Source organism: Actinophytocola gossypii (assembly GCF_025165815.1).
GTDB lineage: Bacteria > Actinomycetota > Actinomycetes > Mycobacteriales > Pseudonocardiaceae > Actinophytocola > Actinophytocola gossypii.
On the sequence record NZ_JAFFZE010000008.1, the window covers coordinates 1 to 42534 of the forward strand.

Sequence of the window (42534 nt, forward strand, 5' to 3'; positions counted from 1 at the left end):
AAACCACCACCCCGCCGGGGGGGGCGGGGCCGGCGGTGCGGGGGGGCCCCCCCGACACCCGTGACACCCGGGGGTGCGCGAAGTCCATGGGCCGCTACGTCCTGCGGCGCCTGCTGCAGTTGATTCCGGTGTTCATCGGCACCACGTTCCTGATCTACGTGCTGGTGTGGGCGATCCCCGGAAACCCGTTCGCCGGGATGTGCGGTGAGAGACCGTGCCCGGACTCGTTCATCGCCTCGATGACCGACAAGTACAACCTGAACGACCCGGTCATCGTCCAGTACCTCAAGTACATGGGGTCGCTGCTGACCGGCGACTTCGGGGAGACGTACTCCGGGCTCGAGGTCGGCGAGCTCATCTCGCTGAGCTACCCGGTTTCGCTGCGGCTGGCCGTGGTCGCCGTGGCCATCGAGGCGGTCATCGGCATCACCGCCGGCATCCTGACCGGCCTGCGTGGCCGGGGCTTCCTGGACAACCTGGTGCTGGTGTCCACGCTCTTCCTGATCGCCATCCCGACGTTCGTCACCGGGTTCGTGATCCAGATCGTGCTCGGCTTCCAGCTGGAGATCATGACGCCCACGGTGTCCTCGGACGCCGAGTGGGGCGAGCTGATCCTGCCCGGCTTCGTGCTCGGCAGCATCTCCATGGCCTACGTCTCCCGCCTCACCAGAACCTCGATCGCGGAGAACCGCCGGGCCGACTACATGCGCACCGCGCTGGCCAAGGGCCAACCGAAGCGGCGCATCGTGGGCGTGCACCTGCTGCGCAACTCCGCGATCCCGGTGCTCACCTTCATCGGCACCGACGTCGGCAGCCTGATGGGCGGTGCGATCGTCACCGAGGGCATCTTCAGCATCGACGGCGTCGGCGGCCTGGTCTACGACGCGATCCTCGGCAAGGAGAACTACATCGTCACCGGTGTGGTAGTGGTGCTGGTGATCGTGTTCCTCGTGATGAACCTGATCATCGACCTGCTCTACGCCGTTCTCGACCCCAGGATCCGCTATGACTGACCCGTCGTCCGCGGCGACCGGCACGGACGCCTCGACCTACGTCACCGCGGCGGAACACGCCCAGGGCAAGTCGGGCAAGCCGCGCAGTCTCTGGTCGGACGCGTGGCGCGACCTGCGCCGTCGCCCGCTGTTCATCATCGCCGGCGCGGTGATCGTGCTGTTGGTGATCGTCGCCCTGTTCCCCGGCCTGTTCACCTCGGCCGACCCGAACCTCAAGGACCTCAGCCGGTCCCGCGAGGCGCCGTCGGGCGACGCGATCTTCGGCTACGACCTGCAGGGCCGGGACGTGTTCGCCCGGGCCATCTACGGCACCCGCTGGTCGCTGCTTGTCGGTCTCGGGGCCGCGGTCGTGACCGTGCTGCTCGGCAGCATCATCGGCCTGCTCGCCGGCTTCTACGGCGGTTGGCTGGACGGTCTGCTGTCCCGGGTCGGCGAGGTCTTCTTCGGCCTGCCGTTCGTGCTCGGCGCCATCGTCATCCTGACCATGTTCCGCAACGCCGGCGTCGACGGCGCACTACCGATCGTCGGCGTGGTGGTGCTGTCGATCTCGGTGCTGTCCTGGCCGGTGGCCATGCGGATCATGCGGTCGGCGGCCATCGCGGCCAAGCAGCAGGACTACGTGAAGGCGGCCAGGGCGCTCGGCGCGAAGTCGAGCCGGATCGTGTTCCGGCACCTGCTGCCCAACACGCTCGCGCCGGTGCTGGTGTACGCGACGATCGCGCTCGGCGCGTTCATCGGTGCCGAGGCCACCCTGTCCTTCCTCGGCATCGGCCTGCGTGACCCGGCGGTGTCCTGGGGCGTGATGATCTCGGACTCGCGCAACTACGTCCGGGTGGCCCCGCACATGCTGCTGTTCCCCGCAGGTTTCCTGACCGTGACGGTGCTCGCGTTCGTCATGCTCGGTGACGCCGTGCGCGAGGCACTGGACCCGAAGCTGAGGTGACATGTCCGACGTAGCAACCGATCCCCAGACGAGCGGCGACACCGGTGTCGTGCCGGACGCGCCCCTGCTCGAGGTGGACGACCTGTACGTCGAGTTCCACACCCGCGACGGCGTGGCGAAGGTGCTCAACGGGGTCAGCTACCACGTGGAGGCGGGGGAGACCCTGGCCGTGCTCGGCGAGTCCGGCTCCGGCAAGAGCGTCACGGCGCAGGCGATCATGGGGATCCTCGACGTCCCGCCGGCCGTGGTGACCGGCGGTGCGATCCGCTACCACGGCGAGGACCTGCTGGCGGTGTCCGACCAGCGGCGCTCCGACGTCCGCGCCGAGGGCATCGCGATGATCTTCCAGGACGCGTTGTCCGCGTTGAACCCGGTGTTCACCGTCGGCTTCCAGATCGAGGAGCAGCTGCGGGTGCGGCTCGGGCTGTCCCGCAAGGAGGCTCGCAAGCGCGCGATCGCCCTGCTGGACCAGGTGCGCATCCCCAACGCGGCGCGCCGGGTGCGGCAGTACCCGCACGAGTTCTCCGGCGGCATGCGGCAGCGCGCGATGATCGCGATGTCGCTGGCGCTGGACCCCGAGGTGCTGATCGCCGACGAGCCGACCACCGCGCTCGACGTCACCGTGCAGGCCCAGATCATGGACCTGCTCAAGGAGATCCAGGTCGAGCGGAAGATGGGGCTGATCCTCATCACCCACGACCTCGCGGTGGTCGCCGAGGTGGCGGACCGGATCGCGGTGATGTACGCGGGCCGGATCGTGGAGCACTCCGACGCGGTGTCGCTGTACCGCAAGCCCGGCCACCCGTACACCGTCGGGCTGATGGAGTCGATGCCTCGGTTGGACCAGAAGGGCACCGAGCTTCGGACGATCAAGGGCCTGCCGCCGAGCCTGCTCGCGATCCCGTCCGGCTGTCCGTTCCACCCGAGGTGCCCGATGGCCGTCGACAAGTGCGTCACCGACGTGCCCGGCGACCACCGCCTCGGTCTCGGCCGGACGAGCAAGTGTCACTTCGCGGAGGAGCTGGTCGGCCGTGTCTGATTCCGAGGCGATCCTCGAGGTACGGGACCTGGTCAAGTACTTCCCGGTGCGGGTGGGCGTGCTGTTCAAGCACACCGTCGGCCACGTCCGCGCGGTCGACGGCGTGTCGTTCGACCTGCGGCGCGGCGAGACGCTCGGCGTGGTCGGCGAGTCCGGCTGCGGGAAGTCGACGCTGGCCCAGGTGCTGATGCGGCTGGAGCCGCCGACCAGCGGCACGGCGACGTTCGAGGGCAAGGACATGTTCGCCATGCGCGGCGCGGAGCTGCGCCGGCTGCGTCGCCAGATCCAGATCGTGCTGCAGGACCCGTACACCTCGCTGAACCCGAGGATGACCGTCGGCGACATCGTCGGCGAGCCGTACGAGATCCATCCCGAGGTCGCGCCGAAGGGGCAGCGCGCGCGGAAGGTGCAGGAGCTGCTGGAGGTGGTCGGGCTCAACCCCGAGCACCTCAACCGGTACCCGCACCAGTTCTCCGGCGGGCAGCGCCAGCGCATCGGCATCGCCCGCGCGCTCGCGCTGCGACCCTCGGTGATCATCTGCGACGAGCCGGTGTCCGCGTTGGACGTGTCGATCCAGGCGCAGGTGATGAACCTGTTGGGAGACCTGCAGTCGGAGTTCGGACTGTCCTATGTGTTCATCGCGCACGACCTGTCGGTGGTGCGCCACCTGTCCGACCGGGTCGCGGTGATGTACCTCGGCAAGATCGTGGAGATCGGCACCGAGGACGAGATCTACTCGCACCCGACCCACCCGTACACCCAGGCCCTGCTCTCGGCGGTACCGGTGGCCGATCCCACCGTGCGCGGGCAGCGCCAGGTCATCCGCCTGGAGGGTGACGTGCCGAGCCCGGTCGACCCGCCGTCCGGGTGCCGGTTCCGCACGCGGTGCTGGAAGGCGCAGGACGTGTGTGCCGAGGAGGAGCCGGAGCTGATCACGCGTGTCGGGGGGCATCCCAGTGCGTGTCACTTCGCCGAGGAGAGATCAGTCGTCCCCTGACAACCAGGGGTGCGAGCGAGGAGGAGAACGGGTGAAGCGAAAGTCCCTGGCGGCGTTACTGGCCGTCCCGCTGTTCGCGGGAGTCATCGCCGTAGCACCAGCAGCGGCGGAGCCGGCCGCCCAGCCGGCGCTGTCCGGCAAGACGGTGGAGTACAACGTGCTGGCGGCCGACGGCGTGTCGGTCAAGCAGGCCGAGCGCGCGGTGCGGGCCGCGGGCGGCAAGGTGGTCCGCAGCAACGCGGCCGTCGGCCTGATCACCGCGACCGCGCCGGAGAGCGGGTTCACCGCCCGGCTCGCCGACGACGACGAGGTGCTCTACACCGCGCGCAAGGCCCTGGTCGGCAAGTCGCCGAAGGCCCGCAAGCAGCGCGCGGACGACTCGGTGGTGGAGAAGGAGAACGCGCAGGGTGCGCGCAAGGCGCCCGCCCGCGAGCCGGAGCGCTCCACCGCCGGCATGGACCCCCTGGACTCCCAGCTCTGGGGCCTGACCTCGGTCCGCTCGGATCTGGCCCGCACCGAGCAGGCCGGGAACAAGAAGGTCAAGGTCGGCGTGCTGGACACCGGCGTTGACGGCAGCCACCCGGACATCGCGCCGAACTTCGACGCCGCGCTGTCCCGCAACTTCACCCGCGACATCCCGACCGACGAGCTGGGCCAGGTCGTGGACGGCCCGTGTGAGTTCCGCGGCTGTGTCGACCCGGCGAACTGGGACGACGGCGGCCACGGCACGCACGTCGCCGGCACGATCGCCGCGGCGGCCAACGGCATGGGCGTCTCCGGTGTCGCCCCGAACGTGTCGATCGTGAACATCCGCGGCGGCCAGGACTCGGGCTACTTCTTCCTGCAGCCCGTGGTCGACGCGATCACCTACTCGGGTGACGCGGGCCTCGACGTGGTGAACATGTCGTTCTACGTCGACCCGTGGCGGTACAACTGCCTCGACAACCCGGCCGACACCCCAGAGCAGACCGCGCAGCAGCGCACCGTGATCACCGCGATGACCCGCGCGATGAACTACGCCCACCGCAAGGGCGTCACGCAGATCGTGTCGCTCGGCAACGGCCACGAGGACACCGGCAAGCCGCAGGACGACACCGGCAGCCCGAACTTCCCGGGCGGCATCAGCCACCCGCGTGAGATCGACAACGCCACGTGCAAGTCGATGCCGGTGGACGGCCCGAATGCGATCACCGTGTCGGCGTTCGGCCCGTCGCAGGTGAAGGCGGACTACTCGAGCTACGGCACCGAGCTGATCTCGGTGTCCGCGCCGGGCGGTTACTTCCGCGACTACTTCGGCACGCCGTGGTACCGCACGAACGAGAACCTGATCCTGTCGACGTACCCGAAGAACGTCGCGCTGGCCGAGGGCGCCATCGACGAGGACGGCAACGTCACGCCCCACGGCGAGGCCCTCGGCGTCCAGAAGGACTGCTCGGCGGCCGGTGAGTGCGGGTACTACCAGTTCCTGCAGGGCACCTCGATGGCCTCCCCGCACGCGTCGGGCGTGGCCGCGCTGATCGTCAGCGAGTACGGCAAGTACAAGCGCGGCTCGGTGTCGATGAAGCCGGCGAAGGTGCGCAGCGTCCTCGAGGGCACCGCCTTCGAGATCCCCTGCCCCTCCCCGAGGACGATCGACTACCTCGACGAGGGCCGCGACGCCACCTACACCGCGACGTGTGAAGGCGACCTGGAGTACAACGGCTTCTACGGCAACGGCGCCGTCGACGCCTGGGCCGCCGTCACCCAGGGCCGCCAGTACCTGAGGTAGCCCAATGCGATGAAGGCTCCCTTCGCTGCACTCAACGCGGTGAAGGGAGCCTTCATCGCGTTCAGCGGGCCTTGACCCAGCGGACGAGGGCGGGCAGGCCGGGCGCGGGCAGGGTGCGCTCGGGCGCCTTGCTGTCACGCAGCAGGTCCAGGCCGCGAGCGACCTCCACGCAGTTCTGGTTCGGGTTGCTGTAGCTGGACTTTCGGAAGTCAGCCCGAGTCATGGGTAGCTCCTCGCGGTGGGGACGGTCACGCGAACTCGCGTCCCACCTTACGCAGGAACTTCCTCGACTCTTCGAAGCTCAGAGCGGCGGTGGTCAGCCGGGTCCAGGCGTTGTCGTAGGCGTCCACCGCCTTCTTGTCATCCAGGTACCGGAACTCGCCCTCGCCCTCGGTGTAGGCGAGTTCGAGCGGTCCGGCGGCACCGGGCGACGGGATACGCAGGAGGGTGAACCGGTTGCCGATCGGGGTACGGCGGCCGACTGGTGCGTCAAACGGCAGCACCTGCACCATGACGTGCTCTCGCTGGCTGAGTCGAAGGAGGTAGGCGAACTGTTCACGCATCACCGCCTTGTCGCCCCACACCCGGCGTAGGCACGATTCCGAGAGCACGAAGTGCACCCGTGGCGGGCCGTCCTTCTCGTAGATGTCCTGCCTCGTCACCCGCGCCTGTACCTGGTCCTCCAGCGTCAGGCCGTTCTGGTCAGGCAGGTCGGCGTACAGCGCGCGGACGTAGGACTCGCACTGCAGGAGGCCCGGCATGATCTCGACCTCGAATTCCCGGATGCGGTCCGCGTGTTTCTCCACGTCGACGCGGAGGCGCATCTCCTCGCTGTAGGCGCGGCGGTAGCCGGTGTTCCAGTAGCCGCGTTTGTGGTTGTCGCGCCGCATCTCCCGCAGCGTTTCCAGGTACTTCTCCTCGGTGAAGCCCAGGTGCCTTGCCAGGCGTTCCACGTCGCCGACGGAGATGCTGTTCTGGCCAGCGAGCAGGCCGTTGACTCGGGACGGGCTGGTCTCCATGAACTTCGCGACCTCGACCTGGGTCGTGTCGGTCGCCTTCATCATGTTCGCGATCTCCCGGCCGAGCAGCAGCTTCTTCGCCGTACGAACGGTAGTCATGGGCTGATGATCCTTCGATCGGGTGTCTATGGTGGAGATTCTACCTTGGAGATGGCTAACCTGCTCGTCGTAAGTAGAAGTACAAGACGAGGAGGGGTGCCATGCCCTGGTCACCGGCCGATCAGCCGGACATAGCTGTCTGGTTGCGGACGTTGTCCGCGGAACTGCCCGTACGGCAGCAGGTCGAGCAACTGCGCGAAGTCGCCGACCAGTGCGACCGCGAGCCCGACGAGTACGCCGGCGCGGTCGCCACCCTACTGCGCCAGGTCGCCGACGACACCCTGACGCGCGCCGCCCGCGTCGACGTCGAAGCATGGACGTCGATCACCGACATCGTGACCATGAGCTACGAGGTGGTCCCCGGCACCATCGCCGTCACGTTCGAACCACCCCCCACGGGCGGCCCGATAGTCATGATCCAACTCCGCGACGCCGACGTCGTCCTGGACCGGGTCCTGGACCTCCTCCACCGCGCCCGAGCTGGCTACCGCGACGCCTGCCTGGCCACCCCACGATGACCACCGCCGACACGTGGACCGTGATCCGCGCCGAGACCCCTCTGACCTACGAGGTGGATGAGGAGTCCGACCTCGTCCACCTCGATCTCGGCCCGCGCCACAGCCCCGGCCTGACGTCGACTCGCCTACAGATCCACCGCCCCACCGAGATGCTCGACGTCCTGCTCGACCTCTTCACCCGCGCCCGCACCGACTACCAGCGCGTCACCCGCGGCGACGAGGCGTTCATCGCCTGGCCCTACCGCTGACCAGCGTTCAGGCCCGCCGCCGGCGGCCGGCGACGAGTCCGCCGAAGCCGGCGCCGACCGCGCCGAGGCCGGCCATCATCAGGCCCACCACGTTCACGCCGGTGTGCGCGAGGTCGCGGTCCACCGGCGCCGGGCGGCCCTGCGCGTCCGGCTGGTCGTTCTGGCCGGGCTGCCCGGGCTCGTCGGCACAGTCGGCCGGTGGGGCCGGCAGTTCCGGCGGTGCCGCGTCACCGGGTGTGACCTCCGGGGACACCGAAGCCGTGCTGTTCGCCAGCACGGACACCCCGTACGGGTACTCGCCGACGACCTGCCAGCCGTCCGGCGGCAGCACGTACAGGTCGTGGTTCCCGGTCGGGAGCCGGCGGAAGGCGTACCGGCCCTCGTCGTCGGTACGGGCCTCGGTCACCGTCGGGCACGCCGCGTCGGTCACCAGGACCACCCGCGCGTCCGGCACCCCGACACCCGGCTCGCCGTATCCGCCCGGGTAATGCGTGACGACGCCTTCGAGGCGACCGAACCCGCCGGGCACCCGCGCGTCGTCGAACGCGTTCGGGCTCCGCTCGTCCCACACGTTGCGGTAGGTGAAGCTACAGCCGACGGTGACCCGCCCGTACTCGAACGCCGCCCTGGGCACGACGTCCGTAACGGTGAGGTCAACGGTCGAACCGGCCGGCACGGTCACCCCGCCCCCGGCCAGCGCGCCCCAACCCGTGCCGGTGCCCTGCAGGCCGGCGGAGTGCCCGCTCCCGTTGCACTGGGCGACGATGCCGGTCAGGTCGTTGGCACCGTCGTTGACCAGCTTGACCTGGACCTCGGCGTGCTCGCCCACCCGGTAGACGTCCTCGGTGAACGCGAGCGAGGCCGCGAGATCGGTCAACGGCCGGGCGCCCCGCAGCCGAAGGCCGTCGTTGGAGTCCGACAAGTCGATAGTCACGAACTGGTTACCCACCAGCCAGTCACCCGGCGCCACCGTCGACAGCATCATGCGCACGGTCGGCAGCCGCGGGAACGTGAACGAGCCGTCGGCACCGGTGGTCGCCTCGTAGGTGTCGCCGCCGTCCCAGTCGACCTGGTTGTTCGCGGTCACCACCGCCCCCGGCAGCCCCTCACCGGCGTCGAACCGGCCGTTGTCGTTCCCGTCGGCGTAGACGATGCCCGAGGCGTGCCCGAACGTCGGCGTGACCGGGACCGTGTGCCGGAACTGGCGGACACTGTTCCCGGTCGTGTCGTAGAGGTACCCGGCGAGCACGCCGCTGGTCACGTCCGGATTGCCGACGCGCCCGGTCAGGGTGACCACGTGCGAACCGCCGGCCGGGATGTCCACGCCGTCGTCGAGTTGCCCCCAGGACTCGAGGTCGACCTCGATCGCGTCCGCCGGCATGAAGTCGTAGCTGACCGTGATGTCCCGGGCCGGCTCATCCAGGAGGTTCGCCACCTCGAACCGGATCGACATCGTCTCCCCGGTCCGGTAACTCGCCTTGTCGAACTCGACCAGCACCTCGAGCTCCGCGATCCGCCTCGGCGCGACGTCGTCGCCCGCCGGCGTCTCACTCGGCACGGTCCCGCTCGGCGTCGCCTCCGGTGTCTCGCTCGGTGTCCCCACCGGGACCGACCCGGTGGGCACGGCCGGTTCGGACGGCACGGCGTGCTCGGTCGGTTCGGCGGCCGCCGAACCGATCGCGGCGCCGACTCCGAGCACGGCCGCCGCGGCGACCAGGCCCAATCTCGGCAGGAAGGAACGCAGGATCATGCGTGCACTCACCCCAGTGAGTCCGGGGCGGACGTACCCGGCCAGGCGGCCCCCGCACCACGATGGCGGCACGGGTACCGACCGCCGTTCGATGTGGTGCGAGGACACTAACCCGCCCGACCAGTGGAGATCACCGCCGTGACCGGATCGTGCTGGAGGGGTTGGTCGAACTCCGCGGTCACCTCGAAAGAAACCGCCGGCTCCGCTGTCGCGCGGGGCCGGCGGCCAGGGTGGCGAGACCGATGGCGGTCGCGTTGTCAGCGGTTGGACGCCTCCGCCACGAAGTCGGCGAGGTCCTTGGACTGCTGGATCCGGGACGGCTCGTGCGCGTACATCATGTGGCCTGCCTCGTAGTAGGCCTCGGAGACGTTCGCCCGCAACTCGTCCGGGATGCGGAGGTGGGCGAGTACGTGCTCGGCGGCGTAGTACGGGGTCGCGCCGTCGAGGTAGCCGTACGCGACGTGCACCTTCAGGTGCGGGTTGGCCCGCATCGCGGCGGCCAGCTTGTCGGTGACGTTGACGTGCGCGTTCTCGAACTCCTTGAACGACCACGACTCGTTCGTGGTCATGTTCAGCACCTCGTACGGCAGGTCGTTCGGGTAGTCCAGCTCGGCCCGCAGGTAGTGGTTGAACGCCGCCGTGTACGCACCCATCAGCGCCGACGCCGACGGATCGTCGTCGAAGTGTTCGTGGGCGTAGTCCGGGGCCCAGCCGGTGAACCGCGAGTCGAGGCGGCCGACGGTCTGGCGGCGGTCGCGCAGCAGCTCGGTGAAGAAGCGCACGTGCTCGATGCGCAGGTCGACCCGGTCCACGTAGTCCTCGGACAGCCCGGTCAGCGCGGCGATCTTCGCGACCGCGTCCGCACGCTCGGCTGTGGACAGCCGGTTGCCGCGGGCGAGCGCCCACGGGTAGTCGCGCGCGGCGAACTCCTCGGCCTCGGTCAGCACGTCGCGCAGCGGCCGGTCGCCGTGCAGGCCGTGGTAGTGCGCGATCGCCGCGTAGGTCGGCAGGAACAGCGCGTACGGCAGGTCGTTGCCGGCGGAGAAGAAGATCGTGCCGAAGTCGAGCACCGCGGAGATCAGCATGAGTCCGTTGAGGTACATGCCGTACCGGGTCTGCAGGTGGTGCGCCAGCGCGCCGGCACGCGTCGTCCCGTACGACTCCCCGGCGACGAACTTCGGCGACAGCCAGCGCCCGTTGCGCGACGTCCACAGCCGGATCACCTCGCCGACCGACTCGATGTCGCCCTGGAACCCGAGGAACTCGCCCGGCTTCTCGCCCTTCGCCGCGCGCGAGTACCCGGTGGCGACCGGGTCGATGAACACGAGATCGCTGTGCCGCAAGAGGGTTTCCGCGTTGTCGGCCAGCCCGTACGGCGGCGGTTCGAGCGCGCCGACGTCACCGGAGACGACCCGGCGCGGCCCGAGCAGCCCGAGGTGCAGCCACACGCTGGACGACCCAGGCCCGCCGTTGAAGGCGAACGTGACCGGGCGCGTGGCCGGGTCGACACCGTCCAGTGTGTACGCGGTGAGGAAGACCTCGGCCTTGGGCAGGTACCCGTCGAAGCGGCCGTCGGTGAGCACCTCCTTGCGCAGCACGATCCGGCCGGTGGTGGCGGTGTAGTTCAGCTTGCGGCGCTTGACCGTGATGCTGTGGGCCGTGGCGACGAGGTCGTCGGTCGGCTCGGCCGGCTTCTCCTCGGTGGTGGGCTCGTCCATGATCCTGAACCCTACGTGTTGAATGGATGGCCGTGTCGGACCTGGCTTCGTTGGATCGAGAGGTGGCCTCCTGCCGCCGTTGCCCCCGCCTGGTGGCCTGGCGCGAGGAGGTCGCGCGGGTCAAACGGGCGTCCTTCGCCGACTGGACGTACTGGGGTCGTCCGGTGCCCGGCTTCGGCCCGCCGGACGCGGCGCTGGCGATCGTCGGCCTCGCGCCGGCGGCCCACGGCGCGAACCGCACCGGCCGCATGTTCACCGGCGACCGGTCGGGTGACGTGCTCTACGCCGCGCTGCACGCCGTCGGCCTGGCCTCCCAGCCGACGTCGACACACATCGGTGACGGCCTGGAGCTGTCCGGGGTGCGGATCACCGCGCCGGTGAAGTGCGCGCCCCCGGCGAACAAGCCGACGCCGGAGGAACGGGACAACTGCCGACCGTGGCTGGCGCGGGAGCTGGAGCTGCTGACGCCGACGCTGCGGGCGGTGGTGGTGCTCGGGGCGTTCGGCTGGCAGGCGCTGCTGCCGGTGCTGTCGGCGGCGGGCTGGGAGGTGCCGAGGCCGCGCCCGAAGTTCGGCCATGGCGTCGAGGTGGAGCTGACGGGCCCGGCGCCGCTGCGCCTGTTCGGCTGCTTCCACGTCAGCCAGCAGAACACCTTCACCGGCAGACTGACCCCGGCGATGGTCGAGGACGTCCTCGGCCGGGCCAAGGAGGCCGCGGGACTGTGAGCCTTGATTCTGCTGTCAAGATGACTGCGGACGGGCGGCTCGCGCGTGCCGCGACCGCGTACTGCCGGGTTGAGCTCGTGGTCGGGTCACCGTAGCCTGGAATGGCGCACAGCCTGCCGCGCGAGGGGGCCGATTCGGTAACTCCGGGCAGGCATGAAGGAATCACTGCCGTGACCATCGTGTCCGCACTCGTTCTGCTCATCCTGGTTCTCGCCACGGTCGTGGTACTGCTCGTCGTGCTGCGTGCCGTGCGTGCCGTGGGGCAGGGAGGTGAGTGTCTCCGTTCGGCTGTTGTGCTGGCGGGTCGACATCAGCGTGAAGTGAACCCTCGGCCCGGTACCGGGCTTCTGCTCGCCGGCGAGGTCAACCGCACGCCACCCAAGACGTAGGCAGCGCTACTCGAGGCCATGGTCACGCAGCGTGCGGGCAGCGACCACTCTCACACCCCGGCGACGGGCGCCCGACCAGCGGGAGTGGAACCATGGAGGCATGGGGAGAGGAAAGACCAAGCGGATCGTGATCCTCGGCGGCGGCTACGTCGGCCTGTACACGGCACTCGGGCTGCAGCGGAAGCTGCGCGGGGCCGAGGCGTCCGTCACCGTCATCGACCCGCAGCCGCACATGACCTACCAGCCGTTCCTGCCGGAAGCCGCGGGCGGTGCGATCGAGCCGCGGCACGTGGTCGTCCCCCTGCGCAAGACGCTCAAGCGCTGCCACGTGGTCACCGCGCGGGTCACCAACATCGAGCACGCGGCACGCAGGGTCACCATCGAGGCCCCGGACGGGCACCACGAACAGGTGGAGTACGACGTCCTGGTGGTCGCGCTCGGTTCGGTCGCCCGGCTGATGCCCATCCCGGGGCTCGCCGACCAGGGCATCGCGTTCAAGACCGTCGGCGAGGCCATCTTCCTGCGCAACCACGTGATGTCCAGGTTGGACGCGGCGAACAGCACCAACGACCCGGACCTGCGCCGCAAGTACCTCACCTTCACCTTCGTCGGCGGCGGGTTCGCCGGTATCGAGGCGCTGGCCGAACTGGAGGACATGGCCCGCTTCGCCACCCGCTACTACGACAACATCGCGCCCTCCGACCTGCGCTGGGTGCTGGTCGAGGCCGCCGGCCGCATCCTGCCCGAGGTACGCGAGCGGCTCGGCGTCTACACCGTCCTGCAGCTGGAGCGGCGCGGCATCGAGGTCTACCTGTCCACTCTGGCCAGGTCGTTCGAGGGCGGGCACGTCGTCCTGTCCGACGGCACCGAGTTCGACAGTGACACGATCGTGTGGACCGCCGGGGTGAAGGCCAACCCGGTATTGGCCACCTCGGACCTCCCGCTCGACGAGCGCGGCCGGTTGAAGGCGGAACCGACGCTGCGGGTGACCGGCGTCGAGGACGTGTGGACCGCGGGCGACAACGCCGCCGTGCCGGACCTGTCGCGGACCGGCGAGGACCCGAACGCGCTGTGCGCGCCGAACGCGCAGCACGCGGTGCGGCAGGCGAACCTGCTGGCCAAGAACGTGATCGCCGTGCTGCGCGGACACGAGCCAACGCCGTACTTCCACAAGAACGTCGGGTCGGTGGCGAGCCTGGGACTCCACAAGGGAGTCGCGGACGTCTACAACATCAAGGCCAAGGGCTTCGTGGCGTGGGCCATGCACCGGGGCTACCACGTCGCCAGGGTGCCCACGTTCAACCGGAAATTCCGCGTAGTAGCCGACTGGTTACTGAGTGGACTGTTACGGCGCGAGGTCATCTCGTTGGGCCAGATCAACAATCCGCGGGCCGAGTTCGACCGGGTGTCCGGGAGCTAATTCCCCGTTTCGGGTGGCGGGTGGCTCCGGTAGCCTTACCGGGCCCGGCCGGGGTAGGGCTAATGGCCTACCCCGGGTTGGGCCAGCGGACCCAAGTTCGCGAAAACCCGTCCGTAGCCAGGGCTTAAGACCTAGGCTGCGGCTGCCCCCGTAGCCCAACTGGCAGAGGCGGCCCCCTTAAAAGGGGTGGAGTGCCGGTTCGAATCCGGTCGGGGGCACCGCGATCCGCAATTTCTCATGACGTCCCCCCGCGACTGTTCGCACTTGATTTGACACGTAGCGTGGCCACGATTTCGCCACGCATTCGACAACCATTTCGCGCGATTGAGGATAGTGCGCTGACCAGCGCAAACCCTGCACATGGTGCGCACGTGTCCCTCAGTCGGCACCGCCGGCCACGGCCGGGAAGGCCCGGCGCAGCTCCGCGAACAGCACCGGGTGCCGCCCGTACCCGAACGCGACGGCCGCGTTGTGGATGGCGTCGACGGCGGCCCGCAGCGGATCGGCCTCGCGGGCGGAGAACACCGCGGGGAAAGCCATTGCCTGCTGCGAGCAGTTGTCCAGGCGCCCGTCCGGCGAGGTCACCAGCGTGCTCGGCACCCGCTCGTCGGCGAACAGGAGTTGCCAGGCCTGCTGGTCGTCGCCACCGAACGGCGCGGGCAGCGGCTCGCCCCGGTCCATCGCGGCGAGCGCGGCGTCGATCCAGTCGACGCCGGTCAGCCCGGCCTCGTCGTACGCACGACGCGTCACCCACCGCGCGATGTCCCGCTGGGTCGCCGGGTCGGCCTCGGCGAGCGCCTCGACGTACGCGCGGTCCAGCCGGGCCACGGTCAGCGCCGAGCCGCGCAGTCGCCGGAGGCGTTCGCCGGGCAGCCGGCCGCCCCACTCGCGTTCCTCCCGGCGCAGCCGGCGGTCGGCGGCGGCTCGTGCCCGGTCGCGCCGGTCGCGGTCCTCGGCCAACGCGCGGTCCTCCGGCGTGGGCGGCGGGGGATGCTTCCGGGCGACGCCGTGCCAGTAGGCGGCCGTCGCGCTGGTCTGCCGGAGCACCTCGTCGGGTGCGGGCGGCGCGGGCCAGAACTGGAGGAGGTACCGGTCGACCTCGGGTTCCCCCTGCAGCCGGGTGTCCTGGGCGCGGGCCTGGTCCATCCCGGTCCCGCTGTAGCGCACCCGGTAGTCGGTCGCGGCGAGGTCCAGCGGCCAGCGGCCCTCGCCGCCCCAGCCGACGAGCGCGGGCGGGGCGATGGGCCGGAAGGAGACCTCGACGACGTCCTCCCAGCTCTCGTCCACCGGCGGGGCCTGCTCGTGCAACTCGGCCGCGAACCCCACCGTCCCGGTGTGCAGGCCGGTGACCAGGTACAGCGCGCCCGGCCGGGCGGCACCGCACAGCCCGTTGCGCTGCCCGCCGAGCGCCTCCCGCAGGTCGGGCACGTCGCCGTGCCCGCTCGTGACGTAGATCTGGCTGTAGTGGACCCGCACGTCCTCGCTCATCAGCATGCGCACGCCGTCATTCTTCCGGGTGACGAATACCTGTAAATCGCGGTAACATGTTCGCCTTTCGGAGAGAGGCGGTGCGCATGGCCCGGCAGCCCATCGAGATCGCGTTCGAACGGCGGGGGCGGGGCGACCCGCTGGTGCTGCTGCACGGGATCGGGCACCGCTGGCAGGCCTGGGAGCCCGTGCTCGACCGGCTGGCCGCCGAGCACGACGTGATCGCGGTTGACCTGCCGGGGTTCGGGCGGTCCCCGCTGCTGCCGGAGGGTCGCGGGTACGACATGCCGTCCGCGGTGCGCGCGTGTGCCGACATCTTCGAGGACCTGGGGCTGGACCGGCCGCACGTGGCCGGCAACTCGCTCGGCGGGGTGATCGGCCTGGAACTCGCCTCGCTCGGCCTGGTCTCGTCGGCGACCGCGCTCGCCCCGGCGGGTTTCTGGTCGCCGAGGGACCGGGCGTGGGCGCTGTGGGTGCTGGGGATGATCCGCCGGACCGGGCGGCTGCCCGGCGGATCGCTGATGCTGCGGTGGCGGTACTTCCGGATGCTGGCCGGTGGGTTGCTGTACGGGCGCCCGTCACGGATGACGGCGGAGGTCATGCTGGCGGACCTGGTGTCGATGGTCGGCTCGCCGGCGTTCGACCTGGTGGCGGCAGCCGGGCGGGACTACGTGTACGCGAGTCCGGCGCCGACCGTGCCGGTGACCGTGGCGTGGGGGACCAGGGACCGGATTCTGTGGCCCCGACAGGCGCGGCGCGCGGCGGAGCTGCTGCCGAGGGCGCGGCACGTGTGGCTGCACCGCTGCGGACACGTACCGATGATCGACGAGCCAGAGCGGGTGGCGTCGGTGATCCTGTCGACGTGTGCTTGACCTCGACATTGATCGAGGTTGCAGAATCGGGGCATGGAAGATCGCCTCCTGGCCCTGCTGGCCGGTGCCCGCAACGGTGTACTGACGACCCTCAAGCGCGACGGCCGCCCCCAGCTGTCCAACGTCGGCTACACCTTCGACCCGGACCGTGGACTCATTCGGATCTCGGTCACCGACGGCCGCGCCAAGACCGCGAACCTCCGCCGCGACCCCCGCGCCAGCTTCTACGTCACCGCCCCCGACTTCCGCTCCTACGCGGTGGCCGAAGGCGACGCCGACCTCACCCCGGTGGCCGCCGACCCCGCCGACCCCACGGTCGAGGAGCTGATCGAGGTCTACCGCGCCATCGCAGGCGACCACCCCGACTGGGACGACTACCGCCGAGCCATGGTCACCGACCGCCGCCTCGTCATCCGCCTCCCGGTGACCCGCGTCTACGGCATGGCCTGACCCCACCCGCGAACATGGAACTCGCGCGACGGGTACGTACGACTCGCGCGGTTCGCGAGTCGTACGTTCCGGGTGGGTGAGTCGTACGTTCCGGGAAGGTACGACTCGCGGGACGGGAGGGTACGACTCGCGGGACGGGAGGGTACGACTCGCGGGACGGGAGGGGTACGACTCGCGGGACGGGAGGGTACGACTCGCGGGTCAGCGTTTGGCGGGGTGGTGGCGTTTGGCCCGTTGCGGGGGTACGGCGCGTTTGGTGGGGGCGTTGCCGTCGGGGGAGGGCTTGGGGTGGGCGTCCTGGTCGATGTCCTTTTCCTGGTCGGCCGGTACCAGGAGGCCGGCGCTGCGTTCGAGGAGGTCCTGGGTCTCGCGTAGGCGGGTGGTGAGGTCGGTGCGGACCTCGTTGAGGCGGTTGACCTGGTCGGTGACGGACTCGACGCGGCGTTTGGCCTCCTCGTCGGCGGCCTTGAGCTTGTCGGCGATCTCCTTGTCGCAGGCCGCGCGCAGGGAGTCGAGCTCCTGGGTGAGGGCCTTGCGCTTCTCGGTCATCGAGTCGGAGAACTCGCGGTCGATGCGGACGCGGTCGGCCTCGGCCTCGGCGTCGAGTTCGCGGCGGCGGCGTTCGGCGATCGTCGTCAGCTGCTCGCTCTGCACTTGGGCGGAGCGCAGAAGTGACTGGTGCGCCGCGCGCAGCTCCCGGTGCCGGTCGTCCAGTTCGGTCATCAGGTCGCGGTAACGATCCCGCAGCGACGTCGACGCCTGCTCGGCCTGCGTCCAGGTGTCCTCGGCGGCTGCCTTCGCCCTGGCCGTTATCTCCGCGGCCTGGGCCTTCGCCACCTCGAGCATGCGTGCCCCGTCGGCACCTTCTGGCGACCCGAGCGTGTCCAGGCGCTCGGTCAGCGCCGTGATCTCCCGGCGCGCGATCTCCAGCTCGCCCTGCAGCTCCGCGGCCTGCGCCTGTGCCTCCACGCGCTCGGCCCGCGCTCGCTCCAGCTGTCTGGCCAGCTCGGCCATGTGCTCGCGCACGGCGTTCCGGTCATAGCCGTGGCGAGCCACGGCGAAGTTGACATCGGCTGGGTCACGTTCGTCGTCGGCGCCCATAGATCGACCGTACTCAAACCGCCACGGGCCGCAACTGATCGCGCGCTACCAGTGGAACCCTCGGGTGAGCCGGGCCAGCGCGGTGGCCGCCGCGCCGAGGTGCCGGTCGCCCTTGCCGATCTTCATCCGGCCGGACCCGCCGGCGGCCGTCGAGTCCGGGAAGATCCGGTAGCCCTGGTAGGCGATCGCGTCGACCAGGCCGGGCGCCACCGTGTACGCGGCCGAGATCATCTGCCCGGTCGGCGTGCCGATGTGCTTGGGCCGCCGCAGCAGCGCGTCCAGCACCATGTCCGCCGCCTGCTCCGGCGACTTCGTCGGGAACGCGTCGTAGATCTTCGTCGGGCGGATCATCGGGGTCCGCACCAGTGGCATGTGGACCGTGGTGAACGTGATCCCCGCGCCGTGGGTCTCGGTCGCCACGATCCGGCTGAAGTAGTCCAGCGCCGCCTTCGACGCCACGTACGCCGAGAACCGCGGCGCGATGCCCTGCACCCCGATCGAGGACACGTTCACCACGTGCCCGAACCGCCGCTCGATCATGTGCGGCATCAGCCCCAGGATCAGCCGCACCGCGCCGAAGTAGTTGATCGCCATCGCGCGCTCGTAGTCGTGCATCCGGTCGTAGGACAGCTGCACCGACCGCCGGATCGACCGGCCCGCGTTGTTGACCAGCATGTCCACGCCCGGCTGCTCGACCAGCATCCGCTCCACGGTCTTGGCCACCGACTCGTCGTCGGTCAGGTCGCACGGGTACACGAACGCCTGCCCGCCGGCCGCCACGATCTCCGCGCGCACCTCCTCCAGCTCCGCCTCCCGGCGCGCGACCAGCAGCGGCACCCCACCGGCCGCGGCGACCTTGAGCGCGGTGGCCCGGCCGATGCCGGACGACGCCCCGGTGATCACCACCCGCCGGCCGTCGAGCGCGCCGCGCTGCCCGTGCCGGCGCGCGCGGAACGGGTCGAGGTGCTCGCGCCAGTACCGCCACAGCACGCCGGCGTACTCGGCCAGCGGCGGCACGTCGATGCCCGTTCCGGCGAGCGCGAGCCGGGTCTCGGTCGAGTCGAACCGGGGCTGGAAGGTCAGCGTGGACAGCAGGATCGGCGGGATGCCGAGCCGGTCCAGCACGGCGTCGCGGGCGATCGTCACGCCCGGCACGTGCTCGGCCAGCTTGACCAGGCCGACCAGCGGGGCGGACAGCCTGCGGTCCAGCTCGCCGGCCGCGACCGGCGCCCCGGCGGCGCGGGCGAAGGCGTTGTAGACCTCGCGCGCGGACTGCGGCGACGGGTTGACCAGGTGGAACGCGCGCCCGTCCAGCCCGGGCCGGTTGACCAGGTGCGCCATCGCGGCGGCCACGTAGTCGACCGGGACCACGTTGGTGTCGCCGATGTCGGGGAACACCAGCGGCACGCTCGGCACCGCCGCGAGCCGGCTGAGCGCGGCGAAGAAGTAGTACGGGCCGTCGATCTTGTCCATCTCGCCGGTCCGCGAGTGACCCACGACGATCGCCGGCCGGTACACCCGCCACGGCACGTCGGTCTGGGTGCGCACCAGCCGCTCGGACTCGAACTTGGTGCGGTGGTAGGCGGTGACCAGGCGCTGGCCGGTGTCGAACATCTCCTCGGTGAACCGGCCCCGGTGGTCGCCGGCGACCGCGACCGACGACACGTGGTGCAGGCAGCCCACGCCGAGGTCGGCGGCGAGCCGCAGGACGTGCCGCGTGCCGTCGACGTTCGCGGCGATGCTGGCGTCGTCGTCGGCGGCGATGTCGTAGAGCGCGGCGAGGTGCACCAGGTGGTCGACGCCGGCCAGCTCGGCGCGCTGCTCGTCGCTCACCCCGAGGTCGGGCTCCCGGACGTCACCGAGGACCGTCCGGGTCTTCTCGGCGTTCGGCCAGTCGCGGGCGGCCTCGGCCAGCTTGTCCTGCGAGCGTTCCCGGACCAGCAGCCACACCCGCTCGGTGTCCTGGCGGGCGAGCAGCTCGGCGACGAAGTGCCGGCCGATGAGACCGGTGGCGCCGGTTACCAGGTAGGTGGGCATGGCGCCCAGCATCCCACGGAAGACGCTCAGCCGACCTGCGCCGGCGGCATGTCGCGGAACCGGTCGAGCACCGCCGGGTCCTGGAGCTCCATCCACTCGACGACTCGTGAGTAGGTGGTGCAGACGGTGTCGTCGCGAACGCAGACGTCGGCCATGAACCGCTCGGTGGCTCGGCTGAAGGCGCCGCCGGACCAGTCGTTGAAGTGGGTGCCGACGGTCAGCGGTGCCCGGTTGGTGTTCTTCGCCGCCTGGTACGCCGCGCGGTAGGTGTCCAGCGTGACCGAGGTGAACTCCTCGTCCCGGGACGGGTCCTCCTCGGCGCCGTTGAGCGCGTACCAGAGGTCGTAGTCCTGCATGACGACCTTGCGCAGGTCCAGGGCCGGCACCCGCACGATCGGCACCCGGAACTCCCAGAGCCCCTTCTCCCGCCTCGGCCACGCGATCCCGTCGGAGGTCCGGCTGGAGTCGTAGGTCAGGCCCTGCTCGGCGAGCACCGGCGCGAACGCGGCGAACCGGCCTTCCAGGCACGGGGTCCGGCTGCCCTTGATCGACTCCCGGTCAAGGCGCAGGCCGTGCGTCGCCGCGTCCGCCACGAACGTGAAGAACTGGTCGAGCTCGGACTCCCACTGCGCGGCGGTCCAGGACGCGGCGCTCGGCTCGTTGCCCTGGCAGAAGTGGCCGTTGAAGTGCGTGCCAAGCTCGTGGCCCGCGTCGATGGCGGCGTTCAGGTCCTCGATGCGCACGGCGACCTCGTCGTCCGACCCGCCGAAGCTGATCGCCGCGCGGCCCGGCCCGTGCCCCGGCGCGTGGTACTCCTCGCGCCTGCTCTCCGGCAGCAGGTAGATGCCGGTCAGGAACCCGGTGACGTGCGCGTCCGACTTCTCCGCGAGCGGCAGGATCCGGGCCCAGTGCGGGTGCGAACCGGCGCCGTCGAAGGTGAACAGCACGAACTGCGGCGGCTTCTCCCCGTCCCGGAGCGGACGCATCCACTCCGGCCGGTCGGCGCCCGCCGTGGGCGCCGGGTCGTCGGCCTTGTCGACCGGGCCGACGGTGCCGAGACCGACGAGGATCAGGAAGGTGAGCACGAGCGCGACCCCGAAGGCGATCGGTTCCCAGCGACGTCCGGTCGCCGTGCTCATCGTGCCCCTCCTGCCCGTCGCCGTGGGTAAAGGCTAGGCGAGACTAGTAGCCGGATCGGGGGACACACGCCGGGGGAAGCGGATCACGATTTGGTGTGTCGACCCGAGAGTGCCCTCGTACCGTCTAGGGTTGGCCGCGGGTCCACGCGTGACGATCACGCGATGACGAGTAAAGTCGTTTTTACCTACCGGGAACCGACGGGCATGGTTGGTCGTTGAATCCGGTGCAGGAGCCATCAGGCCCAGGAGGAACAGGTGCGTTCAACCAGTAATCCCGCGTTCCGGAACCTGCCGCAGGGCGGGTTCGGCGGCGGCTACGCGGGCTTCCAGACCCAGCCGCAGGCGAACATGCCGGGATACGGCGGTTACCAGGCGCCGCCGACCACGGGCGACCGCCCGATGACGGTCGACGACGTGGTCACCAAGACCGCGATGACCCTCGGCCTCGCGCTCGTCACCGGCATCATCACGGCGATCGCCGTGCTCAGCGAGACCATCAGCCCGTTCCCGCCGATGATCGGCGGGATGATCGTCGGGCTCGTGCTGTCGCTGGTCGTGATCTTCAAGAAGACGCCGAGCCCGGGCCTGGTGCTGGCGTACTCGGCGGCCGAGGGCGTGTTCCTCGGCGCGATCACCGGCGTGTTCGAGATGTTCGTCGAGGGCATCGCCCTGCAGGCCATCCTCGGCACCGCGCTGGTGTTCATCACGATGCTCGTGGTCTACAAGACGGGTGCGGTCAAGGTCACCCCGAAGCTGACCAAGTGGATCATCGGCGCCACGGTCGGCGCGGCCGGCCTGATGCTGATCAACCTGATCATGGCGATGTTCGGCGTCAACATGGGCATCCGCGACGGCAGCCCGCTGGCGATCATCATCAGCATCGTCTTCATCGGCATCGCCGCGTTCAACTTCCTGCTCGACTTCGACATGGCGGACCAGATGATCCGCTCCGGCACGCCGTCCAAGTTCGCCTGGTACGTGGCGTTCGGCCTGATGGTCACGCTGGTGTGGCTCTACCTGGAGATCCTTCGCCTGCTCTACTACTTCCAGAGCGAGTGAGACCGTCCCCGTGACAGAGGGCGTCCGGCCATCGGCCGGGCGCCCTCTTTCGTGCTGCGCGTAAGGGAGTCTGCCTGCGAGGGGCGGAACGGCGGGTTCTACACTTGAGACCGCACAAATCTTGTGAAGCGGTTCACAAGATTGCTTGTGAAGATTTTCACAAGCGACGGGGCAGATCAGGTTAGGTCCGCCTAACCACCGGTCGCGGGACGACCACCCCATAGGGTGCCCGACGAGGAGCGGGAAAGGACGGCGAAGGTGTCAGGACTCGCGGCTGTCAGCACATCTGTAGCACAGGGTGAGAACGTCTCAGCGGGATTGGGGAGCTATCTCCCCCTGTTCCTGCTTTTCGTGCTCGCGGCGGCGTTCGCGCTGTTCTCCGCGTTGCTCGGACCCCTGGTCGGACCACGGCGCTACAACCGCGCCAAGCTCGAGGCGTACGAGTGCGGCATCGAGCCGTCTCCGCAGCCGATCGTGGGTGGTGGCCGCGTCCCGGTGGCGTACTACCTCACCGCGATGCTGTTCATCCTCTTCGACATCGAGATGGTCTTCCTCTACCCGTTCGCGGTCTCCGCGGACGCGCTCGGCTTCTTCGGGCTGGTGGAGATCGTCCTGTTCATCTCGACCCTCGGCTTCGCGTACGCCTACGTCTGGCGGCGCGGCGGCCTCGACTGGAACTGACGGGAGGCGGATCGGCATGGGTCTCGAAGAGCGACTTCCCAACGGAATCCTGCTGGCCAGCTTGGAGAAGCTGGTGAACTGGGGCCGCAAGAACTCACTGTGGCCGGCCACCTTCGGCCTGGCCTGCTGCGCCATCGAGATGATGACCACCGGCGCGCCCCGCTACGACATCGCGCGGTTCGGCATGGAGCGGTTCGCCGCCACCCCCCGCCAGGCCGACCTGATGATCGTCGCCGGCCGGGTGACCAACAAGATGGCCCCGGTACTGCGCCAGATCTACGACCAGATGGCCGAGCCCAAGTGGGTGCTCGCCATGGGTGTCTGCGCCTCCTCCGGCGGCATGTTCAACAACTACGCCGTCGTGCAGGGCGTCGACCACGTCGTGCCGGTCGACATCTACCTGCCCGGCTGCCCGCCCCGCCCGGAGATGCTGCTCGACGCCATCCTCAAGCTGCACGCGAAGATCCAGGACGAGCCGATCAACGCCAAGCGCGCCGCGCTGAAGCTCGAGCGCGGCGACCGCACGCCGATGATCCCGTCCTCCGTCAAGTACGCGAAGAAGTGAACGACATGGCTGACGAGAACAAGCCAGCGAACGACGAGCCGACAGCCTCCCCGGCGCCGGGCGAGCCGGGCTCGGAGGCCGAGCGCCCTGGCGACGTCGAGCTGCGCCCCGACACCGAGGACGCGCTGCCGCGGGCTCCGATCGCCTCGCGCGAGCCGCTGGTGGCCGGCAAGGAGCGGCGCGGCATGTTCAACGTCGCCGGCTCCGGCGACACCTCCGGCTTCGGTGGCCTGCGCCTGCCGGCCCACGTCGCCGCGCCGGCCGAGCGCCCCTACGGCGGCTGGTTCGACGAGTTCACCGACACCCTGCTCGCCGGCATGCGCGAGAAGGGCATTCCGACCGAATCGATCCTGCAGGTGACCGTCGACCGCGGCGAGATCACCTACTACGTCGACCCGGCGCACCTCGTCGCGCTCTGCCGCCTGCTGCGCGACGACGCGGCACTGCGCTTCGAGCTCTGCTCCTCGGTGTCCGGTGTGGACTACGGAATCGGCGTCCCGCAGCGGATGCACTCCGTCTACCACCTGACCTCGATGACCTACCGCCGCCGCATCCGCCTGGAGGTGGCCATCGACTGGTCGCCCGAGGACGGCGGCAACCCGCGCTGCCCGTCGGTCGTCGAGGTCTACCCGACCGCCGACTGGCACGAGCGCGAGGCCTGGGACATGTTCGGCATCGTCTACGACGGCCACCCGGCGCTCACCAGGATCCTCATGCCGGACGACTGGGACGGCCACCCGCAGCGCAAGGACTACCCGCTCGGCGGCATCCCCGTGGAGTACAAGGGCGCGGAGATCCCCCCACCGGATCAGCGGAGGAGTTACTCGTGACCGAGAACATCTCGGACGTCACCTCGGGCACCCAGACCGACTCGGGTCGCGGGAACGACGCCTACGCCGTCCAGCGCGACACCACCGAGGGCCGGATCTACCACGTCACCGGCGGCGACTGGGACACCGCGCTCGAGGACGCCATCTCCGACGAGCGCATCGTCATCAACATGGGCCCGCAGCACCCGTCCACGCACGGCGTGCTGCGCCTGGTGCTCGAACTCGAGGGCGAGACCGTCACCCAGGCCCGGTCGGTGATCGGCTACCTGCACACCGGGATCGAGAAGAACACCGAGTACCGGACCTGGACCCAGGGCGTCACGTTCGTGACCCGCATGGACTACCTCTCCCCGCTGTTCAACGAGGCCGCCTACTGCCTCGGCGTGGAGAAGCTGCTCGGCATCACCGCCCCGCCGCGCGCGCAGGTGCTGCGCGTCATGCTGATGGAGATCAACCGGGTCGCCTCGCACCTGGTGGCCATCGCCACCGGCGGCATGGAGCTGGGCGCGATGACCGCGATGACCTCGGGCTTCCGCGAGCGCGAGGTCGCCCTGCACCTGCTGGAGTTCCTGACCGGCCTGCGGATGAACCACGCGTTCATCCGGCCCGGCGGGCTCGCGCAGGACATGCCGGACGGCTGGAAGCACGAGGTCACCGAGTTCGTCAAGGAGATGAACAAGCGGCTGCCCGACTACGACAAGATGCTCACCGGCCAGCCGATCTGGAAGAACCGGCTCAAGGACGTCGGCTACCTGCCGGTCGACGCGTGCCTCGCGCTCGGCATCACCGGGCCGATCCTGCGCTCGGCCGGCCTGCCCTGGGACATGCGCAAGACCGAGCCGTACCTCGGCTACGAGGACTACACCTTCGAGGTGCCCACCTCGACCGCGGCCGACTCCTACGCCCGCTACCTGCTGCGGATCGAGGAGATGCACCAGAGCCTGCGGATCATCAACCAGTGCCTCAAGCGGGTCGAGCCCGGCCCGGTGATGGTCGAGGACGCCAAGGTCGCGTGGCCGGCGCAGCTCGCCATCGGCTCGGACGGCATGGGCAACTCCCTCGAGCACGTCCGCAAGATCATGGGTCAGTCGATGGAGTCGCTGATCCACCACTTCAAGCTGGTCACCGAGGGCTTCACCGTCCCGGCCGGGCAGGTGTACTCGGCGGTCGAGTCGCCGCGCGGCGAGCTCGGCTACCACATGGTCTCCGACGGCGGCACCAGGCCGATGCGGGTCCATGTGCGGGACCCAAGCTTCGTGAACCTGCAGTCCATGCCAGCGATGTCCGAGGGCGGCCTGGTCTCCGACGTCATCGCGTCCATCGCATCGATCGACCCGGTGATGGGAGGAGTTGACCGGTGACGGAGTTCAACCAGCCGCCCAACGAGCCGCTGACCACCGGCAAGAGCTACGGCGGCTCGAACATCGGCGCGGGGGAGACCCACGTCGAGGCGGGCCCGGACGTCGACGTGGTCGCCGCGTCCGCGATCAGCGCCGAGGAGACCGAGCGGCTGGTCACCGAGACCACCCCCGACCTGTCGGTGTTCGGCCCGGACGTCGTGGCGAAGGCCGCCGAGCAGATGGCCCGCTACCCCGAGTCGCGGTCGGCGCTGCTGCCGATGCTGCACCTGGTGCAGTCGGTCGAGGGTTACGTCAGCCAGGCCGGCATCCAGTTCTGCGCCGAGCAGCTTGGCCTGTCCAACGCCGAGGTCAGCGCGGTCGCGACGTTCTACACGATGTACAAGCGCAAGCCGTGCGGCGAGCACCTGGTGAGCGTGTGCACCAACACCCTGTGCGCGGTGCTCGGCGGCGACGCGATCTACCAGCGCCTCCAGCAGCACCTCGGCGAGGGCGGCCAGCCGCTCAAGCACGAGGACACCTCCGGCACCCCCGGCGAGCCCGGCTCGATCACCCTCGAGCACGCCGAGTGCCTGGCGGCCTGTGACCTCGGCCCGGTGCTCCAGGTCAACTACGAGTACTACGACAACCAGACGCCCGAGTCGGCGGTCGAGCTCGTGGACGCCCTGCGCCGGGGTGAGAAGCCCGCGCCGACCCGAGGTGCCCCGCTGACCAGCCTGCGTGACGTCGAGCTGCAGCTGGCCGGGTTCTTCCCGGAGGACGAGGCCACCTACCGGTCCCACGTGGACGGTCCGTCGGCGGCGGTGGAGACCCTGCGCGGCGCCCAGCTCGCCGCGGACCGAGGCTGGACCGCCCCGACGATGCCGGAGAAGGCACCGGAGCTCCCGGAGGTCGAGAAGAAATGACCGAAGCAGAAACCAGCCGGCCGGACCCGGTGACCCCGGTGCTGACCAAGCGCTGGCTGTCGCCGAACTCGTGGCGGCTGTCGACCTACGAGCAGCTCGAGGGCTACACCGCGCTGCGCAAGGCGCTGTCCGGCACCCCCGAGCAGCTCGTCGCGCTGGTCAAGGAGTCCGGCCTGCGCGGCCGGGGCGGCGCGGGCTTCCCGGCCGGCGTGAAGTGGTCGTTCATGCCGCCCAACGAGGACAAGCCGCACTACCTCGTGATCAACGCCGACGAGGGCGAGCCGGGCACCTGCAAGGACATCCCGCTGATGATGGCGGACCCGCACTCGCTCATCGAGGGCTGCATCATCGCGGCCTACGCGATGCGGTCGCACCACTGCTTCATCTACGTGCGCGGCGAGGTGCCGCACTGCATCCGCCGGCTCAACGCGGCCGTGCGCGAGGCCGAGGCCGCCGGGTACCTGGGCACCAACATCCTCGACTCGGGCTTCGACCTCAAGATCACCGTGCACGCGGGCGCCGGCGCGTACATCTGCGGCGAGGAGACCGCGCTGCTCGACTCGCTGGAGGGCCGCCGAGGCCAGCCGAGGCTCAAGCCGCCGTTCCCCGCGGCCGCCGGCCTCTACGCCGCGCCGACCACGGTGAACAACGTCGAGACCATCGCCAGCGTGCCGTTCATCGTCAACGGCGGCTCGGACTGGTTCCGCAAGATGGGCTCCGAGCGCTCGCCCGGCCCGAAGATCTTCTCGATCTCCGGGCACGTCGAGCGCCCCGGCCAGTACGAGGCCCCGCTCGGCACCACCCTGCGGGAGCTGCTGGAGCTGGCCGGCGGCATGAAGGACGGCATCCCGCTCAAGTTCTGGACCCCGGGCGGCTCGTCCACCCCGCTGTTCACCGCCGAGCACCTCGACGTCCCGCTGGACTTCGAGGGCGCCGCGGAGGCCGGCTCGATGCTCGGCACCACCGCGGTCATGGTGTTCAACGAGACCGTGTCCGTGCCCTGGGCCGTGATGAAGTGGACCGAGTTCTACGAGCACGAGTCCTGCGGCAAGTGCACCCCCTGCCGGGAGGGCACCTACTGGCTGGCCGGGATCCTGCAGCGGATGGTCGACGGCCGCGGCACCGAGTCCGACATCGAGACGCTGCTGGACATCTGCGACAACGTGCTCGGCCGCTCGTTCTGCGCGCTCGGCGACGGCGCGGTCAGCCCGATCACCAGCGGCATCAAGTACTTCCGGGACGAGTTCCTCGCACTGTGCGACAAGAACAAGGCCGCCCCGGCAACCCCTGCGCTCGCGGGAGCACACTGACATGACAGCGATCGAAGAGAAGCCGGAGACGCAGGTCCCCGAGGGGCACGTGAAGCTGACCATCGACGGGGTCGAGGTCATCGCGCCCAAGGGCGAGCTGCTGATCCGCACCGCCGAGCGGCTCGGCACCGTCATCCCCCGGTTCTGCGACCACCCGCTGCTCGACCCGGCAGGCGCCTGCCGCCAGTGCCTGGTCGAGGTCGAGATGGGTGGCCGGCCGATGCCCAAGCCGCAGGCGTCCTGCACCATGACCGTCGCCGACGGCATGGTGGTCAAGACCCAGCGCACCTCGCCGGTGGCCGACAAGGCCCAGCAGGGCGTGATGGAGCTGCTGCTCATCAACCACCCGCTGGACTGCCCGGTCTGCGACAAGGGTGGCGAGTGCCCACTGCAGAACCAGGCCATGGCGCACGGCCGCAGCGACTCCCGGTTCGTGGAGACCAAGCGGACCTTCCCCAAGCCGATCCCGGTCTCCACCCAGGTACTGCTGGACCGCGAGCGCTGCGTGCTCTGCCAGCGCTGCACCCGCTTCTCCGACCAGATCGCCGGCGACCCGTTCATCGACCTGCTCGAGCGCGGCGCGCACCAGCAGGTCGGGATCGCGCAGGACAAGCCGTTCCAGTCCTACTTCTCCGGCAACACCATCCAGATCTGCCCGGTCGGCGCGCTCACCAGCGCCGCCTACCGGTTCCGGTCCCGGCCGTTCGACCTGGTGTCCACGCCGAGCGTCTGCGAGCACTGCTCGTCCGGCTGCGCGGAGCGCACCGACTGGCGGCGCGGCAAGGTGATGCGCAAGCTCGCCGGCGAGGACGCCGACGTCAACGAGGAGTGGATCTGCGACAAGGGCCGGTTCGCGTTCCGGTACCTGACCGCCGCCGACCGGATCACCCGGCCGATGGTCCGCGACACCGAGACCGGTGAGCTGGTCGAGGCCTCCTGGACCGACGCGCTGCGTGCCGCCGCCGACGGGCTCGCCAAGGCCCGCGACGGCAGGGGCGCGGGCGTGCTCACCGGTGGCCGGCTCACCGTCGAGGACGCCTACGCCTACGCCAAGTTCGCCCGGGTCGCGCTCGGCACCAACGACATCGACTTCCGGGCCCGCGCGCACTCCGCCGAGGAGCTGGAGTTCCTGGCCTCCCGGGTGGTCGGCACCACGCCGGACACCGGGGTGACCTTCCGCGCGATCGAGGCGGCGCCCGCGGTGCTCTGCGTGGCGCTCGACCCCGAGGAGGAGTCGCCGATCGTCTTCCTGCGGCTGCGCAAGGCGGCCCGCAAGCGCACCACCAAGGTGTTCCACATCGGACAGTGGACCTCGCCGGCGGTGCGCAAGACGATCAAGCCGCACGGCAAGGACAAGCCCTCGGTCGGCACCCTGCTCGCCTGCCCGCCCGGCGGCGAGGCCGCCGCGGTCGACGGCCTGCCGACGCACGCGCCGGACGTCTTCGAGGCGCTCGGCGGCGAAGGCGCGGTCATCCTGGTCGGCGAGCGTGCCGCCCAGGTGCCCGGCCTGCTGACCGCGCTGGTCACGCTGGCCGAGTCCAGCGGCGCCCGGCTCGCCTGGATCCCGCGCCGGGCGGGGGAGCGCGCCGCGCTGGACGCCGGTGCGGCGCCGACCCTGCTGCCCGGCGGCCGCCTGGTCACCGACGCCGACGCCCGTGCCCAGGTCGAGCGCGGCTGGGGCCTGGACGCCGGCACGCTGCCCGCCGCTCCCGGCCGGGACACCACCGGCATCCTCGCCGCCGCGGCCGCGGGTGAGCTGGACGGCCTGGTGGTCGGCGGCGTCGAGGTCGACGACCTGCCCGACCCCGCGCTGGCCGAGGAGGCGCTGGCCAAGGCCGGGTTCGTGGTCAGCCTGGAGCTGCGGGCGAGCGCGGTGACCGCGCACGCCGACGTGGTCCTCCCGGTCGCCCCGACCACGGAGAAGTCCGGCACCTTCGTCAACTGGGAGGGCCGGCTCCGCCCGTTCGGCACCACCATGGAGGGCACCGGCGCGCTGCCGGACTGCCGGGTGCTGGACACCCTCGGCGTCGAGATGGACGTCGACCTGTTCACCCAGACCCCGCAGGCCGCCGCCGCCGATCTGGCCCGACTGCCGGCCGTGGTCCGCGCCGCCGCGCCGCCCGCGGTGCCCGCCGCGTCGGCGAAGGACACCGGCGAGGGCCAGGCGGTGCTCGCGACCTGGCGGCAGCTGCTGGACAACGGCTCGCTGCAGTCCGACGAGCCGCACCTGGCCGGCACCGCCCGGCCGGTGGTCGTCCGGCTCAACCCGGCCACCGCCGAGCGGCTCGGCCTGAACGGCAACCCGACCGCGACGGTGAAGACCGTGCGCGGTTCGATCACCCTGCCGCTGGAGCACGCGGACCTGCCGGACGGGGTCGTCTGGCTGCCCGCGAACTCCGGGGCGGCCGGTGTCCGGCGGGTGCTCGGCGTCGGTCACGGCGACATCGTGTCGGTCACGGCCGAGAACCTGCTGACCGGCGTGACCACTCAACCAGGAGGCGAGTCAGCATGACCAGGGCTGAACTCCTCGCGGACGACCCGCTCTGGCTGATCCTGATCAAGGTCGTGGTCGTGCTCCTCATCGGGCCGCTGCTGACCGTGTTCATGATCGTCTGGGAGCGCAAGGCCATCGGCCGGCTCCAGCAGCGGCCCGGCCCGAACCGGGTCGGCCCCGGCGGCTACTTCCAGTCCATCGCGGACGCGATCAAGCTGCCGTTCAAGGAGCAGATCATCCCGGCCACCGCGGACCGGAAGGTGTACTTCCTCGCCCCGATGATCGCGGTGACCCCGGCGCTGCTGGCGTTCTCCGTGATGCCGATCGGCCCGCAGGTGTCGATCTTCGGCGAGCAGACCGTGCTGCAGCTGGTCGACCTGCCGGTCGGCGTGCTGGTGGTGCTGGCCTGCGCCTCGGTCGGCGTCTACGGGATCGTGCTCGCCGGCTGGTCGTCCGGCTCGCCCTATCCGCTGCTCGGCGGGCTGCGCTCGGCCGCGCAGGTGATCTCCTACGAGATCGCGATGGGACTCTCGATCGTCGGCGTGGTGCTCTACGCGCAGTCGCTGTCCACGGGGGACATCGTCGAGGCGCAACAGAACGGGTGGTTCTTCTACCTGTTGCCGTTCAGCTTCGTGATCTACCTGATCTCGATGGTCGGCGAGACCAACCGCGCGCCGTTCGACCTGCCGGAGGCCGAGTCCGAACTGGTGGGCGGCTTCCACACCGAGTACAGCTCGATGAAGTTCGCGCTGTTCTTCCTCGCCGAGTACACCAACATGATCGTCGTCTCGGCGTTCGCCACCACGCTGTTCCTCGGCGGCTGGATGGCCCCGTGGCCGATCTCGCTGATCGGCGACAACTACTTCAACAGCGGCTGGTGGCCGATCCTCTGGTTCTTCGGCAAGATGTTCGTGCTGCTGTTCTGCTTCATCTGGCTGCGCGCGACGCTGCCGCGGTTCCGGTACGACCAGTTCATGAAGATCGGCTGGAAGGTGCTGGTGCCGCTGAACCTGGTCTGGATCGTGCTGATCGCCGGGCTGCGCGCCATCCGCGGCGAGTCGGACGTGACGACCGGCCAGATCCTCACCTACGGCGGCATCGTCATCCTGGTGATCATCGGGCTGAGCTTCGCGTTCGACCGCGGCCGGGTCATCGAGGACGACGACCAGGTGCCGATCACCGGTGGCGGCTACCCGGTCCCACCGCTGGACCTGGAGATACCCAAGGCCCCGAAACGCAAGGCGGTCCGCGGCCGCAACCGGCGCCGCCCGGCCGCCGTCGGCGCCGGTACGGATGCCGAGAAGGAGTCGAACGATGGGGATCTTTGATCCGATCAAGGGCTTCGGTGTCACCTTCTCGACGATGTTCAAGAAGGTCGTCACCGAGGAGTACCCGGAGGCCGGTGCCCCGGCCGCGCCGAGGTACCACGGCCGCCACCAGCTCAACCGGCACCCGGACGGGCTGGAGAAGTGCGTCGGCTGCGAACTGTGCGCCTGGGCCTGTCCGGCCGACGCGATCTTCGTGGAGGGCGCGGACAACACCGAGGAGGCGCGCTACTCCCCGGGTGAGCGGTACGGCGCCGACTACCAGATCAACTACCTGCGCTGCATCGGCTGCGGCCTGTGCATCGAGGCCTGCCCGACCCGCTCGCTGACGATGATCAACGAGTACGAGCTGGCCAACGACAACCGGCAGGACCTCATCTGGACCAAGGAGGACCTGCTCGCCCCGCTGCTGCGCGGGATGGAGCAGCCGCCGCACCCGATGCGCCTCGGTGACACCGAGCAGGACTACTACGTCGACGCGCCGCGCCTGGCCCGCAAGTGGGGTTACCCCGACCCGGTGAAGGGGGAGGCCAAGTGATCACGCTCGCGCAGGACGTGCAGAACACCATGTCGACGGGCGAGTCCATCGCGTTCTGGGTGCTCGGCCCGCTGGCGCTGTTCGGCGCGCTCGGCATGATCTTCGCGCGCAACGCGGTGCACTCGGCGCTGTTCCTGGTGCTGACCATGCTCAGCCTCGGCGTGACCTACATGGTGCAGCAGGCGCCGTTCCTCGGCTTCGTGCAGATCATCGTCTACACCGGCGCGGTGATGATGCTGTTCCTGTTCGTGCTGATGCTGGTCGGCAAGGACTCGTCGGACTCGGTGGTCGAGGTGCTGCGCGGGCAGCGGCTGGCCGCCACGATCCTCGGCGTCGGGCTCGCCGCGCTGATCGTCACCGCGATCGCCCGCTCGCTCACCGAGGTCACCCCGGTCGGGCTGCAGGGCGTCGAGGCCAACGGCGGCCACGGCAACGTGGAGAACCTCGGCCGGTCGATCTTCACCGACTGGCTGTTCGCGTTCGAGCTGACCTCGGCGCTGCTGATCACCGCCGCGGTCGGCGCGATGGTGCTCGGCTTCGTCGACCGGCACACCCGCGGCCGCAAGACCCAGCGCGAGCTGGTGGAGATGCGCTTCCGCGGCGAGCACGACCGCCCGTCGCCGCTGCCCGGCCCCGGCGTGTTCGCCACCTCCACCTCGGTGGCCACGCCCGCCCTGCTGCCCGACGGCTCGGTCGCGCCGGAGTCGCTGTCCCGGCTGATCGACTCGGTCGGGGCCGAGGACCTCGACGAGGAGCGCGAGGCGATCACCGGCAGCGCCCACGGCGCCGAGGCCCGGGCGCTCAACCCGTCCACCCGGGAAGGGGAGTCCTCATGACCCCGACCGTCTACCTGCTGCTCTCCGCGCTGCTGTTCACCATCGGCGCGGTCGGGGTGCTGGTGCGGCGCAACGCCATCGTGGTGTTCATGTGCATCGAGCTGATGCTGAACGCGGTGAACCTGTCGCTGGTCACGTTCGCGCGGATCAACGGCTCGCTCGACGGACAGATCATGGCGTTCTTCGTGATGGTGGTGGCCGCCGCGGAGGTCGTGGTCGGGCTCGCGATCATCATGTCGATCTTCCGAACCCGCCGCTCGGCCTCGGTCGACGACGCCAACCTGCTGAAGTACTGAGGGGAAGGTCGTGACTGGTACTCACCTGGCGGCGCAGCAGGTCGCCGAGGTCACCGAAGCCACCGGCCTCGCCGGGTCGGCCTGGCTGCTGATCCTGTTCCCGGTCGTCGGCGCGGTCGTGCTGCTGCTCGGCGGCAGGTTCACCGACGCATGGGGCCACCTGCTCGGCTGCCTGACCGTGCTCGCGTCGTTCGCCTACGGGCTGGCGCTGTTCTTCTCCTCGACCGGGATGTCCTCCTCCGAGCGGGTGCAGAACGTCTCCATGTTCGACTGGATCCCGGTCGAACAGCTCCAGGTCGAGTTCGGACTGCGGATCGACCCGCTGTCGATCAGCTTCGTGCTGCTGATCACCGGGGTCGGCTCGCTGATCCACATCTACTCGATCGGCTACATGTCCGACGACAAGGACCGCAGGCGCTTCTTCGGGTACTTCAACCTGTTCGTCGCCGCCATGCTGATCCTGGTGCTGGGCAACGGGTTCGTGACCCTGTACCTCGGCTGGGAGGGTGTCGGCCTCGCGTCGTACCTGCTGATCGGGTGGTACACCAACCGCCCGTCGGCGGCGACCGCGGCCAAGAAGGCGTTCCTGATGAACCGGGTCGGCGACGTCGGCCTGGCGCTCGCGATCTTCATCATGTTCGCCGAGCTGGGCACCACCCAGTACACCGAGGTGTTCGCCGGCATCGACCAGCTCTCGCCGGCCACGATCACCGCGCTGACGCTGCTGCTCCTGCTCGGCGCGTGCGGCAAGTCCGGCCAGTTCCCGCTGCAGGCCTGGTTGCCCGACGCGATGGAGGGCCCGACCCCGGTCTCGGCCCTGATCCACGCGGCGACCATGGTCACCGCCGGCGTGTACCTGGTCGCCCGGGCGAACCCGATCTACATGCAGAGCGAGGACGGCCGCCTGGTCGTGGTGATCGTCGGCGCGCTCACGCTGCTGGTCGGATCGATCATCGGCTGCGCGTACGACGACATCAAGAAGGTGCTCGCGTACTCCACGGTCAGCCAGATCGGCTACATGATGCTGGCCGTCGGCCTCGGCCCGTTCGGGTTCGCGCTCGGCATCATGCACCTGCTCACCCACGGCTTCTTCAAGGCCGGGCTGTTCCTCGGTGCCGGGTCGGTCATGCACGGCATGAACGACGAGGTCGACATGCGCAAGTACGGCGGCCTGGCGCGGGTGATGCCGTGGACGTTCGGCACGTTCGCCCTCGGCTACCTGGCGCTGATCGGCATCCCGCCGTTCTCCGGCTTCTTCTCCAAGGACGCGATCATCGAGGCCGCGTTCGGTGCGGAGGGCTGGCGCGGCTGGGTGTTCGGCGGCGCGGCGCTGCTCGGTGCCGGCCTGACCGCGTTCTACATGACCCGCCTGATGCTGATGACGTTCTTCGGCAAGCAGCGGTGGCGGGAGCTCAAGAGCGAGGACGGCCGGGACTTCCACCCGCACGAGGCGAAGCCCGTGATGGTCGTGCCGATGGTCGTCCTCGCGATCGGCTCGATCGGCGCCGGCTGGTTCCTCGCCGGCGGCGACCTGCTCGCCGAGTGGCTGTCCCCGTCGCTGGGTGCGTTGCAGGAGGCCGAGCACGCGGTCGTCCCGCACGCGCTGGTGCCGTGGCTGACCGTCGGCCTGTCGCTGCTCGGCGTGCTGATCGCCTGGCTGGTCGTCGGCCGCCGCGACGTCCCGGTGACCAAGCCGGAGCCGGTGTCCTTCCCGGTCCGCGCCGCGCGCCGGGACCTGTACGGCAACGCGCTGAACGAGGCGCTGATCGCCCGGCCGGGCACCTGGCTGGCCCGGGCGCTGGTCTACGTGGACAACAAGGGAGTTGACGGGCTGGTGAACGGCATCGCCGCCGCGCTCGGCGGTAGCTCCGGCAGACTCCGCCGCACCCAGACCGGCTTCGTCCGGTCCTACGCGGCGTCCATGCTCGGCGGCTCCATCCTCGTCCTGGTGGCCTTCCTGGCGGTGAGGTACGCATGACGTCCACTTCTAATGCGGCGCTGTTGATCGCGCTGCTGCTGATCCCGCTCGTCGGTGCCGTGGTGGTGGCGCTGCTGCGGGGCAACGACAAGGTCGCCAAGCAGACCGCGCTCGGCTTCTCGCTCGTCGAGCTCGGGGTCGCGGTGGCGTCCTGGCTCGCCTACGACCCGGGTGGGGCCCGGCTCCAGCAGGGCTTCTCGGTCGACTGGATCCCCGCGTTCGGCGTGCACCTGTCGTTCGGTGTGGACGGCATCGCGCTGGTGATGGTCGCGGTGATCGCGCTGCTGGTGCCGATCGTGATCGGCGCCGGCTGGGCGGACAAGCTGCCGGCCGACCGCACCGCGGGCGGGTTCTGGTCGCTGATCCTGCTCCAGCAGGCGCTCACCATCGGCGTGTTCGCGGCGACCGACGTGTTCCTGTTCTACGTGCTGTTCGAGGTCATGCTGATCCCGATGTACTTCCTCATCGGGTCCTTCGGCGGGGCGCGCAGGCAGTACGCGGCGGTGAAGTTCTTCCTGTACTCGTTCCTCGGCGGCCTGATCATGCTGGCGTCGGCCATCGGCGCCTACTCGATGGCCTCCGACGAACTGGGCCAGGGCACCTTCGACTGGGCCACCCTGGTCCAGGTGGTGTCGGACGCGCCGCTGTCCAACCAGATCTGGATCTTCCTCGGCTTCTTCCTCGCGTTCGCGGTGAAGGCGCCGCTGGTGCCGCTGCACACCTGGCTGCCGGACGCGGCCGCCGAGGCGCCGATCGGCGTCACGGTGATCCTGGTGGCGATCCTGGACAAGGTCGGCACGTTCGGCTTCCTGCGCTACCTGCTGCCGATGACGCCCGACGCGAGCGTCGAGCTGGCGCCGCTGGTGCTGGTCATGGGCGTCGCCGGCGTGCTGTACGGGGCGCTGCTGGCGGCCGGGCAGCGGGACATGAAGCGGTTCATCGCCTACGTGTCCATCGCGCACTTCGGCTTCATCGCGCTCGGCATCTTCGCGTTCACCGCCCAGGCCGAGGTCGGCGCGGTGACGTACATGGTCAACCACTCGATCTCGACCGGCATGCTGATCCTGGTGATCGGCATGGTCGTCGCCCGGGGCGGCTCGTCGCTGATCGCGGACTACGGCGGCCTGGCGAAGGTCACCCCGGCGCTGGCCGGCGTGTTCCTGGTCGCCGGCCTGGCCTCCCTGTCGCTGCCCGGCACGAACTCGTTCATCAGCGAGTTCCTGGTGCTGATCGGCGCGTTCGGGCCGGAGCCGGTGTTCACGATCCTGGCGACCGTCGGCATGATCCTCGCCGCGCTGTACGTGCTGTGGCTCTACCAGCGGGTGTTCCACGGTCCGCTGCGCGGGGACGCGCTGTTGAACGTGGCCGGTGGGCCTGGCACGGCGGTGGCGCCCGCGGTGGCGGCGCGCAAGGCCGTCGTCGACCTGACCGGCCGGGAGAAGCTGGTGCTCGCCCCGCTGCTGGTGCTCGTCATCGGCCTCGGGTTCTACCCGGCGCCGGTGCTCGACGTGGTCGGCCCGTCGGTGGAGGCGACACTCCAGTCGGTCGGTGTCACGGATGGAGGCAACTGAGTTGTCCGCTCTGGTTACGGCGATCTCGCTCGCCCAGGACCCGCCGGCCAAGGAGACGCTGGCGCCGATCGACTACGGCGCCATCATGCCGATGTTGATCATCCTGGGCGCGGCGTGCCTCGGGGTGCTGTTCGAGGCGCTCCTGCCGCGGCACCAGCGCTGGTCGGCGCAGGTGGCCCTCACGCTGCTGGCACTGGTCGGCGCCGGCGTCACGATGGCGTTCTACATCGCCGACGCGCCGGCGGACGGAACGCTGACCCTGGCCGGCGCGATCGCGGTCGACCGCCCGGCGCTGTTCCTCTGGGGCACGCTGCTCGCGCTGGCGCTCGGCGCCGTGCTGATGATCGCGGACCGCACGGTCGAGCCCGGTGGTGCTTTCGTCGCCCAGGCGGCGATCCGTCCCGGCACCGTGCAGGACCGCGAGCAGCGCCTCGGCGCGCATCCCGATCGCCGGGACGGCGCCAGGTTCCAGATGCAGACCGAGGTCTTCCCGCTGACGCTGTTCGCGCTCGGCGGCATGATGGTGTTCTGCTCGGCGAACGACCTGCTGACGATGTTCATCGCGCTCGAGGTGCTGAGCCTGCCGCTGTACCTGATGTGCGGGCTGGCGCGGCGGCGCAGGCTGCTGTCCCAGGAGGCGGCGGTCAAGTACTTCCTGCTCGGGGCGTTCGCGTCGGCGTTCTTCCTGTACGGACTCGCGCTGCTGTACGGCTACGCGGGTTCGGTGCGGCTGGCCGACATCGCCAACGCCGCCGCCGGTTCGGACCGTTCGGACACGCTGCTGTTCGGCGGCATGGCGCTGCTGATCGTCGGGTTGCTGTTCAAGGGTTCGGTCGGCCCGTTCCACGCCTGGACCCCGGACGTGTACCAGGGCGCTCCGACGCCGCTGACGGGCTTCATGGCCGCGTGCACGAAGGTCGCCGCGTTCGGCGGTATCCTGCGCGTGCTGTCGGTGGGTCTGGAAAGCACCCAGTGGGAGTGGCGCGGCATCATGTGGGGCGTCGCGATCGTGTCGATGATCATCGGGGCGGTGCTTGGCCTGACCCAGACCGACATCAAGCGGATGATCGCGTACTCGTCGATCGCGCACGCCGGCTTCCTGCTGATCGGCGCGATCGTGCTGACCCCGGACGGCCTGTCGTCGACGCTGTTCTACCTGCTGGCCTACGGCTTCACCACGGTGGCCACGTTCGGCGTGATCTCCCTGGTCCGCGACGCCGACGGCGAGGCGACCCACCTGTCCCAGTGGGCGGGCCTGGCGAAGCGCTCGCCACTGGTGGCGGGGGTGTTCACGTTCCTGCTGCTGGCGCTCGCCGGCATCCCGTTGACGAGTGGGTTCATCGGCAAGTTCGTGGTCTTCTCGGCGGCGCTGTCGGACGGCATGGCCCCGCTGGTCGTGATCGCCCTGATCGCGTCCGCCGTGGCGGCGTTCTTCTACCTGCGGGTGATCGTGCTGATGTACTTCAGCGAGCCAGCACCGGACGGCCCCACCGTCACCGTCCCCGGCGCCTTCACCACGGCGTCGATCACCCTGGGCGTCGTGGTCACCCTCCTGCTGGGCATCGTCCCGGCCTTCGCCCTCGACTGGGCCGACGCCGGCACCTTCGCCCTCCGGTAACGCGTTCACGGTGCGCCGGCCCCGGGTGAGCATCGCCACCCGGGGCCGGCGTTGTGACATGGGGAAGCGGCCGGACATTAGGGTGGGGTGCAGGAAGCCGAGTGGGGAGCGATGCCGACGTGACAGGTGAGGAAGCCGTGCCGCGACTGCCGGCGTCGCTCGGGCTGGACCAGGCCGATCCGAAGTTGGTCGAGGACGTGAGCGCCGGGCTCGGGCAGGTCGAGGACCTGCTGCGGTCCGTGGTGCACAGTGACGTGGACTTCGTGAACGAGGCAGCCACTCACCTGGTCCGGGCCGGCGGCAAGCGGTTCCGGCCGTTGTTCACCCTGCTGTCCGCCAACGTCGCGGGCTCGGTGAACCCCGACGTCGTCACCGCGGCCGCCGCGGTCGAGCTGGTGCACCTCGCCACGCTCTACCACGACGACGTGATGGACGAGGCCACGATGCGCCGCGGCTCCGCCAGCGTCAACGCGCGCTGGGACAACACCATCGCCATCCTCACCGGTGACTTCCTGTTCGCGCACGCCTCCGGCCTGGTCGCCGACCTCGGCAGCGACGCGGCCCGGATCATCGCCGAGACCATGGGCCAGCTGGTCACCGGGCAGATGCGGGAGACCGTCGGCCCGGTGGACGGCGACGACCGGGTCACCCACTACCTCGCCGTCATCAACCAGAAGACCGGCTCGCTGATCGCCACCGCCGGCCGCTACGGCGGGATGTTCTCCGGCGCGCCCGTCGCCCACACCGACGCCCTGCACCGGTTCGGCGACCTGATCGGCACGGCGTTCCAGATCTCCGACGACATCATCGACATCGCCTCCCCGGCCGACGAGTCCGGCAAGACCCCGGGCACCGACCTGCGCGAGGGCGTCCTCACCCTGCCGATGCTCTACGCGCTGTCCCCCGAGCACGCCGGCGAGCCCGACCCGCGCCTGCGCGAACTCCTCGCCGGACCCGTCGCCGACGAGGACGTCGACGAGGCCCTGACGCTGCTGCGCAAGTCGCCCGGCCTGGAGCACGCGATCCGCACGCTGAACGAGTACGCCGACCGCGCCAGGGCCGAGCTGGTGTCGCTGCCCGAGGGCACCGCCCGCGACGCGCTGGACATGCTCGCCCGGTACGTGGTAGCCCGGACCCGGTAAGCGACATCACCCTGGTCGCGTCGACTATGACCCGTTCGCAGTAGCCTGAGCACCGCCTTGCAAGGCGCGGCGGCGCGCGGAGGGAGATGACCATGCCGATCTTCGGGCAGGTCTGGTTGTGGAGTTCGTTGGCCTTCCTGCTCGGAGCGCTGCTCTGCTGGGGCCTCGTCGCGCTGCCCGCCCGCAGACGGGTCGGCGAGCTGGAGTCCGAGCTGGCCGCCCGGGCCCGCCGGCAGCCCCCCGAGCGCCCCGAGCCGCGCCGGCCCGTCCAGGACGAGCGCGACGACTACGACCCGCGCGCGCTCGTGCCCGGCCTCGAACCGGACGACGAGGTGCACAACGAGTCGCTGACCAGGGCGTACGCACTGAGCGGCACGCGTGGTGAGACCCCGCCGCAGCCGCCGGCGGGCATCAGTGGCGCGCTGGGCGGCCTGTCGGCGCCACCGGAGACCGACACGGAGCTGTCCGACGGTCCCCGCACGTCGGCCACCCAGTACCTCAACGTCTCCGGCTCGGGCTCGCTGGATGCTCCGGCCGAGGTGCCGCCCCAGGACGAGCCGGACCGGGGCTGGTTCGGCGGCGACGACGACAAGCCGGAGGAGCCCGTCCGGGAGGACGCTCCGCAGGTCACGACGGTCCTGCCGCAGGTGCCGGCGGAGCCGGTCGAGGACGGCCGGCTGGTCGACGACATCGACGAGGCGGACGACGCCGACGCGGGGGAGGACGGCGGCACCGTCTTCACCCAGCGCACCCACCCGATCCCCGGGGAGCTCATCCGTCAGCTCGACGAGTCGGCGCCCGAGGAGCGTGAGCCCGCTCACCGCCTCGAGGACGCGCCGGCCCACGAACTGGTCGACGACCTGGACGATGACCTGGACGGCGAGCCGGACGAGCGAACCATTCTGACCGAACCCGCGGGTTCCGGCGAGTCGAAACACCAGTTGGTGGAGGATCCGGCGGTACCCTCGACGCAGCCGCCGGCCGAGCCGGCGCACGGTGCGCACGACCGGACGGAGGTCGTGCCCGCACACACCGCCGAGGAACAGACCGCGGTGGTGTCCGCCAGCGGGCGGCCGGGGGCCGTCGGCGATCAGAACACATCGGGTGCCGAGGAGCCCAAGATCATGCCGGGGGTCACCGTCCAAGCCGAGTCGTCGCAGAACAAGTTACCGAAGCGCGTGCCGTCCAAGCCGCCGTCACGAACACCCTTCGGGGTGAAGACGACGTCGCCGGCGAATCCGGCCCCGGCAGCGCCGTCGGGTGCGCCCGCGCAGGCGGAGAGCGCCAACGAGGCCTCACGGTCGCTGTTCGAGCCGATCGTGCCGGCCGGCGACGGGGCACCGAAGCCGGTGCCGCCGCCTCACCGCGTGCGGGGTGCCGCCGGTGTGGGCGAGGGCGGCGGGCCGAGCAACGGCCGGGGCCCGTTCGGTCCGGGATCGGCCATGCCGCTGCCCGGCGGGGCGCCGCCGTCACCGGAGTACACGATCAAGGCGAGCGCCAGCGCGATGCGGTACTGCACGCCCGAGTCGGAGAAGTTCGGCCGCACGGTGGCCGAGGTCTGGTTCCGCACGGCGGCGGACGCGGAGCGGGTCGGGTTCCGTCCGGTCACCTGAGGGTGACGCCGGGCACGGGGGCGGTGAGGGCTTGCCCTATTGTTTGCGCCAATCCGGTGATCGCTGACCCGTTACCTTGCTCTAGGAGGCAGGCACCGTGAAGTGGTTCAAGCGGCTGTTCGGCAGGAAGCGGGATTCGCAGACCACGTCGCCTGCCGAGACCCCGGCATCCGTGGTGGAGAAGGCGACCACACCCGCGGAACCCGAGCCCGCCGAGGAAACAAAGTCCCCCGAGACTCCCGCGGCGGACGCGCCCCGCCCAGCCCGCGAGCCCTCCGACCCGGCGCTGAACCAGTTGGACGGTGAGCGCACCGCCGCCCAACTCCCGGAGACGCAGGACACCGCCGCCACCGAAGCGGCGGCGGACGTGTCCGCCGACCAGCCGGTAGCCGAGAAGGCCCCAGCGAAGTCCCCTGCTCCGGAGGCCCCCACCGCCGACAAGCCGGCATCGAAGGACCCCGCTACAGAGCGGCCCGCCACCAAGGAACCCGCCACCGCGCAGTCGGCTGCCAAGGAACCCGCGGGCGCGCAGTCGGCTGCCAATGAATCCGCCGCCGCGCAGTCGGCCGCCAAGGAGACTGCCGGGAAGCAGCCGACTGCGAAGAAGTCGGCCGCCAAGCAGGCCGCCGTCAAGGAATCCGCCGCTGAGCAGTCGGCCGCCAAGCAATCCGCCGCGAAGCGGCCTGCCGCTCAAAAGCCTGCCGCGAAGCAACCGGCGGCTAAGGACTCCGCCGCTGAGCCCGCCGCCGATGGCTTAGCCGAGAAAGCCGCCGCCGAGACGTCGGCCACCGGCGATTCAGCGGAGCAGCCGGCCGCCAACGAGGCGACCAAGAAGCCCGCCACCGCCAAGGCCGCGAAGGCCCCCGCGAAGTCCACCGGCGCGAAGTCCACCACCGCGAAGAAGACCGCGGCCGCGAAGAAGCCCGCCGATCCCGCGCCCGTCACTCCCGCGACCACCGCCGAACAGCCCGCTCCCGTCGAGGAAGGCCCCTTCGGCCCCGGCTCCGCCAAGCCCCTCGCCGACGGCGCCGCCCCGGCCGAGGAGTACACCGTCAAGGGCAAGCGCTCGTCGAAGCTCTTCCACACGGCCGAGTCGCCCTACTTCACCCGCACCAAGGCCGACGTCTGGTTCAAGACCCCGGCCGACGCCGAGAACGCCGGCTTCGCGGCCTGGAACCACAAGAAGAAGGCCGCCGCCAAGTAAGCCCTGAGAAGGTGACCTTCGAGACGCCCAGCGTCCCGAAGGTCACCATTTCAGCCCACCGTCCAGGTGTCGTTCCCGTTGAGCAGCGCCTGCAGGTCGGCCGGCTTGGCCTCCTTCGCCGCCGCGACCTGGTGCCGCGCCTGGTCGTCGTAGGTCGGCCGGTCGACGCTCCGGTACACCCCGGTCACCACGTGCCCGAGGTCCTGCGTCGACAGCCGGGACAGCGCGAACGCGTAGGACGGGTCGTCCACGGTCGCGTCGTGCACCACGATCTCCGACTCCGCCACGTCGGCGGTCTTCGCGATGTCCAGCCCGTACTCGGTCCGCACCACCGCGTGCTCCCCGTCCGCCCCGAACACGATGGGTTTGCCGTGTTGGACGGGGATGAGGCGTTGTTCCTTCTGTCCTGGTTCTTTGAGTACGTCGAAGGCGCCGTCGTTGAAGATCGGGCAGTTCTGGTAGATCTCGACCAGGGCTG

General features: G+C 70.2%; 38 protein-coding genes, 1 tRNA gene and 1 pseudogene. 31 read left to right on the top strand and 9 right to left on the bottom strand.

Annotated elements, in window-relative coordinates; translation table 11 throughout:
- Positions 1–86 precede the first annotated feature (86 nt).
- From JT362_RS08030 to JT362_RS08050, 5 genes are read left to right on the top strand one after another with little or no spacing between them, the layout of a single operon-like run.
- Positions 87–1013 (top strand): ABC transporter permease, encoded by a 927-nt coding sequence (locus JT362_RS08030; protein ID WP_260190421.1) that lies wholly within the window; start codon positions 87–89, stop codon positions 1011–1013.
- Positions 1006–1956 (top strand): ABC transporter permease, encoded by a 951-nt coding sequence (locus JT362_RS08035; protein ID WP_260190423.1) that lies wholly within the window; start codon positions 1006–1008, stop codon positions 1954–1956. Before JT362_RS08030 ends, JT362_RS08035 begins: the two co-directional genes overlap by 8 nt.
- A 1-nt stretch (position 1957) precedes the next feature.
- Complete coding sequence (locus JT362_RS08040) at positions 1958–2995, top strand: ABC transporter ATP-binding protein (RefSeq protein ID WP_260190424.1); 1038 nt, start codon at positions 1958–1960, stop codon at positions 2993–2995.
- The gene (locus JT362_RS08045; RefSeq protein ID WP_260190425.1) at positions 2988–3992 is read left to right on the top strand and encodes an ABC transporter ATP-binding protein; all 1005 of its coding nucleotides are present in this window, start codon (positions 2988–2990) and stop codon (positions 3990–3992) included. The genes JT362_RS08040 and JT362_RS08045 overlap by 8 nt, the downstream gene beginning before the upstream one ends.
- Before the next feature lie 31 nt (positions 3993–4023).
- Entirely contained in the window at positions 4024–5760 is a 1737-nt protein-coding gene (locus tag JT362_RS08050) for a S8 family peptidase (protein WP_260190426.1), read from the top strand.
- Positions 5761–5821: 61 nt separating this feature from the next.
- Here the strand turns inward: JT362_RS08050 and JT362_RS08055 are convergent, their stop codons facing one another.
- Together JT362_RS08055 and JT362_RS08060 are read right to left on the bottom strand one after the other, a co-directional pair.
- Positions 5822–5983, bottom strand: a complete 162-nt coding sequence (locus JT362_RS08055; RefSeq protein ID WP_260190427.1) for a DUF397 domain-containing protein — start codon at positions 5981–5983, stop codon at positions 5822–5824.
- 25 nt (positions 5984–6008) lie between these two features.
- Complete coding sequence (locus JT362_RS08060; protein WP_260190428.1) at positions 6009–6878, bottom strand: helix-turn-helix domain-containing protein; 870 nt, start codon at positions 6876–6878, stop codon at positions 6009–6011.
- 101 nt (positions 6879–6979) lie between these two features.
- On the opposite strand from JT362_RS08060, the gene JT362_RS08065 reads away from it, so the two are divergent.
- On the top strand, positions 6980–7396 hold the full coding sequence (locus tag JT362_RS08065) for a hypothetical protein (protein WP_260190429.1): 417 nt from the start codon (positions 6980–6982) through the stop codon (positions 7394–7396).
- Positions 7393–7644 (top strand): hypothetical protein, encoded by a 252-nt coding sequence (locus JT362_RS08070; protein WP_260190430.1) that lies wholly within the window; start codon positions 7393–7395, stop codon positions 7642–7644. Before JT362_RS08065 ends, JT362_RS08070 begins: the two co-directional genes overlap by 4 nt.
- Before the next feature lie 7 nt (positions 7645–7651).
- Here JT362_RS08070 and JT362_RS08075 read toward each other — a convergent pair whose 3' ends face one another.
- Complete coding sequence (locus JT362_RS08075) at positions 7652–9394, bottom strand: carboxypeptidase-like regulatory domain-containing protein (RefSeq protein ID WP_260190431.1); 1743 nt, start codon at positions 9392–9394, stop codon at positions 7652–7654.
- 257 nt (positions 9395–9651) lie between these two features.
- A complete protein-coding gene (locus JT362_RS08080) occupies positions 9652–11112 on the bottom strand; it encodes a S10 family peptidase (protein ID WP_260190432.1) in 1461 nt (486 codons plus the stop codon).
- A 26-nt stretch (positions 11113–11138) separates the two neighbouring features.
- Between JT362_RS08080 and JT362_RS08085 the strand changes: the two genes are divergently transcribed.
- The 4 genes from JT362_RS08085 (at position 11139) to JT362_RS08100 (ending at position 13864) form a co-directional block, all read left to right on the top strand.
- The gene (locus tag JT362_RS08085) at positions 11139–11837 is read left to right on the top strand and encodes a uracil-DNA glycosylase (protein ID WP_260190433.1); all 699 of its coding nucleotides are present in this window, start codon (positions 11139–11141) and stop codon (positions 11835–11837) included.
- Between the two features lie 170 nt (positions 11838–12007).
- Entirely contained in the window at positions 12008–12226 is a 219-nt protein-coding gene (locus JT362_RS08090; protein WP_260190434.1) for an AAA family ATPase, read from the top strand.
- Between the two features lie 100 nt (positions 12227–12326).
- Entirely contained in the window at positions 12327–13646 is a 1320-nt protein-coding gene (locus tag JT362_RS08095) for an NAD(P)/FAD-dependent oxidoreductase (RefSeq protein WP_260190435.1), read from the top strand.
- Positions 13647–13790: 144 nt separating this feature from the next.
- Positions 13791–13864 (top strand) — tRNA-Leu (locus tag JT362_RS08100).
- 160 nt (positions 13865–14024) lie between these two features.
- Here the strand turns inward: JT362_RS08100 and JT362_RS08105 are convergent.
- Positions 14025–15140, bottom strand: a complete 1116-nt coding sequence (locus tag JT362_RS08105; protein ID WP_260190455.1) for a hypothetical protein — start codon at positions 15138–15140, stop codon at positions 14025–14027.
- Between the two features lie 80 nt (positions 15141–15220).
- Between JT362_RS08105 and JT362_RS08110 the strand changes: the two genes are divergently transcribed.
- Together JT362_RS08110 and JT362_RS08115 are read left to right on the top strand one after the other, a co-directional pair.
- Entirely contained in the window at positions 15221–16006 is a 786-nt protein-coding gene (locus tag JT362_RS08110) for an alpha/beta fold hydrolase (protein WP_260190436.1), read from the top strand.
- Between the two features lie 33 nt (positions 16007–16039).
- Complete coding sequence (locus JT362_RS08115) at positions 16040–16456, top strand: PPOX class F420-dependent oxidoreductase (RefSeq protein ID WP_260190437.1); 417 nt, start codon at positions 16040–16042, stop codon at positions 16454–16456.
- 201 nt (positions 16457–16657) lie between these two features.
- Here the strand turns inward: JT362_RS08115 and JT362_RS08120 are convergent, their stop codons facing one another.
- Genes JT362_RS08120 through JT362_RS08130 form a run of 3 tightly spaced genes read right to left on the bottom strand, consistent with a single transcriptional unit; the run spans position 16658 to position 20733 of the window.
- On the bottom strand, positions 16658–17557 hold the full coding sequence (locus tag JT362_RS08120) for a coiled-coil domain-containing protein (RefSeq protein WP_260190438.1): 900 nt from the start codon (positions 17555–17557) through the stop codon (positions 16658–16660).
- 45 nt (positions 17558–17602) lie between these two features.
- Positions 17603–19594, bottom strand: coding sequence for an SDR family oxidoreductase (locus JT362_RS08125; protein ID WP_260190439.1), 1992 nt, complete (start codon positions 19592–19594; stop codon positions 17603–17605).
- Between the two features lie 26 nt (positions 19595–19620).
- Positions 19621–20733 (bottom strand): polysaccharide deacetylase family protein, encoded by a 1113-nt coding sequence (locus tag JT362_RS08130; RefSeq protein ID WP_260190440.1) that lies wholly within the window; start codon positions 20731–20733, stop codon positions 19621–19623.
- 255 nt (positions 20734–20988) lie between these two features.
- On the opposite strand from JT362_RS08130, the gene JT362_RS08135 reads away from it, so the two are divergent.
- The 18 genes from JT362_RS08135 (at position 20989) to JT362_RS08220 (ending at position 42056) form a co-directional block, all read left to right on the top strand.
- Positions 20989–21792 carry a Bax inhibitor-1/YccA family protein gene (locus JT362_RS08135; protein ID WP_260190441.1) on the top strand — a complete coding sequence of 268 codons (804 nt, stop codon included), beginning with the start codon at positions 20989–20991 and terminating at the stop codon, positions 21790–21792.
- 258 nt (positions 21793–22050) lie between these two features.
- Positions 22051–22473, top strand: coding sequence for an NADH-quinone oxidoreductase subunit A (locus JT362_RS08140; protein ID WP_375546460.1), 423 nt, complete (start codon positions 22051–22053; stop codon positions 22471–22473).
- 16 nt (positions 22474–22489) lie between these two features.
- Positions 22490–23038, top strand: a complete 549-nt coding sequence (locus tag JT362_RS08145) for a NuoB/complex I 20 kDa subunit family protein (RefSeq protein WP_260190443.1) — start codon at positions 22490–22492, stop codon at positions 23036–23038.
- 5 nt (positions 23039–23043) lie between these two features.
- Positions 23044–23868, top strand: a complete 825-nt coding sequence (locus JT362_RS08150; protein ID WP_311202676.1) for an NADH-quinone oxidoreductase subunit C — start codon at positions 23044–23046, stop codon at positions 23866–23868.
- On the top strand, positions 23865–25229 hold the full coding sequence (locus tag JT362_RS08155; protein WP_375546459.1) for an NADH-quinone oxidoreductase subunit D: 1365 nt from the start codon (positions 23865–23867) through the stop codon (positions 25227–25229). The genes JT362_RS08150 and JT362_RS08155 overlap by 4 nt, the downstream gene beginning before the upstream one ends.
- Positions 25230–25258: 29 nt before the next feature.
- On the top strand, positions 25259–26131 hold the full coding sequence (nuoE, locus tag JT362_RS08160; RefSeq protein ID WP_375546461.1) for an NADH-quinone oxidoreductase subunit NuoE: 873 nt from the start codon (positions 25259–25261) through the stop codon (positions 26129–26131).
- Positions 26128–27441, top strand: coding sequence for an NADH-quinone oxidoreductase subunit NuoF (gene nuoF / locus JT362_RS08165; protein ID WP_260190444.1), 1314 nt, complete (start codon positions 26128–26130; stop codon positions 27439–27441). The genes nuoE and nuoF overlap by 4 nt, the downstream gene beginning before the upstream one ends.
- Position 27442: 1 nt before the next feature.
- Positions 27443–29953 carry an NADH-quinone oxidoreductase subunit G gene (locus JT362_RS08170; RefSeq protein ID WP_260190445.1) on the top strand — a complete coding sequence of 837 codons (2511 nt, stop codon included), beginning with the start codon at positions 27443–27445 and terminating at the stop codon, positions 29951–29953.
- The gene (nuoH, locus tag JT362_RS08175; protein ID WP_260190446.1) at positions 29950–31263 is read left to right on the top strand and encodes an NADH-quinone oxidoreductase subunit NuoH; all 1314 of its coding nucleotides are present in this window, start codon (positions 29950–29952) and stop codon (positions 31261–31263) included. The genes JT362_RS08170 and nuoH overlap by 4 nt, the downstream gene beginning before the upstream one ends.
- Entirely contained in the window at positions 31250–31798 is a 549-nt protein-coding gene (gene nuoI / locus JT362_RS08180; RefSeq protein WP_260190447.1) for an NADH-quinone oxidoreductase subunit NuoI, read from the top strand. Before nuoH ends, nuoI begins: the two co-directional genes overlap by 14 nt.
- A complete protein-coding gene (locus tag JT362_RS08185) occupies positions 31795–32634 on the top strand; it encodes an NADH-quinone oxidoreductase subunit J (RefSeq protein WP_260190448.1) in 840 nt (279 codons plus the stop codon). Before nuoI ends, JT362_RS08185 begins: the two co-directional genes overlap by 4 nt.
- Complete coding sequence (nuoK, locus tag JT362_RS08190) at positions 32631–32930, top strand: NADH-quinone oxidoreductase subunit NuoK (protein ID WP_075127779.1); 300 nt, start codon at positions 32631–32633, stop codon at positions 32928–32930. The genes JT362_RS08185 and nuoK overlap by 4 nt, the downstream gene beginning before the upstream one ends.
- A 10-nt stretch (positions 32931–32940) precedes the next feature.
- On the top strand, positions 32941–34908 hold the full coding sequence (nuoL, locus tag JT362_RS08195) for an NADH-quinone oxidoreductase subunit L (protein WP_260190449.1): 1968 nt from the start codon (positions 32941–32943) through the stop codon (positions 34906–34908).
- A complete protein-coding gene (locus JT362_RS08200; RefSeq protein ID WP_260190450.1) occupies positions 34905–36479 on the top strand; it encodes an NADH-quinone oxidoreductase subunit M in 1575 nt (524 codons plus the stop codon). The genes nuoL and JT362_RS08200 overlap by 4 nt, the downstream gene beginning before the upstream one ends.
- 85 nt (positions 36480–36564) lie before the next feature.
- On the top strand, positions 36565–38097 hold the full coding sequence (nuoN, locus tag JT362_RS08205) for an NADH-quinone oxidoreductase subunit NuoN (RefSeq protein WP_375546462.1): 1533 nt from the start codon (positions 36565–36567) through the stop codon (positions 38095–38097).
- A gap of 119 nt (positions 38098–38216) precedes the next feature.
- Positions 38217–39239 carry a polyprenyl synthetase family protein gene (locus tag JT362_RS08210; RefSeq protein WP_260190452.1) on the top strand — a complete coding sequence of 341 codons (1023 nt, stop codon included), beginning with the start codon at positions 38217–38219 and terminating at the stop codon, positions 39237–39239.
- A 92-nt stretch (positions 39240–39331) separates the two neighbouring features.
- Positions 39332–40852: a sunset domain-containing protein gene (locus JT362_RS08215; protein ID WP_260190453.1), complete on the top strand. Its 1521-nt coding sequence runs from the start codon at positions 39332–39334 to the stop codon at positions 40850–40852.
- A gap of 97 nt (positions 40853–40949) precedes the next feature.
- Positions 40950–42056, top strand: a complete 1107-nt coding sequence (locus JT362_RS08220; RefSeq protein ID WP_260190454.1) for a sunset domain-containing protein — start codon at positions 40950–40952, stop codon at positions 42054–42056.
- A gap of 50 nt (positions 42057–42106) precedes the next feature.
- Here the strand turns inward: JT362_RS08220 and JT362_RS08225 are convergent.
- Positions 42107–42534: pseudogene (locus JT362_RS08225) on the bottom strand (2-oxoacid:ferredoxin oxidoreductase subunit beta); the annotation flags it as partial.

Excerpts from the sequence above, each read along its gene's own strand:
- JT362_RS08030 (WP_260190421.1), top strand. The coding sequence starts at position 87 with ATGGGCCGCTACGTCCTGCGGCGCCTGCTGCAGTTGATTCCGGTGTTC.
- JT362_RS08035 (WP_260190423.1), top strand. The coding sequence starts at position 1,006 with ATGACTGACCCGTCGTCCGCGGCGACCGGCACGGACGCCTCGACCTAC.
- JT362_RS08040 (WP_260190424.1), top strand. The coding sequence starts at position 1,958 with ATGTCCGACGTAGCAACCGATCCCCAGACGAGCGGCGACACCGGTGTC.
- JT362_RS08055 (WP_260190427.1), bottom strand. The coding sequence starts at position 5,983 with ATGACTCGGGCTGACTTCCGAAAGTCCAGCTACAGCAACCCGAACCAG.
- JT362_RS08060 (WP_260190428.1), bottom strand. The coding sequence starts at position 6,878 with ATGACTACCGTTCGTACGGCGAAGAAGCTGCTGCTCGGCCGGGAGATC.
- JT362_RS08065 (WP_260190429.1), top strand. The coding sequence starts at position 6,980 with ATGCCCTGGTCACCGGCCGATCAGCCGGACATAGCTGTCTGGTTGCGG.
- JT362_RS08070 (WP_260190430.1), top strand. The coding sequence starts at position 7,393 with ATGACCACCGCCGACACGTGGACCGTGATCCGCGCCGAGACCCCTCTG.
- JT362_RS08075 (WP_260190431.1), bottom strand. The coding sequence starts at position 9,394 with ATGATCCTGCGTTCCTTCCTGCCGAGATTGGGCCTGGTCGCCGCGGCG.
- JT362_RS08080 (WP_260190432.1), bottom strand. The coding sequence starts at position 11,112 with ATGGACGAGCCCACCACCGAGGAGAAGCCGGCCGAGCCGACCGACGAC.
- JT362_RS08085 (WP_260190433.1), top strand. The coding sequence starts at position 11,139 with ATGGCCGTGTCGGACCTGGCTTCGTTGGATCGAGAGGTGGCCTCCTGC.
- JT362_RS08095 (WP_260190435.1), top strand. The coding sequence starts at position 12,327 with ATGGGGAGAGGAAAGACCAAGCGGATCGTGATCCTCGGCGGCGGCTAC.
- JT362_RS08105 (WP_260190455.1), bottom strand. The coding sequence starts at position 15,140 with ATGCTGATGAGCGAGGACGTGCGGGTCCACTACAGCCAGATCTACGTC.
- JT362_RS08110 (WP_260190436.1), top strand. The coding sequence starts at position 15,221 with ATGGCCCGGCAGCCCATCGAGATCGCGTTCGAACGGCGGGGGCGGGGC.
- JT362_RS08115 (WP_260190437.1), top strand. The coding sequence starts at position 16,040 with ATGGAAGATCGCCTCCTGGCCCTGCTGGCCGGTGCCCGCAACGGTGTA.
- JT362_RS08120 (WP_260190438.1), bottom strand. The coding sequence starts at position 17,557 with ATGGGCGCCGACGACGAACGTGACCCAGCCGATGTCAACTTCGCCGTG.
- JT362_RS08125 (WP_260190439.1), bottom strand. The coding sequence starts at position 19,594 with ATGCCCACCTACCTGGTAACCGGCGCCACCGGTCTCATCGGCCGGCAC.
- JT362_RS08130 (WP_260190440.1), bottom strand. The coding sequence starts at position 20,733 with ATGAGCACGGCGACCGGACGTCGCTGGGAACCGATCGCCTTCGGGGTC.
- JT362_RS08145 (WP_260190443.1), top strand. The coding sequence starts at position 22,490 with ATGGGTCTCGAAGAGCGACTTCCCAACGGAATCCTGCTGGCCAGCTTG.
- JT362_RS08150 (WP_311202676.1), top strand. The coding sequence starts at position 23,044 with ATGGCTGACGAGAACAAGCCAGCGAACGACGAGCCGACAGCCTCCCCG.
- nuoF (WP_260190444.1), top strand. The coding sequence starts at position 26,128 with ATGACCGAAGCAGAAACCAGCCGGCCGGACCCGGTGACCCCGGTGCTG.
- JT362_RS08170 (WP_260190445.1), top strand. The coding sequence starts at position 27,443 with ATGACAGCGATCGAAGAGAAGCCGGAGACGCAGGTCCCCGAGGGGCAC.
- nuoH (WP_260190446.1), top strand. The coding sequence starts at position 29,950 with ATGACCAGGGCTGAACTCCTCGCGGACGACCCGCTCTGGCTGATCCTG.
- nuoI (WP_260190447.1), top strand. The coding sequence starts at position 31,250 with ATGGGGATCTTTGATCCGATCAAGGGCTTCGGTGTCACCTTCTCGACG.
- nuoK (WP_075127779.1), top strand. The coding sequence starts at position 32,631 with ATGACCCCGACCGTCTACCTGCTGCTCTCCGCGCTGCTGTTCACCATC.
- JT362_RS08200 (WP_260190450.1), top strand. The coding sequence starts at position 34,905 with ATGACGTCCACTTCTAATGCGGCGCTGTTGATCGCGCTGCTGCTGATC.
- nuoN (WP_375546462.1), top strand. The coding sequence starts at position 36,565 with ATGCCGATGTTGATCATCCTGGGCGCGGCGTGCCTCGGGGTGCTGTTC.
- JT362_RS08215 (WP_260190453.1), top strand. The coding sequence starts at position 39,332 with ATGCCGATCTTCGGGCAGGTCTGGTTGTGGAGTTCGTTGGCCTTCCTG.